Source organism: Pseudomonas sp. GGS8, assembly GCF_024168645.1.
GTDB lineage: Bacteria > Pseudomonadota > Gammaproteobacteria > Pseudomonadales > Pseudomonadaceae > Aquipseudomonas.
On record NZ_JALJWF010000001.1, the window covers coordinates 1,887,347 to 1,944,359 of the forward strand.

Genomic DNA, 57,013 nt, shown 5'->3' on the forward strand with positions numbered 1-57,013 from the left:
TTAGAACATCTCTGGGCGAATGCTTATCAAGCTACTCGATGGATTACAGAACATGATAACTCATGGCTTATGGCGAAACTCCGCGCAGTGAAACACGAGCCTATATCGGCAGAGGAGGCTAGCGACCCACGAGATCCGTCATATGCTGACATCATTCAAGCAAGTGTCGATGATTTGTATCGAGTTACGAAAGATCAGAAGCGTGTAAACATCGGCAATCTCCTGAAATTGCTTCCAATCCGCATGAACCCTATACCAGCAATTCGTAAACAGAAATTTCCTTTAGTCACTCAGATGGTTGAGCGTCATCTTGAGTCTGTCTGGCATTTTCGATTAAGGCGCCTGGTGTGGGCTATTGCTGAAATGAGAAGGCTAAACCTTCCTTTGAACACTGGAAGTCTCAAGTTAGTCTCAACGGTACCTGCTCAAGTTTTCCCATTACTTTTCAGCTTCTTTGAGTGGGATCTGGAGCATTTCGTCAAAAACGGCATTGAGCCAGAGGCCTTGCTCAAGTCGACCGGCGTATCGCGGGCCTGGGAAGGCCCTCCCGGCTACGATGTGATTTTGGGTGGACATGCATATCGTCGGAGGGGGCCCGGCGTCGAGATCTCGGGGCCGATGTGAGACCAGGATAGTGAGGAATGCGCCGTCTGGCAGCGTATCGAGATTGCACTGCGGCGAGGCCATGGCTGACTGAGTCGCCCCTAGTTTCGCAGACACCTCCAAGCCTTCAATCCGATTTTTTTGCAGGAAAAATAGAAGCCAGCAATCCTATGTTGACTGGCTTCCGCATCAAGATCTCAGCGTTCGCACGATATCCCCTCTCTCAAAACTTACAGAAACCGGCGAGCCGCGCGGGGATTGCGAACCACAGCCTAACGAGTCGGTGAAGATCCAAGCTTACTTTATATTAAAATCGATATATTCGGCTCTGGCTTTTAGCTTCCGCTCCTCAGTGAGCTTGAGCGCGTCGTAAACTCGTTTGAGATAGGCTTTGCCTTTCTTAGAGTGCGCGGCCTCATCAATCAAAGAAATCTCAAGAGGATTCTCATCGGTTAGTCGACCAAATATTTCTGGCTCGAGATTATGCTCGATGAACCGTTTCGCTACCGTCTCTCTCAGGCGCGAACAGCTGTCCCAGTCGAGCCATGAACCGCGCCCTAGCCGCCAGTTCGCGAGTTTCTCCGTATCTCGTGAAAATAGTTGGTCTTGGAAGCCCTTGTATACCGTGGTATAGGAATACTGAAGCAACTCGGCTTGTGATCGAGATTTATAGCCCAAGGCTCGACTCAAGAAAAACGCAGCGAGAAAGTTTTCGTCTGATCGATTTATAGGACCTGAAGCGCTTCGCAATGCGATCAGCCAAGGGTCTTCTCCGTAACTGTTAGGTACATCGTCAGGGGACGAGTGTCTGGCGATTGTGACAATCGTCGCCATGCGCCGCACCTCACCAGTGGCTAAGACTGTGGCAAGCATATTATGGTCTCGGCATAAAGCAGCTAGCCATGCCCGGACAGCTTCAGGATCAGCGTTTTCCGACTCGAGCGCGCGAATTAGCTCTTTTGCATCTGCCTTATTGATTATAGTTATTGCTGGCCCGATTCTAGCTGCGCAGAGCATAGCTTTTGCTGCCTCACCTGCGTATTCAGGTGAAACGAGTTCTGCCAATTCATCGTCAATACCAGGGTTCTTCCAAAAGGTTGGGAGCAACATGATATCTGGGCGCCGTTCCGCAATTTCTCTCACAACGCTGGGCTCGAGCCCTGAGATAATTTGCTCGGGTTTCATTTCTGCTAGAGCGTTGGAAGCAACACTAGATAACACGCCTTCTGATACGAGTGCAGAGTGGAAACGATTCGGTGAGCGGCGCCAAAGCTCCATGCCAAGGTAGCTACCGATTTCCAGCTGTTCTTCAGCATCGTTGGACTGTTCCAACATTTCGAGAAGAAACTCGAATACGGCATCATCTACTCTGCCAGTAGTTCGCTTTATAGCTTGGTAGGCCACAAGTTTGCGAATGGACCGGGCCTGCTTTCTCCCGCCATTATCGATGGCCGACAACGCCGAAACAGCAGTCACCAGATCTGGCGGATGACGTTCCAACAGGCTTTCGTATAGCGAACATAACGGCAACATAGCGCGTCGTCCGCCATCAACGTCGCCCCCGATGCGTTTAAGGAACTCACGTAGGGTCGACGCAGATGGAGTCGCTAAATCAGCTAACAAAGGCATCACAGCCTCCGAGGCGGCAAGCTCATCCACCACGATAGCGTTCGGAAATTTCGACCGGAGCTGACGATCTGCCTCCGGCACGAACTGTAGGTCAAGAACGATTCCCTTGCCGGATCGATCCATTCCTGAAAGCGTGCAGAAGCCAAACGAACGGCGCAGTCTTGGCCATTGCTGCATCCAGAGGTTTGTCACTACCTGTTCGTCTGCGACAGGGTCGGTGGCTTCTATGACCACCTGATGTGTCGGATTCGAATACAGAGCATGAAAAATTGATGCAATGCGCTCGGTTGGGTCGATTCCGATTGGTGTTGAACTTGCCGTAACAGCAATCGGTTCCACAAAGCGAGACTTTAATTCTTTATCTATGGGACGTCTGAATGTTTCCAGTAGAGGCTTTACGGAAATCAGCCTAGCAAGGTCAGCATTTTCGATGATTAGCGAGTGAGTCCAGACGCAGCCAGGGCGAGGCATTTCTGGTGCTGACCACGTTCTCGCGAGAACGTATTTTCCGCTTTTTTCGAGAGGATACCCCGTCAGATAACCACCAGTGGGCGGCTTTAGGCCCGGCCCCGATAGGTCACTCATAACTAGCATAATGCGGGCATCCGACATATCTATCGGAAGTGAGCTGGAAATAAGTCTGTGACCGTCGCTATAGCCGTGCAGCGCTTGATGGACAAGAATTGTGGACATTATTTCATCAGCCATTCTAGTGGCTTAGTTATATCCGAAGTGACAGTGCTGTCGTCTACGACTTTAATCCGATCGGATGCTCGTTCCAAGTCTCGAAGCTTATCGGTTTCGGGGAAGTTATCATCCTTTTCCGGATCCTCATAAACACCTCCCTGCGCACTTAGCCCCCACACCTGCCAAATCCAAGGGTCGCGGCTGCTGCGTAAGTACTGGCTTAATAGAGGCAATTTACTATCAAGAATCTCAGCCGGCGTCAGTTCTTCTCCTTCGACCCTGTCCCATGCTGAGATGAGCAGGGCCAAACGTCTCTCGCCAATATCTAGTTCTCCAGACATCAGCATCTGCAGGAGATCCACGATCCGTACCTGAGTCGGCGCAAGATCTGCACTCCACTCCACTGGCTCCGTCTTATGGGCTGCGGCCCCCATCTGCTTCCGCAACGTATTCCACTCAGCGAGCCAAGCCGGCATCTTAATCGTATCGCCGTTGATGATAAGTACGAGCGCCGGTGCTCTAAGCGTTACCAGTGTCCCCTTGTCCAAATCCCGACGCTCCCACATCCGCGAGAAGTCTTCGCCTGGTAGGTCCGGAAATGACACCTCAACTTTCTGACCACCACCATTTTTCAGCTGCATTGATACATCCTTTGCACCGCTCAGTTGAGTCCGTTGCTGGATGTTTCCGGCTCGCCAACGCTTGGCTAGGTTGTTAAGGTGCTCGTAGTTGCCATTGCTGAGACGATCGAAAGATAGTGCCGTTTTGGACCCGGCCTCACGGACCATGTGCCACAGAGCTGCAAGAAACGTCGTCTTGCCTGACCCGGGCAATCCCACGATAGAAATGTGAATTTCTCCGTCCATCACTCATCCCCCGTATCGGTCAGGCGGTCAATCATACGTTCGAAGACTGGGCGTGAACCTTTGACTATCTCAACTATAGGTTTGTTCGGTTGCAACCAGTATGACAACAGGTCGGCGACTCCATCTCCCCGCTCGATTTGCGTGCAATCCCTTGGCGATGCAGCAACCGCGAATGAGTCCACTCCGCCCAGGTACGTGGCGTGATCATCTCTGATCGAGGCTACCAAACTTTCGAAATCTTTTAGCACCCGTGTTGGATCCCCAGACACGACCACTGAATCCCTTTTGGTCAAAACGATCGCTAGCCGACATCCTTCACGAATCGCCCGCGCTTCGACCAAGGCGTCGACGATTTGGTGTGCGATGGCTTTCACTTCATGCCGTTGCTTGGGCTCAGCTAATTGAGCGCCATTCACTAGAAGAGTTATGCAATCCGCTCGCCTTATCTCGAAGAACTCATCGGCCTGAGAAATCTGGTCTGTGACCGACAGGTAGTCCTCACCTGAGCGGTCGCTTATGAACAAGGAAATCAGCCCTAAATCTCCTTGATGCAGATCAAGGTGAAAAAACGTTGCATCTGCGCCGCGGATTGTTCGCTCTGTATGCGGAATGTCCCGTCGGGATACCACCCGAGCAAGGTGGCACACCTTCTCAAAGCCGATAAGGGTAGAGGAGCCTGCAAAAGCTGCTCCTGAGAGGGGGGCCGTCTGTAGGAGATCGAAGACGCCGGCGATTAAGCTAGTCTTCCCCGAGTCGGCGGGTCCTATGAGGCTGACCGACCTCGAAATGTAACGGCGCTGCAAGTCTGAAGCGTCTTCGCGACGGAGCGTTTCACCGGACGACAGCGCGATTGTTGACTCTGATGGTTTAGATGGGGCCTCTGTGTCGTCAGCTTCTGGGATATCATCAATGGATAAGATCCCGGCATGAGGGCACTCTCCGACCTCGTACCCTTCCACGCATTTTCCATCAGACGCAAAATTACAATCGGCATTTTTACATGCAAGCTGCTGAGTCCCCATTTGATCAATCGCCTACGTGGAGGAAGAGATGCTCACGATAGAAAAGCTCAGCGAGCTTAGCAGCTGGCATTGAAGCCTCAGATGGCAATCCGGTCATGGTGGCCCACATCTGAAGCCACGCATCATCGAAGCCCATATCGACCCTTTTCTCTAGAGCGAAATGCAGAGGAGTTGTCACGGGAGAAATCCTCGCACACTTCGTGATCTCAGTGATCCAGTCAGCATCAGCGGCGTTCACTGCTTCAGATACCTTGATGCTGGTGGCGGTGACTCCTGCTCGGGTCAGAAGCGATCTTACCGATGCGGGCCCAGGCGATATACTGGTCAATGCACCCAACTCGTTACCCAAGATCAACGGTTTGAGTGCGGCGTCGATGTCACTAAACGACTTGCCGAGCGTGCCGCTGTGGTCACCGATCAACCACCACAGCATCTGGAGCTCCTCTTCGCCTAGCCAGACTTGGCGTAAAAGACTGTTCGTTACATGGTTTGAGCCCTTGACGATTTCCCCCAAGGCGTCTTGGGCAGCATCTCGAAGCTGGTTAAGCTCGCTTTGCCAGAGTGTTGGCGACATCTCAGCTAGTGCCTCTTGCGAGACCTCGAATTTTACTGTTGCCGGTTTGATTTCGAAGTCCTCGGCAGTTGGGCGCTCGTGCTTTGTCCGGGACAGTTCGGCTAAGGCTCTTCGGGCACGTTCAACGAGGTCCATGGGCAAATCAGGGGTACGCGCTCCCTCGAAGGAAGCGTTGAGTACCGCGATCGCAGCGTCAGGCATTCTGTTAAGCAAAAGTGAAAGCACGGCGGCTGACAGGAGTTGCAACTCTCTTCGGCAGTCCTTCGGATCAATGGTCGAGCCGTTTCCTGACAGAGAGGTAAGTAGGGCCTGATGCTGCTTGTTTAGGGCTTCGACTTTGCCGCCGCTCGCAGCCGCCACAGTCGCAAAAGCGTAACGGACTAGGACCTCTACGGTATCGACATCTGCGACCGTGGCGGTGTTGATCACGCCTTTCCACCTACGCCCGATGATTTCGCTGTCGTTCATAAACGCGTCCGCATACCAGCCCGCGAACTCAGCACTCACCTCAGGGACTTTTGTCATGCTCAATTCTCCAGTTTGGCGACTTCAGCCGCGATCTTGTCCATGATGTCCAACTGTGCTGCGCGGATCAGGGCTCGCCCATATCGCTCCGGCTCAGGGAGCTTCATCTCGCCCGGCTCAAGTAGGTTCAGTGAGACTGCAATTTGTCGCCGCTGACTACTTGAAAGGCTCCAGAATCGGTAGAGCAAGTCCCGGGTATCTTCCTCACCCATGGTCGCCTCCGCGTCTTGAATTGACTGTGATTCGGACAAGTGATCCTGCAATTTAGTGGCTGGAGTCTCTGCCGTCACAGTGTCACAACTGGAACCGCGAAGATCGCCTTCTTCTGGGATCGATATAGAGGAAGCGAAGTAATCTTTACGCTGAGGACTCTGCATAGCGATGAACATTTCAGGAACATCTTGCAGCCGGCGCTGATAAACCCGAACATCAACGCGTCGCTCCTCTCCAGCGCCGGCAACCTTCAGCTGAATCAGATTGTATCCCGGGTTGTAAGGCTGCTCGCGACGGGACGGGTTCACCGCGGCTGCTGCGAGGCGTACATAGCTTGCATCCATATGCAGTCGTTGTTTGTGCTTATGGCCAAAGACTTGAAAGGCGGCGCGAGTATTTAACGCATCCTCGACAACCTCGCCATCCTCAAGCCAGTCAATAGGGTGGTGGCATAGAACCATGTTCAGTGTGTTTGGTGCAGGATTGAGCACGGTTTGTAGCGGGCTAAGGTAAAGCCCCCGTTCCTTGTCATCCTGCCCTTCACGACCGGACAGTAGTGTAGATGTCAGCCCATAGATCCTAAGGCTCACACCGGCGTCGAGAACGATGTCTTGATGCCAAAATGGTTTGGATGGCCATATTTGGCACATAAAACGAGCGGCAAAAGCGTTGTATGCGGCGTGAGCTTCGAGCAAGAGCTGACCGCTAGCGGCGTCGCCAAGTTGCTGTCTTAGTTTCCATTCGCGATCCTGAAGTGAAGCAGAGGAAATCGCATGCTGCACGTTCTGAATTGGGACGCTTGCCTTGATAACCGCTCGATCCACGTCGTGGTTGCCCGGTACTACAAAAATGCGCTCCTTAGGGCAGCCGGAGATGTCCGCTAACTGCTCTATCCAGACCTGAGCTGTCTGGTATTCAGCTGGGGCCGCCCGGTAGGCGATGTCACCCCCAATCAGAATCGCGCCCACTTTACCTAGCGTTTTAACTTGTTCCTGAAGATCACGCATCATACGTGTGCGTATCGAGTAGTCAGGATCCATCTCTGGTTGGAGGCATTCTGGTGACTTGAAATGGATGTCAGATATGTGCAGCATCAACATGAACGCTATCCCTCGCCGCGACTGGCTCGACCCGGCCACGTGCCAATAAATTATGTGTGAAAGAGCCTAGGCGGGACTAACTACCTAGGCCTACCAGGCAGTCGCCTAGGGTGTGATGTTTCCAACTGCACAACTCTTCACAAACAGCCGTTGAATTCGCCTCATTCCTTTGTCTCACAGATGCAGATCCTAACTACTCCAAGCAGGCACCGAAACTGAGCCTGAGGGGGGAAGCAATTCTACACAATCCCTAACTGACGACTACGGTCGCATCTACATCAGCCGCTAAGGATGTTCAGGAATTGCATCAAAGGATGTGCAGCAACGCATTAGTTAAGCTCGCCGGTTAGGGGCTACAGACGGATTGGTACTCGTACTGGAAGTGGCGTGTTGATCCAGTTGCACTGGCTCAAAGCCCTTAGGCCTGCGGCCCGCACTTGTGGATCTCCTTCGAGCGATCGCAAGGTCACGATGATGCTCACCGGCAAAGCTTCAGTAAGGTCTGGCTCGTACGCTCGAAGCCGAGCTTTTGCCTGCAACCCCCACTGTTTTCCGGCTGCTCCGTTTGTGAAGCTTTTGCGATGTACTTTTACTGGTGACCATTTGCTGCCAGAGGATATTTGGGCGATTTCATATCCGCTTTGACCTTCCTCGCTGTCCATCGGAACCATGCCTTTGATGGTATCGCCGGTAATCACACCGAAGCTCAATTCGACGTTTGCGCGCACGTACTCACTACCTGCGTTTGGGTCGAGAGGCGGTGCATAGGCCGCTGTTATGATGATCTCTCCTCGGAATTTTCCGTCCTGAATCAGCACATCAGGGATTGGGTAAGGCGTCTTTCGCCATCGCATGTTCCCTGGCACCAGGTTGGCCTGAAATACCAACGTGAAGCTGTCATCAGAATCGTAGAGCGCCTTTAGGACATCATCAGGTCGGCCGGCACCCAGGTAGCGCCGGTGGAAGGAGTCGTAGTCAGGCGAAGAGAGTTGCGCAGCATGAATCATCAGCGCCTTCACCAAGGATGGCGAAGGGTTGAGCGTCGGCCTACCAACGAGTGCCTGCCAGGCATGAGCTGCCATGCTCGATGCGAGTGGAGCAGCGTAGCTCGTACCAAATCCGTAATGCAGCCTATCGTCAGGCCCAAGAACCTTGAGGCTGGCCAAGCCAGCATTCCAAGGAGCATGAACACCACCGCCCACGTGGGTAATATCCGGTTTGGGGGTGAATACCGGACCTGGGCCACACCGCGAGTAGGGCGCAGGATGGCCAGCACCACTGAGAGCGTCAGCTGCATCGATGTGCGCGATCGATCCAACAGTCAGAGCACGTACAGACTCCCCAGGGCAGGAAATTCGGTCGTCAAGAGTCGACGGAGTCTGCCATTGCCGACGTGGTAGGTCGTTGTAGTTGCCGGCCGCTACTACGAATAGAACTTGGTACTTGTCGCTCAGCTCATCCAGGGTCATGGCGAAATCGCTGAAGAGACTTTCGTCGCAGGACTCACCCCCTATAGAGATGTTCCATATCTTTACATCTGGGCGGCGCTGGACGGCAGCTCGAAGTCGTAGCTCCAGATCACTCATATGTGAGCCGGAGATCTCCAGCGCACAGACATCGTGGATCTGGGCAGGCGTTGTTGGCAGCCAAGCATGCTTGTCGTTGAAGTGAGCCCCGCCAGCGATGAGCGAGGCGACAGCTGTTCCGTGTTCGAAGTTCGTGTCAGGAGGCAGGACATAGGTGTCCCGGGTTTTGACGTAGTGCTCGATAAGCTTTGCGTCTGTACTGACCCCAGTATCGAAGACCGCTACGGTCGGTAAGCCGATTGACTGTTCTGTCGGTTGGGCCTGGCTCGCAGAGGTCCCGCTTTGGGGTTTCAGTACTGTGTTTCGTGGACGGAATACCTGCTCTGCGTAGATCGACCGGATGCCGGGAAAGTCCAGAATCATGTCCAAGGAATCGCCTTGAATCTTGTCGAGATCCTGAATACCGATGATTGGAAGGCCACGACCTTGGGCGATTTCGACGAATGGCAACGACAGTGATTTCAACGTGCGTAGCACTGTCTCGTAGTTGAAGGTGTTAAGACTGTCATGCTGATACTGGAATAGTCTCAGTACTGCTCGCCCATGATCGAGCAATTGCTTGCTCCCCGCGGGATTTCTCCGTTGACGATCCCACGGTTGGATTGCTTCGATTGCACTCAAATTACAACGGATCTTCTTGGTGTTGCGCTGAAGGATGACGCGACTCAATGCGCTCAGGCTGTGTGCTGATGCGCCGACAAGCATTTCATCGATTCGCGCGTGGCCGGCCGGCTCTAGGCTTGCTTCTTCCGCAAGCACAGTGGGTCTATGGCTTTTCGCAATCCCTTTTTCACGCAGTTTGAGTACGAGGTGAGTTAACGCTTGAGGATGCAGCACCTGCTCGTGGGCAAGTACCAAATGGGCGTCTGTGAGATTTTTGGAAAGCGCCTGCCGGTAGGCGGCATCGACTACTACGAGCTCTTTGCCACCTCCGCCAGGATTGCCTTCAATAGAGGAAAGATCCTTAGGCTGAAACGGGATGTGTAAAAAAGGATTCTCAACCCTAGCATTCAATGGCTGCTGTGCGGGTGTGTTCTTGCGGGCCACTACCGATCTCCTCCTTGAGGATCTTTGTTATTTGCCTAGTCGATAGGTCGTACAGCCTCCCTAGGGTTCTCAGGGAGAAGTACCTTGGCGCCCATCCATTAAGCCACCTAATTTCTGACTCAACAGTAGATAGCACTCGGCCACTTGTCAGCGCAAGATTTAATCCCAGCCGGCGAAATAGCTGGTCCTCGTCGATCCCGGACTTATTTGATAAAACTGCCGCTCGTTTTGTATCAAGGCATACCTGCTCAATGTTTGCGCCGGTTATCCCTACCGATAAGTGAGCGAGGTCGTCGAGATTCAAAGTCTCGCAGCTGAATGGTTCCAGATACTGTCTCCAGAGTAATTTGCGCAACGCCAGATCTGGTTCGGCCATCGGGATACGGAAACTGAAGCGACGCCATATCGCGGGATCCAACAGCTGATCATGGTTGGTAGCGGCGACAAGAATCGTGCTTTCTGGCACTGCGTCGATGTTCTGCAGCAGGGCAATGACCACTCGCTGCAGCTCACCAACATCCCTCTCATTGCCGCGGGCGCCGGCCAATGCATCGAACTCATCTAGGAACAGTATGCAGGGCCTCTGCTGAGAGTATTCGAACACCCGTCGTAGGTTGCGGCTGGTCTGCCCCAGAAGGCTACTCACCAGGGTGTCGCAGCGTACAGTCAGCAGCGGCAGCTCGAGATTCGCGGCAATGTAGCGAGCGAGCCTGGTCTTCCCTGTGCCAGGAGGGCCGTAAGTCAGCAAACGGCTAGCCATGGCTGCGCCTACTCGAGCTAGCTCGTCGAACCTGCGGATGTTTGCCAAGAATTCCTGTACTCGACTCTCTACAGCGCTGGGCAGTAGGAGGGACTCTTTATCGATCGCCGGATTACTCACATCGACCGTGTGCAGATGACTTTCACCATCGGTGGGTAGGTTTGAGAAGCTGAAACCATGTGCTGCATCTTGAGCGCTGGCAAGCGCCGCCGGAGCCCTGGCAAGTCGCTCTCTGATCATGCGGGCCTGCTTTTTGTCGCCATCGCTCTCCAGCTTGTCTGCCAAAAGGCCCGCATAGTTCGAGGCCATGCTGGCATTAGCCTTGAGAGCTCCGTCTAGGATCTTCAAGATTTCGGAGAGGTATTCCACGGAATGATTCGCTCAAATGGTTAACTGTTTCGGATTTCGGCGTGAGTGTAGCGTATTAATCTGAAATCGTTTCGCTTTCATCGGCTCCTGATTCACTATGGCGTGTAGCCACCTCGGAAGTCCGTATGATGGAGACCGTATGGTGTGAGCTCGTGCGAACATTTTGGCGCTACGTTGGTGTCGTGGTCTTTGAGTGCTGATCAACGAGGCCAGCCCAATTGCTGACTACGATAATCATCGGGTTACCAGTTTGATGGGGTGGGTATGGAGCAAAAAGAGCAAATTGAGCCGCTTTTGGCGACAGTGCATGCACTTCTGCGGGCTGACGGGGCTGACGATGCAGCTGATGTGGTACGTGACTATCCCGCCATGGCGGAGCTTTCGGGACAGGACAATTGGAATGGTGGAACTCAGTATTGGGACATCGTGTTCAGAGTGCCAACATTGGACTACGTCCGCCTAGGTGCAAAACGGAGCCTGCTAGAAGAGCAGATCACTGCTGGACTCAAGGCTGTCACCGAGCATGAGCCATTTGATTACTATTCTGCCGCGATCGTCCTCGACAAAGAATTTCGAGCGGATTGGCGATCTGGTACGTCGGAACTGCCGAAAAGGGTACGTCAAAACATCCTCGATGGCCTCCGGCTAGACGACGTGAAGTGGTATGGCCGGTTGAACGATGTTGAATTTTTGAGCCGACTTTATGAGCTTGAGAAGTTGCCAACCACAGACCACCGCTATAAGGACGCTGCAGGCGATATCTGGCAGCATCGATTGAACAACGATGATTGGGAGAACGATTGGGTTTACAACGACAGTCGCTTTCAGCTTGTGGATGGCGGTGCAGAGCTGTTTCTGCGTTTCTTGTGTGAAATGGTTCATCCTCTGGTGCGTCCCGACCGTGATGAAGCGCTTAACCTCGTGGTACAGCTCAACGACCAACTCAAGGGTGCCGGATGGGAGTTGTACGAAGAAGAGTTGATAGCTGGTCGTCCTCGCTTTGCTTTCCGAACGATTGAGAACAACTCTGCCCGGTCCGTTGTGCGAGCGAAGGCTGTTGCGGAAGCGCTGAACGCTGGATGGATGGCAAAGCAGATCGAGCGTCTAGAGCACGCCATAGATAGCGACCCAGAATTGGCTATAGGTACAGCTAAGGAGTTGGTGGAGACCTGCTGCAAGTCCATTCTCACTAAATGTGAAATCACCTTCACCAAGTCAGACGACCTGGGCGACTTGACCAAGAAAGTCGCGAAGGCGCTTAAACTGGTGCCGGAGGGAGTTAGCGACGCAGCGAAGGGGGCTGAAAATATTCGGTTGATTCTGCGCAACCTAACCAGCATCACGAGTAACTTGGCACAGTTGAGAGGTCTGTATGGCACTGGGCACGGAAAGGATGGCCAGCACCGCGGACTTCAGCCGAGGCACGCTCGTCTTGCAGTTGCCTCGGCGGTGGCCTTCATCGATTTTGTGTCCGAGACACATCGGTACAGAGAGGAATCGCAGAATTTCGAGCAGGCCGACTAGAACAAGAATCCTTCGGCTCACTTGGCTGAGAAAACACTCCTGGCCTCTGTTAGCCCTCGGTATCACTGCCGCTGGTCTGTCTGGTAGTCGCGCATGATGGTTGTGTCAAACTATGTTGTAAGAAGTTCAGTGCTTTATTCAAAAGCTCAGTGTGGCGGTGTCAATCTATGTTGTGATCCGGCTTTCGATTCGTTCCGGTTTCGCCCAATGTTTCTTGGGGTGCTTGTGTCAGACTATGTTGTAAGCACCCAACAATAAAAATCGCAGCCTACGGTTGCGATTTTTTTTACCTGAACGAAGGACATATCCGATGGACCGATTCCAGGAAATGCAGGTCTTCGCCGCTGTCGCCCAGGACCAAGGTTTCTCGGCGGCGGCGCGGCGTTTGGGGATGTCGGCGGCCAGCGTTACCCGGGCAGTGGCGGCGCTTGAGCAGCGCATTGGCACTCAGTTGCTGACGCGCACTACCCGCAGCGTGCATTTGAGCGAGGCGGGTCAGCGTTACCTGGAGGATTGTCGGAGAATTCTCGCCGAGGTGCAGGAAGCCGAGGATTCGGCCGCCGGGAGCCATGCCCAACCCCGTGGGCAACTGACGATCACGGCGCCGGTGTTGTTCGGCGATTTGTTCGTCACGCCGCTCGTGGTCGGTTACCTGACTCAATTCCCTGAAGTCAGCATCAACGCGGTACTGGTCGACCGGGTGGTGAGCATGGTCGAGGAGGGCATTGATGTGGCTGTGCGCATCGGTGAGTTGCCTGACAGTAATCAGCATGCCATTCGAGTAGGCGAAGTGCGGCGGGTGATCTGCGCTTCCCCTGGTTTTCTGACTGACCATGGTCGGCCTCGGCATCCTGCAGATTTGAGCCGTGCCCCGATCATCGCCACCTCGTCCATCGGGCAGCCCAGAAGCTGGCCGTTCCTTGAAGCGGGAGAACCGATCAGCGTTCGCCCGGAACCGCGTCTGGTGGTCTCCGCCAATCAAGCGGCTATCACAGCCGCCGCCATGGGGCTGGGGTTGACCCGAGTCCTGTCGTATCAAGTGGCGAGCAAGATCGCCACCGGTGAACTGGAAATCGTCCTGGCTGACTTCGAACTGCCGCCATTGCCCATTCATGTGGTCTACCAGGGCGGGCGCAAGGCCCCGGCGCGGGTTCGCAGTTTTGTGGACTTCGCGGTGAAGGTGCTGCGCGAACACCCGGCCCTGCACGGCTGAAGGGTTATTGCGCTGGCTGAAATAATGGATTGCATTTGCTGGTCATTCTGTTGTTTTGGCTGCGGGTGGAAGATGGGCCCCTATCGGCGCCGATCTTTCCTGAACGGCGCCACCACCCAGCGGAATCGACCATGCAAGCCATCAAACTCTACAACTTCCCACGTTCCGGCCATGCTCACCGTGTCGAGCTGATGCTGTCTTTGTTGCAACTGCCGACCGAGCTGATCTTCGTCGATTTGGCCAAGGGCGCGCACAAGCAAGCGGACTTTCTGGCGCTCAACCCGTTTGGCCAGGTTCCGGTGATTGAGGATCAAGGCCTGGTATTGGCCGACTCCAACGCGATCCTGGTCTACCTTGCGCAGAAATACGGCAACGGTCGCTGGCTGCCAACCGATCCGGTTGGTGCGGCCAGGGTGCAGCGCTGGTTGTCGGTCGCCGCCGGGCCGATTGCCTTTGGCCCCGGCAGGGCAAGGCTGATCACTGTGTTTGGGGCGCCTTACAACGCTGAAGAGGTGATCGCTTATTCCCACACCTGGCTCAAAGTGATTGATCAGGAACTGGGCGCAACGGCCTATCTGGCCGGCAGCGAGCCGACCATCGCCGACATCGCCGCGTACAGCTACATCGCCCATGCCCCGGAGGGCAATGTGTCGCTGGATGACTACGCCAACATCCGCGTCTGGCTGGCGCGGATTGAAGCCTTGCCAGGGTTTGTCGGCATGCCGCGCACCGTTGCCGGTTTGCAAAAAACTGCCTGATGCTCACGGCCCGAGCTCAGCCGGGCTGTTCTTATTGCGCAATGAGCGCAGGGGAGAAGCCGTTATGGAACATTCACCTTGGCACGCAGGCGAGAAACAATTGCAGGCTCACGTGGGCGTCGCCGAGCGAATGGACACATTGGGCCGTAGGGTGATTCGCCGCGAGATGCCGGATCAGCACCGCACGTTCTATCAGCAACTGCCGTTCATGCTGTACGGCGCGGTGGATGCTGACGGCAACCCTTGGGCCAGCATTCTTGAAGGGGCGCCGGGTTTTGCGAAGTCCCCCGAGCCCGGGCTGTTACAGTTTGCCAGCCTGCCCGGCCATGACGACCCCGCACAACTGCAAGACGGGGCGGCGATCGGGCTGCTCGGTATCGAGCTGCACACTCGACGTCGCAACCGTCTCAATGGTCGAGTCGGTGCTGTAACGGCGAGCGGCTTCGAGGTGACGGTGGAGCAATCCTTCGGCAATTGCCCGCAATACATTCAATTGCGCCAGTTTCGCTCGGTGCCATTGGCGGATCCGGCGACCCGTATCACGCAGCATCTCAATGAGCTGGATGACACGGCCAAAGCCATGATCGCCGGCGCCGATACCTTCTTTGTCGCCAGCTATGTGGACGTTGATGGCCAACGCTCGGTGGACGTTTCTCATCGGGGTGGCCAGGCCGGTTTCGTCCAGGTAGAGGGCAATCGCCTGACCATCCCGGACTTCGCCGGCAACCTGTTCTTCAATACCTTGGGTAACCTGCTGATCAACCCTAGGGCCGGTTTGCTGTTCATCGATTTCGAGTCGGGCGACCTGCTGCACCTCAGCGGTCGCACGCAAGTCATCCTCGAAGGGCCGCAGATCGAAGCCTTTCAAGGGGCCGAGCGGCTGTGGACATTCGAGGTGGAGCACGTGGTGCGTCGGCCCGCGGCGTTGGCCTTGCGCTGGCGCTTTGACGGCGTGTCGCCCACCAGTTTGCTGACCGGCACCTGGGCACAGGCCAACGCACGCCTGCAAGCCCAAGCGTTGGGGGATCGCTGGCGGCCGCTGCGCGTGATGCGCATCGAGCAGGAAAGCCACAACATCCGTTCGATCTATCTGGAGCCTGCCGATGGCGCCGGATTGCCGGTGTTTCAGGCCGGGCAACATTTGCCCTTGCGGTTCAACATCGCAGGCGATGTGCATATCCGCACGTACAGCCTGTCGAGCGCGCCATCCGATGACTTTTTCCGTATCAGCGTGAAGCGTGAAGGCCTGGTGTCCTCGCACCTGCATGAGCAGATTCGTGTCGGCGATGTGCTTGAAGCCCGCGCGCCTCAAGGGCATTTCACCGTGGCGCCGAGTGAGCGTCGGCCGCTGGTGCTATTGGCCGCCGGCGTGGGGATCACGCCGCTGCTGTCGATGCTGCGAGAGGTGGTTTATCAAGGCCTGCGCACGCGGCGCATCCGCCCTGTGTGGTTGTTCCAGAGCTCGCGGACCTTGGCCGATCAACCGTTTCGCCCTGAGCTGGATCGCCTGCTCGACGGCCTCGGTGATGAGGTGCGGGTGCTGCGTTTGCTCAGTCAGCCGGAGTCCGATGCCCGTGAGGGTGAAGATTACGACCTGACAGGGCGCATCGACGCCGACTGGCTCAAGACCACTCTTGAGGTGGAGGACTACGACCAAGTGGATTTTGTCCTGTGCGGTCCGGGAAGTTTTACCCAGGGGCTGTACGACGGCCTGCGGGATCTGGATGTCACAGATTCAAGGATTCATGCCGAAACCTTTGGCCCGTCGACGCTGCGTCGCCAGCCGGACCCGGACGCGGTGGTCATCGAGCAATTACCGGCCGCCACCGTTTCGGTGCCCGTGGTGTTCCAGCGCTCGGCCAAAGAAGCGCGTTGGCAGCCGGACGGCGGCAGTTTGCTGGAGTTGGCGGAGAGCCGTGGCCTGCGCCCGGAATTCAGTTGCCGCGGCGGTTCCTGCGGGACCTGCAAAACCCGGTTGATCAGTGGAGACGTGAATTATCCACAGCCCCCGGCAGAGGTTCCCGATGCGGGAGAGGTGCTGATTTGTTGTGCGGTGCCGGCGCAGGGTTCGCAGCCGTTGGTGCTCGACCTTTAGAAAAAGATCGCCGCCTTCGGCAGTTCCTACAGGGTGTAAACAAATCCTGCGTAGGCGCTGCCGAAGGCGGCGATCTTTTGATCTTCTGGCAGTCCTACAGACGATGATTTTGGGGGATGTTTCCGACAGGTTTTGACGGTTGTCGGGTGGGAAATGGAGTGGATAGGCTTTGGGGGTCGCTGCAAATTCAGTGATCGGGTTTGGTCGCCCAGGTTTAGAATGGCGCACTTTTGTGCTTGCTTCATGGCGAGCTGTGCGTGGGAGGGCTTAGGCCCTGCCGGGTTCCATTCCCTGGTCGACCAACCCGCGTACGGTTCGCCACCCTTCTGCTTGGTCGCAGTGTTGGCGAACTCCAGTTCTCGAATGGAGTGTCACCATGTTCAAAGCAACACCAAATCCGCCCGAAGCGGACGACGTTTCCCCCTACGAATCCCTCGATTCAAAAAAACTCAACGAAGCCGCCGAGCGTGCGCTCGATCACTACCTCAACCCCTCGGCCCTCAAAGCACCGGTCGCCCGCAAGCCGAGCACGATGTTTATGGTTGCGCCGGATATCAAAGACGAAGACCTGTTGGCCCACACCTGTGAGTCGTTGGCCCAGGCCAGTGTGATGGCGAGTGACTTTGCGGGGTATCTGGAAGGGCCGCACCGGCACACGGCGATGGCGATTCAACAGATCGTCATGCTGGCGGAACTGGCGGTGAACCGGATGCTGGATAACGTCGCCATACCAAAACCTGCGCCACACAGCTGATTTGATGTGGGATCGGTAGTGGCGAAAAGTCAGGTGATCATTGCCCGCAAGCCGATAGCTGAGTAGGGTAGGGAGCAGAGCGAAAAGGGCCTTGGGAGGCCCTTTTTGCATTTCAGGGATTGGTTTTCATGGTCTTTTTCACACGCTTGATCGTTTTGCTGGCAGCCGTGTTGCTCAACGGTTGCGAGCAATCGGACGCGCCACCACTCGATCAACAACTCTACGTCTGGCAACGGCAATGGACGCCGGCCCATGACGCCGCGCTGCGTGACAGCCGCGCCGACTTCTCGACCTTGCGCGTGCTGGCCTTGCAGGCATTTCCACAGTCTGGCTGGAGCCGGGCGCGGATCGATCCGACGCTGCTCAAGCGTGATGGCCGACCGCTGATTGCGGTGGTTCGTCTGGATGGCCAGCTCAACGGGCTAGACCGGGACGAGGTCACGGCGCAGATCCAGCAAGTGCTCAGCGATTGGCAAGGGCAGGGGCTGACCCTGTCCGGCGTGGAAATCGACCACGATGCGGGCAACGCCCGGTTACCGGCCTACCGCGAATTCCTCACCCATTTGCGTGCCGTTCTGCCGGCGTCCTTGCCACTGAGCATCACCGCGCTGCCGGCCTGGCTCGACGGCCCTGAATTGCCGGCGCTCCTAACGACGGTCGACAGCAGCGTGTTGCAGGTGCACGCGGTGAGCGATCCACGGCGTGGGCTGTTCGACCCGGATCAGACACGGCAGTGGGCCAGGGCCTGGAGTCGCAACACATCGAAACCGTTTTATCTGGCGCTGCCGGCTTATGGCGTGGCGCTGTTGCCGGCGGCCGGGGGCGCGCCGGTCGTGGAAAGCGAAGTGCCCATCGAGCGAGGCGGCGAACGTCGGGAGTTGCTGGCAGACCCGCAGCAACTGAGCAAGCTCGGCGCCGAGTTGCGCGCCGATCCACCGGCCCATCTGGCCGGGCTTATCTGGTTTCGCCTGCCCCTGGCCAATGATCGCAGGGCCTGGAGCCTGACGACGCTGGGCGCTGTGGCGCGCGGCGATACGCTCGACAGTCATGTGGGGCTGAAACTCTCGGCGCAGGACGGCCTCTACGACATCAGCCTCAGCAACCAAGGCAACCTCGACAGTGCCTGGCCCGAACGCCTGACGCTGGCGGTGCAGGGCTGTGAAGGCGCCGATGCGCTGGCCGGATATGCGTTGCAACAGCGCCCGGATCTGCTTACCTTCAGCCGCCTGCGCGACGGTCGAATACCGGCCGGCGGGCAACGCGCCATCGGTTGGGCACGCTGTGCACACATTGATCAAGGAGGTTCGAATGTTCACCCGTAACTGGCCCCGCCATGTGCTTTGCCTGAGCCTCAGCCTGCCGTTGGGTTCGGCGCTGGCCTGCGGGCCGGACTTCCCCATGCGCCTGCTAGACAATCGTGGCCAGTCGCTGGCGGAACTGCCGGAAGGTAACTTCAACCTTGAGATCAACCGCCTCGGGCATGCCATCGCGGGACTGAACAATGTCACCGCCGCCACCAACGTTCCGGGGGACGGTTACGGCGACGCGCCCGATTACACCGATCAGCGCGATACCGCTGAACAGGCCGGTCTGACGCCTGAGCAACAAGCGCTGGTGAAACAACTGCGCAGCCTGACCGATGCCCGTCAGGTTGAAGAGCAAGGCGCGAACCTGCCGGCCGAACACAGGCTCTATCTGGCTGGCGCCGTGGCGTTCAACGCCGGTGACCATGGCCTGGCCGCCGACTATTTCCAGAAAGTGCTGGCGCTGCCGGCCGATCAACGCCCGTTGCGCAGCACCTGGGCGGCGTACTCGTTGGGCCGGGCGCTGTTTGCCATGAGTTCAGAAGCAGGCGCCGGCCCGGACCTGTTGGCTCAGTCCCGCAAAGCCTTTGAGCAGACCCGTCAACTGAACATCGACGGCTTCAGCGACCCGTTGGAACTGGGTGTCGCCAGCCTCGGCGAAGAGGCGCGAGTGTCCCGCACCGCGGGCGACTGGGACAACGCCATCCAACTCTACGCCACGCAGAACCTTCACGGCTCGGCGGTGGGCTACACCTCGCTGAAGCTGTTGATGGCCGATCTGGCGGCGATGCCCGATGATCAACTGGCCGAATTGCTCAAGGGCAAAACAGTGCAGCAACTGGTGACGGCATCGTTAATCAGTCGCCTGGGCTGGTCATTCGGTGATCAACCGCCGAACGAACAGAAACTGATCAAACTGCTGCAAAGCAGCACCCGTGGCAGTCTGGATAATGCCGATCGCCTGGCGGCGATGAATTATCAACAGGGCGATTACGCCAGCGCCAAAGCCTTCCTCGAACAGGCCGGTGACGGTGGCCTCGCGTGGTGGCTGCGGGCGAAACTGGCGGTGCGTGATGGCGATAAAAGCGCTGCCGCCGCGGCTTATGCCAAGGCGGCCCAGGCCTTCCCGCAGAACGAGTCCTGGGGCGAGCGGCGGACGCCCGACTGGGATTACGAAACGCTCCAGCCCAAATGCCGGGTCGAGGGTGAAAGCGCGATTCTGGCCCTGCAACGCGGGGATTATCTGCAGGCCTTCGATCAGCTCTATCGCAGTCAGAGCATCTACTGGTTCGATGCAGCCACCGTGGCCGAGCGGGTGCTGACCCTCGATGAACTCAAACAGTACGTCGATACCCAGGTGCCGGCACCGCCACCACTCAGCCAGCAGGATCGTGACAATTATGTGCCGTTGCCGGTCGCCGCGAGCCTGCGCAATCTGCTCGGGCGGCGTTTGTTACGTGAAGAACGTTACGATGAGGCTCCGGCTTACTTTGACAACGTCGATTTGCAGAACAAGGCCAAGGCGTATGGGCAATTGCGTCAGGAGGCGGACGCTGCCTGGTGGCCGACCAAGCGTGCTGCTGCCCTTTTTAACGCGGGTTGGCTGATGCGCGGGTGGGGAATGGAGATTCTCGGCTACGAAATGGCGCCGGATTACGCCTCATTGAGTGGTAATTACAGCCTTGAGAGCCGTGAGCTAAAGGTCGGTCCGTTAGTGGCTGAAGATGAAGTCCTGCGTCAGCAAGCCAGCGCCGCTCAACCCGATGAGCGCTATCACTACCGTTATGTCGCAACGGCTTTGGCCAGTCGTGCTGCCGATAATCTGCCTCATACCAGCCAGGCTTTTGCGGCGGTGTTGTGTGCGGCGGCGGGGTGGAACACCAGCCTTGAAGAAGAAAGCGCCTTCTATCAACGCTATGTGAAGGAAGGGCCGTACGTGGATTGGGCGGTGAATTTCGGTCACCAATGCCCTTATCCGGATTTCCAGAACGCAGACAAACGTTACGTTACCCAGGTGCTGAGCCCGGTCCGCTCGGCATTGCGACCGTATAAAAAGTGGCTGCAGATGGGCAGCGTGGCGGGGTTTACCGCGATTGCGCTGGTGTTGATCAACCGACGCCGGCGCAATGCACGATAGTCATCAGGCTTGTTGAACAAAGGTCAGCCGCACCGCAAAACCAATCAGCAGGCTGCCAAACAACCACTGCTGTACCCGCTGGGCCGACGGACTGCGTTGCAGCCAACGGCCCAGCGCAGCGCCGACCAGCGCGTAGGCGCTGTCGAACAACAACCCGACACCCACCAGCATCACGCCCAGCGTTGCAAATTGCGCGAGCACTGGCCCGGCGTGAGGTTCGATGAACTGCGGCAACAGCACCGAGCAGAACAGCAGCGCCTTGGGGTTGAGCAGGTTGGTCAGCAAGCCGCGTTGGATCGCCTCGCGCCAATGCGGTTTTTCGGTCGTTGCGTCTGTACCGTTCAAGCGCGGCAGCATTGTGGTGCGCAGGCACTGAATGCCGATCCACAACAGATACGCCGCGCCGACCAGGCGCACCACGTCGAAGGTCCAGGGCGCAGTCTTGAACAGCGTCGCCAAACCCAACGCAGCCAATGCCACATGACAACCACGCGCCACGCCCAGCCCCAACGCCGTGGCCAGCGCCGCGCCTTTGCCCTGACGCGCGCCGGTCTGCAACAACAGAATCATGTCCGGGCCGGGCAACAGGTACACCACTGTCAACGCCATGAAAAACAGCCAGAGTTCTGTCATGTTGCCCCCATTCGTTGTCGATTCGGTGCGGTCAGTCTACGGCCGAGGGGCAGGGCAGGTGGTTGCGTAGTCAGCTTCTAAAGCTTGGATATTTGGCATAACCTGCCAGTTTGTGACGATCGAACCATCAGGATCTGCCAAACCATGAAACTGGACGCCTACGACCGCAAAATCCTCGCGGCGCTGCAACGGGACGGACGCTTGAGCAACGTGCAACTGGCCGATGAGATCGGCTTGTCGGCCTCGCCCTGTTTGCGTCGGGTCCGGATGCTGGAAGAGGCGGGTGTGATTCGCGGTTATCAGGCCAATCTCGATCGAGATGAAGTGGGCCTTGGGCTGACGGTGTTTGTCGGGGTCAAGGTCGAACGGCATAACGATGAACAAGCCGAAGCGTTTCGCCTGGCCGTGACGGCATTGCCTGAGGTGATTTCGGCGTTTCTAGTGTCCGGAGAATCGGATTTTCTGTTGCAAGTTGTGGTACCGGACTTGCGCGCCTACGACCGTTTTCTCACCGGGCGATTGCTGAAATTGCCAGGTGTGAGTGATATTCGCAGCAACTTTGCAATTCACACGGTGAAGACGCCGGGGGCGTTGCCGTTGGGGCATTTGCCCAACTGAAAAGATCGCAGCCTGCATGGGAGCCGCCGCAGGCAGCGATCGTTTGAACTTTCTAAATCTGCGTCGCCATTCCCTCCACATTCATCGCCGCCTGACGCAAGGCCTCGGAGCGGGTCGGGTGTGGATGGCAGGTCAAGGCGATGTCTTCGGCCGAGGCGCTGAACTCCATGGCCACGCAATATTCGCCAATCATTTCGCTGACGCTCGGGCCCACAAGGTGCACGCCGAGGACTTCGTCGGTGCGCTCATCGGCCAGTACCTTGGCGAAGCCTTCGGTTTCGTGGTTGATCTTCGCCCGGCTGTTGGCGGTGAAGGGAAATTTGCCGACCTTGTAGGCGCGACCTTCGGCCTTCAGCTGTTCTTCGGTCTTGCCGACGCTGGCCAGCTCCGGTTTGGTATAGATCACGTTGGGGATCAGGTCGTAATTGACCTCGCCAGCCTTGCCGACGATCTGCTCGATGCAGGCCATGGCTTCGTCTTCAGCCTTGTGGGCGAGCATCGGCCCTGAAGTGACGTCACCGATCACCCAGACCCCCGCGGCTTCGGTGCGGTGGCCCTTGTTGGCGAGCATGCCGCGTTTGTCGGTGGCGAGGCCGACGTTCTCCAGCCCCAGGCCTTGGGTGTAAGGACGACGGCCGATAGCCACCAGCACGTAGTCGGCTTCCAGTAGCTCGGCGGTGCCACCTGCGGCCGGTTCGACACTGAGTTGAACACCGCTCGCCGAGGAGGTGGCGCTGGTGACTTTCGAACTCAACTTGAAGCGGATGCCTTGCTTGCTCAATGAGCGCTGAAGGGTTTTACCGGCTTCAGCATCCACACCCGGGCAGATCCGGTCGAGAAATTCGACGACCGTCACCTGAGCACCCAGGCGCCGCCATACCGAACCCAGTTCCAGGCCGATCACTCCAGCGCCGATCACCACCAGGTGCTTCGGTACTTCAGCCAGCGACAGCGCGCCCGTGGAGTCGAGGATACGTTGGTTGTCGATATCCACGCCCGGCAGGGGAGTGGGCTCGGAACCGGTGGCGATGATGATGTCTTTGGCGCTCAGCCGGGTCTTGCCACCCTGATTGTCGGTCACCGTGACGCTGCCCGGCCCGTCGATGTGGCCCCATCCTTTGATCCAGTCGACCTTGTTTTTGCGAAACAGAAATTCGATGCCCTTGGTCAACCCTGTGACGCTTTCATCCTTCTGCTTCATCATCTGAGCCAGGTTGAGTGCAGGTTTGACCTCGATCCCGAGGTTGGCGAATTCCGCCCCCATGGCCGCGTCGTAGAGCTCGGAGGCATGCAGCAATGCCTTGGACGGCATGCAGCCGACGTTCAGGCAGGTCCCGCCGAGGGTGGCGCGGCCTTCCACGCACGCCGCTTTCAAGCCCAACTGCCCGGCGCGAATCGCTGCGTTATAACCGCCTGGGCCGGCGCCCAGAATCACGACGTCATAGGTGCTCATGGTGCAACTCCTGGATAGAGAGGGACGGGATCGATAAAAAGTAGTCTTCAATAAAAAATTACGAACGTAATATGTGCGTTTCTCACCATTTCGGTCAAGGCTTCAGCTTGGCGACAGGTTCAGCGCTTTTAGATAGAACGACTCAGGACGAAAATTTCACCATTTTCGTTATATCGTAACGAATTGTGATGTGAGCAATGGCTGGGGTGGTATGCAAGTCGATCTCGATGGCGATGGAGCACAGATAGCAGGGCTGCCGCGCTTTCAGCAGGCGGTCGTTCAAGGACGTCGATTGCGCCAATGGGCAATCGGATTGGGTGCCTTGGCGGCCGCAGGGCTGGTGCTGGCGTTTTTTGTCGGGCTGTTTGCACCGCAGTCGCTCTGGCCCGCCCTGCTGGTCAATCAGAGCGCCGGTTTGCTGGTGTTGGTCGCCGGCCTGCAATCGGCTTGGTGGGTAGCGCTGTGGCGTGCACGAGCGATGAATCCGCCAGTGTTGGTGCCGGTGGCTATCACTGAAGAAGTCGTTGTCGCCGAAGGCTGGTACGAGCGGTTGCTGGACGGCATCAGTCAGCGTTGGCTGCGCTTGCTGGGGCAGATCGGTGCACCGACGCTCTGGCTTGGCGGCTGGGCGTTGTTGACGTTGTATAGCATCGAGCAGGTCTGGAACCTCGCCTTGCCGCCCGCCGCGTTAGGGTTGTCGGCCAGTGTCGGCGCGGCGTTGTCGTTGCTGCTGGCTTTCGGTTTGCTGGTGCTGGAGCGGCAACTGGCGCAGGAAAACGTCGCCCGATGGCCTGAAGCCGGGTCGTTGGCGCAGCTGACGCGGGTCGCGATTATTGGCCTGGTGCTCAGCGCCTTGTGTCTGTTGTTCGGCAGCGAAACGTCGGTCTGGCCGGTGCGTCTGGCGGTGTTGATCGGCTTGCTGCCGGGGCTGGTCGCCGTCGAGTTGTTGCTGCGCGCCGTGTTGTCGCTGTTCAGTCCCCGTCGTGAACAGCTTGAACCGACGTTGCTGGCGCGAAGCTTTGTCGCCGACATGTTGCGCTGGCCGCCGCAGCCCCTGCTCGCATTGCAGCACGAGTTGCACAACCGCTTCGGTATCGACCTGCGACAAATCTGGGCCTTCACTTACATGCGCCGGGCATTTTTGCCGGTGCTGGCGGTGGTGGCGATCGTGGGTTGGTCGCTCACTGGTATTCATGAAATACCCCTGCAAGGGCGGGGCATCTACGAGCGTTTCGGCAAACCGGTGGAAGTGTTCGGGCCTGGTTTGCACGCCGGTTTGCCGTGGCCGCTGGGTCGTGTGCTGAGCGTCGAGAACGGCGTAGTCCATGAGTTGGCCACCAGCGTGGGCGAAGCATCGGCCCCGGTCGCGGCCGAACCTGCCGAAGGCCCGGCACCAGCCATTGCCAATCGCTTGTGGGACGCCAGCCATGTGAATGACAAATCCCAGGTCATCGCCAGCAGCCGTGCCGACAAACAGAGCTTCCAGATCGTCAACATGGACGTGCGCTTCGTCTATCGCATCGGCCTGAGCGATCAGGCGGCGCTGGCCGCGACGTATAACAGCGCCGACGTGCCGACGCTGATTCGCAGCACCGCCAGCCGGATTCTGGTTCATGACTTCGCCTCAAGAACCCTTGACGGTTTACTCGGTGAAGACAGGGTAGGGCTCGCCGAAGACATCGGCCGCGCCGTGCAGGCGGACCTGCAAAAACTCGACAGCGGCGTGGAAATTCTCGCCACGGTGGTCGAAGCCATTCATCCTCCGGCAGGGGCGGCTAACGCCTATCACGGCGTGCAAGCGGCGCAGATTGGCGCCCAGGCATTGATCTCCCGCGAGCGCGGTGCAGCGGCGGAGGCGACCAACCAGGCGCAATTGCAGGCTAGCATCGCTCGCGATCAAGCCACGGCCAGTGCGCATGAAATCAACTCGAGCGCTCAGGCCGCCGACCTGAAATTTGCCGCCGAGCGAAAGGCGTACTCCAGCGCCGGCCAGGCTTTTGTACTGGAGCAATACCTCAGCCAACTGACCCAGGGTCTGGCTAACGCCAAGCTGCTGGTTCTCGATCATCGCCTGGGTGGCAGCAGCAATGCGCCGACCATCGACCTACGTACATTCACGCTGCCGGCTGACCCTGCGCCGCCGCGTAATACCGCTCAGCCAGGAGCCGCCCATTGAGCCAGTCGACGCCTACTCACGATCATCACGATCACGATCACGATGACCATACCGGCCACGATCACGGCCATGGCGGGCATCACCACGGTCATCACCATCACCACCATGGTGATCCGCACGAAGCTGGCCCTTTTCCGTGGCGGCGAATGGGCTGGGCGGCGCTGCTGGTGGCGTTTGCCATTGCGGCGGCGAGCCTGGTGCAAGTGCGCTCAGGGGAGGCCACGGTGATTACGCGCTTCGGCAATCCATCGCGGGTGTTGTTGGAACCGGGTCTTGGCTGGCGTTGGCCGGCGCCGTTCGAGGCGGCGATCCCGGTAGATCTGCGGCTGCGTACCACCTCTAGCGGTTTGCAAGATGTGGGCACGCGCGACGGTTTACGCATCATCGTGCAAGCCTACGTGGCCTGGCAGGTCCAGGGTGATCCGGACAACGTGCAACGCTTTATGCGCGCCGTACAGAATCAACCCGATGAAGCTGCGCGGCAGATTCGTACCTTTGTCGGCTCGGCGCTGGAAACCACAGCCAGCAGTTTCGATCTGGCCAACCTGGTGAACACCGACGCCAACCAAGTGCACATCGCTGATTTTGAAGCACAGCTGCGTCAGCAGATCGATCAGCAGTTACTCACCACCTATGGCGTGCGAGTGCTGCAAGTCGGTATCGAGCGTTTGACCCTGCCGTCGGTGACGCTCACCGCGACGGTCGATCGTATGCGCGCCGAGCGTGAAACAATCGCCACTGAACGCACAGCCATTGGCAAACGCGAAGCCGCACAAATCCGCTCCGCGGCCGAGCGTGATGCGCGAATCGTGCAAGCCGATGCGACGGTGAAAGCCGCTGACATCGAAGCCCAATCCCGCGTCGAAGCCGCGCAGATTTACGGCCGGGCCTACGCCGGCTCACCGCAGCTCTACAATTTGCTGCGCTCGCTCGACACTTTGGGCACCATCGTCGCACCGGGTACCAAACTGATTTTGCGCACCGATGCGGCGCCGTTCCGGGTGTTGGTTGATGGTCCACCGACGCTCGATAACAAGTCCGGGTCGCAGCCATGACTTTGGTTCCACGTGGAACAAATGAGTTGAGCAGCCCCTGGATTCAGGCCGGGCGCTTGGCTTTTCTAGCGCTTTACGCTGTGACCGTACTGGCTGCTTTGGCATGGGCATTTTCCAATGTGCGGCAGATCGATCCGCAGAATCGTGCGGTGGTGTTGCATTTCGGCGCACTGGATCGCATTCAAAATGCCGGTTTGCTGTTGGCGTGGCCGCGACCGTTTGAGCAGGTGATCTTGTTGCCGGCAGCGGACCGGGTGATCGAGCGTCGAGTGGAAAATCTGCTGCGCACCGATGCCGCGTTGCAGGCCGACCGTGTGGCGAGCTTCGCCACGCCTATCAGCGATGCGCTCGCCGGCTCCGGTTATCTGCTGACCGGTGACGCGGGGGTGGTGCAGCTGGATGTGCGGGTGTTCTATAAAGTCACTGAGCCCTATGCCTTCGTTCTTCAGGGTGAGCATGTATTGCCAGCTCTGGATCGATTGGTGACGCGCAGTGCTGTGGCACTCACCGCGGCGCGAGATCTGGACACCATTCTGGTGGCTCGACCGGAACTGATCGGCGCCGACAATCAGGCTGCCGAACGTCGCGAACGTCTACGCGGCGATTTGGTGCGGGGCATCAATCAACGCTTGGCCGAACTGACGGCGACCGGGCAGGGCTTGGGGGTCGAAGTGGCGCGGGTCGATGTGCAGTCGAGTCTGCCTGGCCCGGCCGTGAGCGCGTTCAATGCCGTGTTAACCGCCAGCCAACAAGCTGACAAGGCTGTGGCCAACGCGCGCACTGACGCGGAGAAACTGACTCAGTCCGCTAATGAACAAGCCGACCGCACGCTGCAAGTGGCTCACGCCCGGGCCAGCGAGCGCTTGGCCAAAGCCTCCGCTGACACCGCCACGGTGCTGAGTTTGGCCAAGGCGCAACAGCAGGGCACCGACCCGCAAATGCTGCTGCGTATTTACCGTGAACGGATGCCGAAAATTCTCGGGCAGGCCGGCTCGGTGACGACGGTCGATCCGAAAGACGATTCCCGCCTGATCATTCAGGGAGCTGCACAATGACTGCCCAAACCGCCGCCGCGCCGAGCATGTTGTCCTCGGCTGAACAACGTAGCGCCGCGCGTCAGTTGACCCTGGCCATGCTGGCGCTCGGGTTGCTTGCGCTCGGCCTGATCTGGCGCTGGTTGTCGCCGGAGCAGATCGGGGTCAGCCAATTGCTGCTGGGTTTTGCCTCCGTGCTGGTGGCCGTTCCGGTCATGCGCTCGGCGTGGTACAGCCTGCGTTATCCGAGCCTGCACGGGATCACCGATCAGTTGATCGCCCTGGCTATGCTCGGCGCCTGGGCCACTGGTGATCTGCTGACTGCGGCACTGCTGCCGATCATCATGATCTTCGGCCATGTGCTGGAAGAGCGCAGTGTGATCGGCTCACAGGAAGCGATTCATGCCCTCGGCAAACTGACGCGCAGCCATGCGCGCAAGATTCAGGCTGACGGCGTCGTCGTCGAAGTTGATAACGGCACACTCAAGGCCGGCGACCTCGTGGAGGTACGCGCCGGTGATCGCGTGCCGGCCGATGGTCGGGTGTTGTCCGGTCAGGCGAGCCTCGACACGGCATCGATCACCGGTGAGTCGGTGCCCATAGAGGCTGTTGTGGGCATGCCGGTGTTCGGCGGAGCGATCAACCTTGATGGCCTGTTGCGCATTGAAGTGACCCGCACCGGTCACGAGTCGACACTGGGTAAAGTCATCGCACTGATGCAAAACGCCGAACGTTCCAAGCCGCCGATCACCCGTTTGCTCGAACGCTACGCCGGCAGCTACATGGTGCTGGTGTTGTTGCTGGCCGCCGTGACCTGGTTCGTCACCAACGATGCCCAGGCGATGCTTGCGGTGTTGGTGGCTGCCTGTCCTTGCGCGCTGGTGTTGTCGGCACCGGCTACGGCGATTGCCGGGGTGGCGGTGGCGGCCCGGCATGGAATTCTGATTCGCAGCTCTGCGTTCCTCGAAGAGTTGGCTGACCTGACGTCGTTGGTGGTCGACAAGACCGGAACCCTGACGTTCGGCACCTTGCGCCTGCAATCGATCGACAGTCCGCTGGAGGACCGCAGTCACGTACTGAAACTCGCTGCCAGCCTTGGCTCTGCCAGCAGCCACCCGGTCAGCCGCGCGTTGGCCGGGTTGGTGACTCAGGAACATTTTCTGCTGCTCTCCGACATTCGCGAGCGTCAGGGGCTGGGTGTCGTGGCGATGACGGAGCAGGGCGAAGCGGCCCTCGGTCGTCCGGAGCTGTTCGCGCAATTGGGCATCGTCACCTCAGCTGTTCCCGAACACGATGGCCCGATTGCCGGGCTGGCCCTCGACGGTGAATTTCTCGCTTGGCTGTTGCTTGCCGACAGCGTCAAACCCGAGGCGCGGTTTGCCCTGAGCGAGTTGCGTGAACTGGGCTTGGGTCGGCAGTTATTGCTGACCGGAGATCGACAAAGCGTGGCTCATACGCTGGCCCGGGATGTGGGCATCAGCGATGTCGAAGCCCAGGCCTTGCCCGAGGACAAACTCAATCGGGTGTTGAAAGAAATCGGCAGCGGTTTCCGGCCGATGGTGGTGGGAGACGGCATCAATGATTCTCTGGCGCTCAAGGCCGGTGTGGTCGGCGTGGCCATGGGCGCGGGCGGCGCGGACATCGCGCTGGCCTCGGCCGATATCGTGCTGATCGGCAGCGACCTGCGTCGTCTCGGAACCTGTGTGCGCCTGAGTCGCCAATGCCGGCAGACTTTACAGGTGAACGTAATCATCGGTCTGGGCTGGACCCTGGCCATAGTCGCCTTCGCCGCATTCGGCTGGCTTGGCGTGGCGGGGGCGATGATTGCCGCACTGTTGCACAACTTGAGTACGTTATTGGTGCTCGGTAATGCCGGACGTTTGCTACGCTTTCAGGAACCCCTACTCAAGCTTAAGGATGAGGTGTGAGCGTCTACAACTTTTCAGAACTGTGTGCCGGATTTGTAGTCATCTAGGGTAAGGCGGTCATTTTCAACGATCGCCCGTTGGATGGTTTCAGTGTTGCAGGCAACACCGGGAATAGAAAAAGGCTATTAATTCGATAGCCTGCTATTTTTCAAGGATGGTCTACCCTCAGATTTGACGTCTGAAACAAGGGGGACTTTTCATGCTCGCGCAACTTCCACCGGCCTTACAGAATCTGCAGTTACCGCTTCGCTTGCGACTCTGGGACGGTCATGAGTTCAATCTGGGGCCGGCGCCCAGCGTCACCATTGTGGTCAAGGACCCGCACATGGTTGCCCAGTTCACCCATCCGAGCCTCGACGCGCTGGGGGCGGCGTTTGTCGAAGGCAAGCTGGAGCTGGAAGGCTCCATCAGCGAGGTGATTCGTGTCTGCGATGAATGGAGTCAGGCGCTGATCAACGAGGACGAAGATGAGCAACCAGTGCGCACGGTTCATGACAAAGAAACCGATGCCAAAGCCATCTCCTACCATTACGACCTTTCCAACGCGTTTTATCAATTGTGGCTCGACAGCGACATGGCGTATTCCTGCGCCTACTTCGAGACCGGCAGTGAAACCCTTGAGCAGGCTCAACAAGCCAAGTTTCGCCACCTGTGCCGCAAGTTGCGCTTGCAGCCAGGGGAGTATCTGCTGGATGTCGGTTGCGGCTGGGGCGGGTTGGCGCGGTATGCCGCGCGAGAGTTCGGCGCGAAGGTGTTCGGGATCACGCTCAGTCAGGAGCAATTGGCGTTGGCCCGTGAACGGGTGAAAGCTGAAGGCCTGGAAGACCAGGTCGAACTGCAATTGCTCGACTATCGCGATTTGCCTCAGGACGGGCGTTTCGACAAGGTGGTCAGCGTCGGCATGTTCGAACACGTTGGCCACGCCAACCTGGCCGAATACTGCAAAACCTTGTTCGGCGCGGTGAAAGAGGGCGGTCTGGTGATGAACCACGGGATCACCGCCAAACACACTGACGGTCGTCCGGTCGGGCGCGGTGCCGGTGATTTCATCGAGAAGTACGTGTTCCCCAACGGCGAGCTGCCGCACCTGTCGATGATCTCTGCCGAGATCAGCGAAGCGGGGCTGGAGATTGTCGACGTCGAGAGCCTGCGCCTGCACTACGCGCGGACCCTGGACCACTGGAGCGAACGTCTGGAGGACAATCTGGAAGCCGCCGCCAAACTGGTGCCGGATCAGGCACTACGGATCTGGCGGTTGTACCTGGCGGGGTGCGCCTATGCCTTCGCCAGAGGCTGGATCAACCTGCATCAAATCCTTGCGGTGAAAACCCATCCCGATGGCAGCCATGAACTGCCATGGACCCGCGACGACATCTACAACTAGAGAATCGGCGAAATAAGCCGGGCGATCCGCATGCCGACCTGTTGCAGGCGGTGGGTCTCCCGGCCTTCTTCTTTGGCGATTTCATGAGCCTGGGCGAAGTCGTTGTTGAGCATCTGTTCCACTTCGGCGGCAAACGCGCTATCGACGGTCAGCAACATCACTTCGAAATTCAACCGGAACGAGCGGTTGTCCATATTGGCGCTGCCAATGGCGCTGATTTCGCTGTCGATCAGCACTACTTTCTGATGCAGGAACCCGGGCTGGTAACGGAACACACGCACCCCGGCGCGTACCGCTTCGAAGGCGTACAGGCTGGAAGCGGCGTAGACGATCCGGTGATCCGGTCGCGACGGCAACAGAATCCGCACATCCACACCGCGCAGCCCCGCCAGTCGCAACGCAGCGAATACCGCTTCGTCGGGGATGAAGTAGGGGCTGGTAATCCACACTCGCTCCGTCGCTGCATGGATGGCTTCGACGAAGAACAGCGAACAGGTTTCGTAGGAATCCGCCGGGCCGCTGGCCAGTAATTGGCAGAGCACGCCGTCATCCGGATAAACGTCCGGCAGGATCAGTGGCGGCAGCGAACGGGCCGCCCAGAACCAGTCTTCGGCGAAGGATTCCTGCATGCTGGCCACCACCGGCCCACGTACTTGCACGTGGGTGTCGCGCCAGGGTGCCAGGGGTGGTTTCTCGCCCATGTACTCGTCGCCGACATTGAGCCCACCGACAAATCCGACAATCCCGTCGACGACTACGATCTTGCGGTGGTTGCGGAAATTGATCTGAAAGCGGTTGAGCCAGCCGCTGCGGGTGGCGAAGGCTTTGACCTCGATGCCGGCATCACGCAACGGCTGCACATACTCGTGGGGCAGGGAGTGGCTGCCGATACGGTCGTAGAGCAAATAAATCGCCACACCCTCGGCCGCTTTCTTCGTTAGCAAGGCGTGCAGGCGTTGGCCGAGGCGGTCATCGTGGATGATGAAGAACTGGATCAGTACCGCTTGCCGGGCGTTGCTGATGGCGTCGAAAATCGCATCGAACGTGGCCCGGCCGTCGATCAACAAGTGCACTTCGTTGTTCGCCAGACACGGCATGCGTCCCAGCTTCGGCATCGCCCGCAAAGATGCGTAAGCGCTGGAGGCGCGTGCAGCCAGTGCCTCTTCTACCCAGGGGCGCCAGTTCAGTTCGGAAATGGCCTTGCGCATTTCCTCGTTGGCTTGCCGCCTGGCCTTGATGTAACCATCGAAGGTGCTGCGACCGAAGACCAGATACGGGATCAGCGTGAGGTAGGGAATGAACAGCAGTGACAGAGCCCAGGCGATCGAGCCCTGAGCGGTCCGAACGGTCAACACGGCATGGATGGCGGCGATCAAGCCCAGCGTGTGCAACAGTGCGATCAGATAACCGAAAACATGCGGTCCGAAATAATCCATGGGGCAGCCTTGCTCCTTGAAGATTCAATGCTTAACAGACCATGTTCCGGGCAGAATGTCGCTATTTAATTGGCCCATGAACCGAAGCCCGAAGCCGACGTCTAACGGCCACTAATGATCAGGAGTTACTCGATGAATGTTCGTCTGCTGGGCTTGGCCGTAGCGTTTGGTTTGGCACTTCCTGTGGCCGCTCAGGCACAGATGCTGCAACCGGGTTTATGGGAATTGACCTCAAGTAACATGAAGGTCGATGACCAGAACATGCCCGATCTGCAATTGATCCTCGGCCAGATACAAAGCCAGATGACCCCTGCACAGCGCGCGCAGCTGGAAAAGCAGGGCATCACCATGGGCGGCAAAGGGATTCGGGCGTGCCTGACGCCTGAACAGGTGAAGAGCGACAATATACCGCTGACGGACCCGCAATCGGGCTGCAAGCAGGAAATCACCGAGCGTACTGGTAATCAGTGGAAATTCCGTTTCAGTTGTCCGAAAGCGCAAGGCAGCGGAGTGGCCACTTTTATGAGCGATCGTGAGTTCACCACCAAGGTCAACGGCACTTTCAATGCCACTGGCATTCAGCAGAAGGGTAGCCTCGATACTCGCGCTGTGTGGTTGGGCCAGGATTGCGGCACAGTGAAGCCAAGAGCCTAAAAGCTTCGCGGGCAAGCCTCGCTCCCACAAGGTCTACACGATCCCTGTGGGAGCGGGCTTGCCCGCGAAGGCGTCCGCTCAGGCACCTCCAGTCTTGGGCGGATTCAACAAATCACACACCGCCTCAATTCCTTTCTCCCCGAAATCCTCCCCGCTGCCACTGCGCACGCTGACAAACCCACCGTCCTTTTCCTTTTCTCCGACCACCAACAGATACGGCACGTTCTGGCGGTGCTGGCGAATCTTGCGGCTGATTTTCTCGTTGCGCAGGTCCGAATTGGCGCGCAGTCCGCGGCGGCGCAGCGCTTCGGTCACCGAGTGCGCATAATCACTCTGACGCTCATCGATATTCACGACCACGACCTGGGGCGGTGCTCGCCAGGTATCCAGTTCCTGTTGGCAGGACCAGCAGGTGCCGTAGATTCGTTGCTGCAACCTGCCGCTGATGTGCTCCAGGGCGAAGGCCTGTAATACCTTGGTGGTGGGAACATGTGGGCTTGCCGCGAAACCCTCGAAGTCCCCTAGGCGATACAGCGACAACCTTTCGCGAGTCGTCGCCTGATAGGTCAGTTCCTGCCGTCGGATCGAATGGTTGGTCGCCGCCAGTGCACGCATGCGTGCTTCAATCACTGGCAGCGCGGCCAGGGTTAAAGATCGCTGGAAAGCAAACTCATAAAAGAAACCGTCACCCAGCGCCGATCCGGCCCGCAACTGCGCATTTGGATGCAGCTGTTTGACGGCCATGGCCAGCATCAGCGCGCAGGAGCGGCGAAGGATCTCCAGACCGTCGGGTTCCTGGGGTGTGACGATACTGACCCGGGCATCGCACTCGATCAGGAATCCACAGTCCACCAGCACACCGTCCACCCGACCCGCGACCGCTGCGTTAGCCAGGCCGAGGCTGATGCTCGCGGCAACTTCATACACAGACAGCGGCTGGTCGTATTCACGCAAGGAGCCATCGGGCAGGGTGATGTGGATCATGTCGGTGTTCTCGAAGTCTTCCAGACGTGCGTTAGCGCATGAACCGCAGGGGTAAACCCTGGCAGCTGTCATGTAGACGATTGGCGTGCCAGGCAATTTGCCCCGATACGACGGTGGTGCTGACGCTGTGGCGAAAGCGATGCCGGGCGAAGGGCGTCCAGCCACATTGCGAAAGGATGGGTTGCCGGGAAACGGCCACGCCATCGGGCTCGGGTTTGATCAACACCAAGTCGGCCCAATACCCTTCGCGCAGGTAGCCGCGGTCGGGGATGGCAAACAGATCGGCGACCCGGTGACTGGTTTTGGCCACAAGTGTGGTGATCGGCACGATCCCATCGGCCACCAGTTCCAGCAGCGCGGGCAGGGCGTGTTGCACCAACGGCAAACCGGACGGCGCCTGACTGTAGGGGCGCTGTTTTTCCGCCCAGGTGTGAGGCGCGTGATCGCTACCGATCACGTCCAGTCGATTGCCCGACAGTGCTTTGCGCAAGGCATCGCGGTCGGCCTGGGTCTTGATCGCCGGGTTGCATTTGATCAGGTTGCCGAGGCTCGGGTAGTCGCGTTCGTCGAACAGCAAGTGGTGCAGACAAACCTCGGCGGTGATGTGTTTCTGGGCCAGTGGCTTGTCTTCGAACAGTGCCAACTCACGGGCTGTGGTCAAGTGTAGAACGTGCAGTCGGGTGCCATGTTGCCTGGCCAGATCAACGGCCATCGAGGAGGAGCGAAAGCATGCTTCGGCGTTGCGGATCAGCGGGTGAGCAGCGGGCGGAAGGCGATCGCCGAACAGTTCCCGCAGGTTCGCTGTGTTGATCTCAATGCTGGGGGTGTGTTCGCAGTGGGCCAGCAAAAGGGTCGGCACCTCGGCGAAGAGCCGTTCAAGAATCCGTGGATCGTCCACCAGCATGTTGCCCGTGGAGGCGCCCATGAACACTTTGACCCCGGCCACCTCGCAAGGATTGAGCGCGGCGACGGTATTGAGATTGTCGTTGCTCACGCCGAAATGAAAGCCGTAGTTGGCGACTGAATGAATGGCCGCTCGGCGCTTCTTGTCGGCCAACGCGGCGAGGGTCAGGGTGGCAGGAGAGGTGTTGGGCATGTCCATGAAGCTGGTGATGCCGCCAGCCACCGCCGCCCGCGATTCGGTATGGAAGCTGCCCTTGTCCGGGGCTCCGGGATCGCGGAAATGCACCTGGTCATCGATCATGCCCGGCAGTAGCCATTGACCGTTGGCATCGATTTCCACGGCGGCTTTTTCGCCTTCGATGCTGCTGGCGATTTTGACGATGCGACCATGGCTTACCAGCAAATCGCCGTCAAATTCACGACCTTCATTCACCAGCAGGGCGTTGCGAATCAACACGCTGCTCATGGTCAGAACTCGTTCTGCTGGGCTTTGTAGCCCCGCACCAAATCGACGTTGGTGCGTGCCACGTCTTCGGAAAACTCCGAGGCGCTGACGCTGACGGGTGGGAACTGCGACAGGTCGGTGTTGGGGCCGATGCGTGTGGTGGAGGGCACGTAGAAGGCTTCAGGCAAGTCTCGACCGTCGACCACCGAGTTGTGCCGCACCACGCAACCGTCGCCCACCGCGCAGTTGAACAGCACGCTGTTGAAACCGATGAACACGCGATTGCCGACGGTGCAGGGGCCATGAACGATGGAGCGGTGGGCGATGGAACTGAACTCGCCGATGGTCACCGCCGCGCCGGACTTGGAATGGATCACCACACCGTCCTGGATATTCGAGTTGGCGCCGATGGTGATCGCTTCCATCTCGCCCGAGTCGTCCACTTCATCGGCGCGAATCACCGCGTAGGGACCGACGAAGACATTCTCGCCGATCACTACTTTGCCGCAGATGATTGCGGTTTTATCCACGTACGCCGACTCTGCAATCGACGGCAGATCGCCTGAGGGATTCTTGCGGATCATGGCTTGCTCAACGCCTCGTACAAGGTGTTGAGGTTGTATTCGAACAGCCCGGTGAAGGTGCTGGCCGGACCGGTTGCCGCAAGCGCGTCGGAGTACAGCGTGCCGCCGATATGCGCGCCGCTTTCTTCAGCGATTTGCTTGAGCAAGCGTGCGTCCTTGATGTTTTCCATGAACACCGCTTTGACTTTGGCCTGACGGATCTGCGTGATCAGCGCAGCGACTTCGGTGGCCGATGGTTCGCGCTCGGTGGACAGACCTTGAGGCGCCAAGAAGTCGATGCCGTAAGCCTGACCGAGATAGCCGAAGGCGTCGTGGGAGGTCACGATTTTGCGATTACCTGGCGGCAGCGAACCGAGCTTGGCTTTGGCCTCGGCGAGCAGGGCGTAGATCTTTTTCAGATAGGCCTGGCTGTTGTGCTCGTAGGCGGTTTTGTTGGCAGGGTCGGCGGCGATCAGCGCTTTGGTGATGTTGCTGATGTACAACTCGGTGTTGGCCAGATTGTGCCAGGCGTGCGGGTCCGGGATGGTTTCGCCGTCTTCATCCAGCGAGCGCGGGATGACTCCGTGGCTGGCGCTGATGACCGGGGCTTTGGTCTCGGTGCTGGTCACCAGACGGTCCAGCCATGGCTCGAAACCCAGCCCGTTCTTGATGATCAGCCTGGCATTGAGCAGTGCCTTTGCATCGTCCGGCGTCGGCTCGTAGGTGTGGGCATCGGCGTCCGGGCCGACCATATTGGTGATCTGAATATGGTCGCCGCCGACCTGGTGGGTCATGTCGGCGAGGATGCTGAAGCTGGTGACCACCCGGAGTTTTTCCGCGGCAGACAGCGACATCGACAGCAACAGGCTGAACAGCACGAGTAAAGCGCGCATCGGATAACACCTCATTGGGATGTGAGCAAAGGCGGGCGGCGCAGCAAACCGTGCACCGGACCGAACACCACGGACAGCAGATACCAACCGCCAGCCACCAGCACGATCGCGGGGCCGCTGGGCAGCGAGTAGTAGAACGACAGCAATAGTCCGAGCCAGACCGAGAGGCAGCCGAGCAGCGCGGCGATGGCGATCAGCACCGGCAAACGGCGACTCCAGAAGCGGGAAGCCGCGGCCGGCAGCATCATCAAACCGACCACCATCAACGCGCCGATAGCTTGGAAACCGATCACCAGGTTCAGCACCACCAGCGTCAGAAATACCCCGTGAGCCAGTGGCCCGAGGCGGCTGACGGTTTGCAGAAAGAGCGGATCGAGGGTGTCCAGCAACAGGGGTTTGTAGATGAGGGTCATGGCGATCAGGCTGAAGCCAGAGACCCAGAGCATGCCGGTCAAGGTCGGGCCATCGACCGCCAGCGCCGAGCCGAACAACAGGTGCAGCAAGTCCAGCCGCTTGCCGGCGATGCCGAGGATCAACACGCCGCCGGCCAGCGATATCGGGTAGATCGCGGCCAGGCTCGCGTCTTCCCGCAAGCCGGTGCGGCGGGTAATCCAGGCAGCCAGTCCGGCCATGCTCAGGCCGGCACCGAGGCCGCCGACGGTCAGCGCAGGCAGGCTCAATCCGGCGAACCAGAAGCCCAGTGCGGCGCCGGGCAAGATGCCGTGAGCCACCGCGTCGCCGATCAGGCTCATGCGCCGCAGGATCAGAAACACCCCAAGCGGTGCCGTGCTGCACGCCAGAACAAGGCCACCAAGCAGTGCCCGGCGCATGAACACGAATTCGTGAAACGGTTGCCAAAGTTGAGCAGCAGCGATCATCAAGCCACCCGCGTCTGAGGTTGTTGGCGAATCAGCTCGGTACTGGAACCGAGGACGCAGCCGCTGCTTTTGATCAGTAGCGCTTGTGGAATGTGTTGGCGCACGGCGGCCAGGTCGTGACACACCACGACCTGAGTTCGGCCTTCGGTATGCCAGGCGTGGATGTGTTTCCAGAGCAGCGCCTGGCCGAGTTCGTCGAGTGCGGCGTGGGGTTCGTCGAGCAGCAGCAAGGGCGCTTCGGCGAGGCTCAGTCGGGCGAGCAGGGCACGCTGCAATTCGCCTCCGGAAAGGGCCATCAACGGGCGATGCTCCAGACCGGTCAGGCACCAGTCTTCCAGCACAGACTTGAGGCGTTGGCTGCGTATCTCTGGCGCTTGTTTGTTGCCCCAGAAACCAGCAGCCACTAACTCTTGCAGACTGATAGGGAATTGTCGGTCCAGGTGTTGTTGCTGAGGCAGGAACGAAAGGCCGCCTTTGCGTGGAACATCAATGATGACTTTGCCGGCCAATGGCTTCTGCAGACCGGCGATGACTTTCAGCAGACTGCTTTTACCCGAACCGTTGGCCCCGATGACAGCGGTCAGGCTGCCTATGGGTAATTCGAAATCAATCGGTGGAGTGAGCGGCTGACCGGGTGCGCCCCAGCGCAAGGCTTGGCATCGGATCATGCGGCCTCCCAGTTCCAGCGGCTTTCGGCGACGGCATCGTGGGCGTGAAGGCTCTCGGCGTGGACAACTCGCACGTGAAAGGCGTTGATGCCGGGGGAGCGTTTCAGTGCCAGGTTCAGGCGTCGCGCGGCGTCTTCGCAGAACATCAGGTTCTGACCGTTGGCGAGGGCGAAAGCTTGTTCGTCGGCGCGTTTCACGGCGGTTTGCACAGCAGTACCGAGGGCTGCTTCCGCGTCGTTGATCGCGGCGATCAGCGGCAAGTCATCCAGATAGTCATCCAGACGCAGCCGCAATTGCGCGTTGCTGCGTTGGCTATGCGGCGTCGCGATGATGCCTTTCGTGGAACCGAGCCAAGCCAGAACGTCGGCGTGTTGCAATGGTTGATTGGCGAAGTCGTCAACGAATTGTTGCTGAATCAACTGTCTCGCAAGGGCTGCTGAGCACGGGCAGGTTGAGGAATAAGGCACGTCGATTTTTAGTTCCACGTGGAACATCGCGTTTTTCAAACTGGCTTCGACGCTTACCGGATAAGTTTTCCAGCCGGCCAAGGGACTGACGAGCGCGGGTCTTTTGAGCAGTAGATCGGTATGAATTTTTAGGTAAGCGTTGTGGGATAGTCCTTCATGAGTCTCGAGAAAACTCCGCAAGACCCCCCGCAACAACGCGGGTGAAAGGTTCTCCTGCTCAAGCATTTCCAGCGCCAGATACAGCCGCGACATATGAATGCCACGAGCCTCTCCATCGTCGAGGCTAACGCCCGCATCGGCCTTTGCGCTCAGTCGCTGGCCATCGAATAAAACAGGAAGAGCAATGCCGCACATGCCCACCCAATCGAGTGGCAGGGCTTGGCGTGAGGCCTGCGCGGCGATATCCGGCAGAGTCAGCGCATTCATGAGCAGGTCCATCGTGGGAGTTGATTTGGCATGTTATATTATAACAATCAAATCGACGATGCCTTTTTCGTGAACGAGCTTTCATCATGCACAGACGTCACTTGCTCAACCTGATTCTGGCCAGCGCGGCCTTCGCGTTACCTTTTGGTGTGTCGGCCACGCAAATTCGCAATGCACGACTGTGGCGCTCGGACGATAAGCTGCGACTGGTGTTCGATCTGAGCGGGCCGGTGCAATACAAAACCTTTTCCCTGAGTGCTCCGGAGCGGCTGATCATCGACCTGAGTGGCGCCAATCTCAGTGGCGATTTCAGTCAGTTGGCGCTCGACAATTCGGTGATTCGCGCGATCCGTTCCGGGCATTTCGGTCAGGGCGACACGCGGATCGTCCTTGACCTCAGCGGCCCGGTGCAGCTCAACAGTTTCCTGTTGCCGCCACAGGACGGACAGGGGCACCGATTGGTGCTCGATCTGAAGACCACTGCACCGCTACAGATCGCGGCGACGCCGTCGGAAAAACGTGAACCCGTCACCGACAAGACTCACCCCAAGCGCGACATCATCGTGGTGGTCGACCCTGGTCACGGTGGTAAAGATCCGGGCGCAGTCGGCGCTAAAGGCGAGCGGGAAAAAGACGTGGTGCTATCGATCGCCCAATTGTTGGCCAAGCGGCTGAAGCGCGAAAAAGGCTTCGACGTGAAACTGGTGCGCAACGACGACTTCTTCGTCCCGCTGCGCAAGCGCGTAGAGATCGCCCGCAAGCACAAGGCCGACATGTTCATCTCGGTCCATGCGGACGCAGCGCCGCGTCTCACCGCTTCAGGTGCTTCGGTGTACTGCCTGTCCGAAGGCGGCGCGACTTCGGCCACGGCGCGCTTCATGGCGCAACGGGAGAACGGTGCGGACCTGTTGGGGGCCACCAGCCTGCTCAATCTCAAGGACAAGGACCCGATGCTCGCCGGGGTGATTCTCGACATGTCGATGAACGCCACCATCGCCGCCAGTTTGCAGCTGGGCAGCACGGTGCTCGGCAGTCTGGCGGGCATCACCACGCTGCATCAGAAGCGTGTCGAGCAGGCGGGATTTGCGGTGTTGAAGTCGCCGGATGTGCCGTCGATTCTGGTGGAAACCGGCTTCATCTCGAATGCCCGCGACAGCCAGCGACTGGTGACTGCCCGCCATCAGCAAGCCGTGGCGGATGGTTTGTTCGAAGGTTTGCAGCGCTATTTTCAGAAGAACCCACCGATGAACAGCTACATCGCCTGGCAGCAGGAACAGAAAAAGGCGCAGGCCTAGCAGCCGGTCATCCGGCTACACGTGAACTTGCCGCTGCTGCCCCCAGAGCTGGAAAACCGATTGATGGTTGTCCAGCCAACCCGGCGGTTGTAGCCGACCCAGGCTTCGCCATCGGACGCGATGCCGGTAAAGAACGTCAGTTGCCCATACCGGCTATTGGTCTGCACCCAATAGCGATTACCGGCCACTTCAAAGCCTCGCAAGTAGATCGTGCTACCGACGGTGTTAACGCTGTAGGCATTGCCGTCGGCATCCACGCAAGCCAGCAGATTGGCGCTACGGGTGCATTTGGCCAGGCTGGGGATCTGTCCCCAGGCATCGACCGCAATCAGCAGCGAAAGGCTCAACAGCGAGAATCTCAGAGCGTTTCCCATGGTATTTCTCAAGGGGCGGACGGGTTAAAGCATCGTGTTCTTTGTCGCGGTGAGCAAGAGGGGAGTGGCTTGATTGTCTTGTTATACTATAACATAAATTAAGCCCGACATTGCGACCGGGCATCCCTGTGAGGAATACCTGATGCCCAATCGTCTCCCCGTGACCGTCCTGTCGGGCTTTCTCGGCGCCGGAAAAAGTACACTACTTAATTACGTACTACGTAATCGCGATAATCTGCGGGTCGCGGTGATCGTCAACGACATGAGCGAGATCAATATCGATGGCAGCGAAGTTCAACGCGATGTCAGCCTGAACCGTGCCGAAGAAAAACTCGTGGAAATGAGCAACGGCTGCATTTGCTGCACCTTGCGGGAAGATTTGCTCGAAGAAGTCAGCAAACTCGCCAAGGATGGTCGTTTTGATTACCTGCTGATCGAGTCCACCGGCATTTCCGAGCCGCTGCCCGTGGCGGAAACCTTCACGTTTCGCGATGAAGAAGGGCAGAGTCTGGCCGATATTGCACGGCTCGACACCATGGTCACTGTCGTCGACGGCATGAACTTCCTGCTCGACTACCAGGCCGCTGAAAGCCTCGCTTCCCGTGGTGAAACCCTGGGCGAGGAGGACGAACGCTCGATCACTGACCTGTTGATCGAGCAGATCGAATTCGCCGACGTGATCCTGATCAGCAAGATCGATTTGATCAGCCGCCGCGAGCGCCAGGAGTTGATCGCGATCCTCGAACGGCTCAATGCCCAGGCCGAAATCATTCCGATGGTCATGGGTGAAGTACCGCTCAAGAAAATCCTCGACACCGGGCGCTTCGACTTCGAAAAAGCCGCTCAGGCGCCAGGATGGTTAAAGGAGCTGCGCGGTGAGCACGTGCCGGAAACCGAGGAGTACGGCATTGCCTCCACGGCCTATCGGGCGCGGCGACCGTTTCATCCGCAGCGCTTTTTCAGTTTCATCGACCGCCCGTGGGTGAACGGCAGACTGCTGCGTTCCAAGGGCTTTTTCTGGCTGGCCAGTAAACACATGGACGCCGGCAGCTGGTCCCAGGCCGGCGGTTTGATGCGTCACGGGTTTGCCGGGCGCTGGTGGAGTTTCGTGCCGAAAAACCAGTGGCCGCAAGACGAAGAAAGCACCGCCGGGATCATGGAAAACTGGACGGCCACCACCGGCGATTGCCGCCAGGAACTGGTGTTTATCGGCCAGAACATCGACTTCGCGCAACTCACCGCCGAACTCGATAACTGCCTGCTGACAGATGACGAAATGGCTTTGGGCGTCGAGGGCTGGCGGTTGTTGCCCGACCCGTTCGGTCCCTGGCACGAAGAGGTGGCGGCTTGATGTTGGCGCCCAGCCTGACCCTTGACTGGCTGAGCTAGTGGCTCAAGGTTTGAGCCAGATTCCCTGGCTCTGGGCTTCGCAAAACGGCTTCAAATACGCCGCATCGGTGGCCACGCCGTAATAGTGAATATCCTGGCGGTAAGGCATATTGGCGACTTGAGCATTGCTGCACACCCCGAACGCGCCGGTGGGGCATTGGTCGACGTATTGCACCTCGACCTTCTGCCCGGGCAGATTCGGCTGGCAGAAACCGTCGGCGAACAGTTTTTCCGGGATGTTGCGGTTCTGCTGGCAGACTTTCACGTCGAGCCGCGCAGCCGTACTGTGCACCACGCAGGCCTGGGCCAGCGCTTCACCCGACGTGAGTGCCAGAAGCAACGACCATCCCATCAACCGCATTCTTTACCTCCTCAGAAAACCTCGACCATGTTGCAGAACATTCCCACCCACGTCATTGCAGGCCCGCTGGGTGCCGGCAAGACCAGCCTGATCAAGCACCTGCTGGCGCAACGGCCGGCCGGTGAGCGCTGGGCGGTGCTGATCAACGAGTTCGGCCAGATCGGTCTGGATGCCGCGCTGTTGACCCAGGACGCCGATGGTATCGCACTGGGGGAAGTGGCCGGGGGCTGTTTGTGTTGCGTCAATGGTGCGCCGTTTCAGATTGGCCTCGGGCGGTTGCTGCGCAAGGCACGACCGCATCGACTGTTCATCGAGCCCTCCGGGCTGGGGCATCCGGCGCAGTTGCTTAGGCAATTGAGCGAGGCGCCGTGGCAAGGCGTCCTGGCGGTGCAGCCCTGTGTGCTGGTGTTGGACGCTCAGGCGCTCGCGGCCGGAAAACCGCTACCTGCGGCGCAACAGCAAGCCTTGGACAGTGCCGGGTTGCTGTTGCTGAACAAGGCGGAAAGCCTCGACGACAGTGATCGCCAGCGAGTTGTCGCACAGTTGCCGTCGCGTCCTTTGTACTGGACGCAGCAGGCTGTCTTGCCGCTGAGCGAGTTACCGGGCCTCAAGGCTCAGGCTGTCGCGGGTGTGGATAACCTCAACGTGCCCAAGGGATTGGCGCAGATACCGGCCATCTGGACTGACCCCGCGCAGCCGATTTGCTTGAGTCAGGCGCAAGAGGGTGGCTGGAGCATCGGCTGGCGCTGGCATCCGAGTCAGACGTTCGATGCCGTGCTTGTTGGAAAGTGGCTTGAGAGCCTTGAGTGGTTGCGGGCGAAGCTGGTTATCCACAGTGTCGAGGGTTGGGTGTCGGCCAACGCGCTGGATAACTCGTTACTGGATTGGCAGCCCAGCGAATGGCGACGGGATTCGCGCATCGAGCTGATTTTCAGTGAGCCGCAGGCTGTCCGAGAGTTGCAGGAAGGTTTGGCGGGGTGCCGCGAGCAGGCCAATTAGAGAGTTTTTGTGCAGTTTTTGAAGGCCTCATCGCGGGCAAACTGAACTGGCCTAATGATTTTGGACACTTCAATCGGGCGCTATGATGGCGCCCAAATCTGAGGTGTTTGGATATGCGTAAATCTTATTCCAGTGAATTCAAGCTCAAGGCCGCCAGCATGGTGCTGGACGAGGGCCAGTCAGTTCCCGAAGTCTGTGCCAGTCTGGATATTGGCCCTACCGCCTTGCGCCGTTGGGTCGACCAGGTTCGCAAAGAGCGCTTGGGTTCGACCCCGGAGGGGGCTAAGGCAATTACCGCCGATCAGCGAGAGATTCAGCAGCTCAAAGCGTTGCTCAGGCAAAAAGACCTGGACATTGAAATCCTAAAAAAGGCCAGTGCTCTCCTGCTTTTGGACTCCAAAGATCATTCTCGTTGATCAATGAGCTGGACGAGCAGTACGGCGTTAACAATTGCTGTCGGGCGTTTGGAGTCAACCGCAGCAGCTTTTACGCCTGGCGTCAGCGCCAAGGCAAGGTGAAGCCTGAGCGGGAGAAACTCAAAGCCGTGCTGGTCGAGCATCACAAGGAGTCCAGAGCGTCCGCAGGCTCTCGCACCCTTTCCAAGGAGCTGCAAGCCAAGGGGCATCGTGTCGGGCGACATATGGCTCGCAGTTTGATGCGTGAAGCCGGGGTTGCCAGTCATCAGCGGCGGCGGCACAAGTACAAATCTTCCGGCGTGGAAGCGCTGGTGGCGCCGCATGTACTCAAGCGCAAGTTTGATGTCACGGCGATCAACCAGGTGTGGTGTGGCGATGTGACGTACATCAAGGTTGGCAAGCGCTGGATGTATTTCGCGGTGGTGCTGGATCTGTTTGCTCGCCGGATCGTGGGGTGGTCGTTTTCAATGATTTCCGATGCCACGTTGACCTGCGAAGCGTTGCGGATGGCGGTCCAATTGCGAGGCCGTCCAAAAGAGGTGCTGTTTCACTCTGATCAAGGCTGCCAATACACCAGCCACAAATTCAGGAATGAGATGCGCAAGCATGGACTCCTGCACAGCATGAGTCGTAAAGGTGAGTGCTGGGACAATGCCCCGATGGAGCGTTTCTTTGGGAGCCTGAAGTCAGAGTGGGTGCCAGAAGATGGCTACAGCTCGGAGCATGAAGCCCGCGTGGATGTGCAGCGTTATGTGATGCGATACAACAACGTCAGGCTCCATAGCTACAACGATTACCGGTCGCCGGTAGCTATGGAGAAACTGGCGGCGTGAAAACCTTAACTGGTGTCCAGAATTACTTGACCAGTTCAAACCCGCTCCCACAGGTACAGTGTGAGCCTTGTGGGGGCGGGCTTGCCCGCGATTGCTTTAACTGATGTACGCCAAACTCAAGGTCGCCACTTGGTGTGCTCTTGCCGCCACTGGCTCAACTCAATCACCTCGGCGCTGGGTTTTGCGACGTCGACCACCGGCGGAGTGTCGTCGAACGGCATCGGGTAGGGCGCGAGCTCGATCTGTGCGCTATGGGCACCGAACTGAGTGATGGTGCCGGTGTGGCGGGTTTCGCCGGTCACGGTGAACTCGAAGTTATACACACGGGCCAGGCGCCGACGGCCGTTAGCGTCTTTAATGAAAGCGATCTTTTTCAAGGCCACGTTGCCGTCCAGCAACTCGATCCGCAGCTTGGCACAATGCTGCTGAACCCGCTCCAGCGCGCGTTCACGCATGCCGTGGTTGTGCCACAGCCACGCACCACCGGTGGCGAGCAGCATAAACACGAAGATATTTCCGAGGGTCAGCATCAGCAGGGTGCTCCAACAAGATAGTGTCAGCTTAACTGCGTCGCCGGTCTGTCGTACAGGCTGCGTTTAGTCGCATACTGCGCGGCTCGAATTTCAATCGGTTTACGGAAAACTCACCGCATGAAACGTACGCCCCATCTGCTCGCCATCCAGTCCCACGTGGTGTTCGGCCATGCTGGCAACAGCGCCGCGGTATTCCCGATGCAGCGGGCCGGGGTAAACGTCTGGCCACTCAATACCGTGCAGTTCTCCAACCACACACAGTATGGTCAGTGGGCCGGGGAAGTGCTGGCCCCGCATCAGATTCCGGAATTGGTGGAAGGCATCGCGGCGATTGGCGAACTGGGCAACTGCGATGCCGTGTTGTCCGGCTACCTCGGCAGCGCGGCCCAGGGTCGGGCGATTCTGGCGGGGGTGGAGCGAATCAAATCGATCAACCCGAAAGCCTTATACCTCTGCGATCCGGTGATGGGCCATCCGGAGAAGGGCTGCAGCGTTCCAGCCGAAGTCAGCGATTTCCTGCTCGAAGAGGCTGCGGCGATGGCCGATTTCATGTGCCCGAATCAGTTGGAGCTGAACAGCTTCTCGGGGCGCAAGGCGCAGTCACTGTTCGATTGCCTGGCCATGGCGAGGGCGCTGCTGGCGCGCGGTCCGAAGGCGGTACTGGTCAAGCATCTCGACTATCCCGGCAAACTGGCGGATGGCTTCGAGATGTTGCTGGTGACCGCTGAAGGCAGCTGGCACTTGCGTCGGCCGTTGCTGGCGTTTCCGCGTCAGCCGGTGGGCGTTGGGGATCTGACTTCCGGGTTGTTCCTGGCGCGCGTGCTGCTGGGTGACAGTCTGGTGAGCGCCTTCGAATTCACCGCGGCGGCAGTGCACGAAGTGCTGCTGGAAACTCAGGCTTGCGCCAGCTATGAGCTGGAACTGGTGCGGGCGCAGGACCGGATCGCCCATCCCCGGGTGCGGTTCGAGGCGACCGCGATCAGTCTTTAAAAGCTTCGCGGGCAAGCCTCGCTCCTGCACAGGGATGGCGTATTACCCGTAGGAGCGAGGCTTGCCCGCGAAAGCGATCTAAAGACCGAACACGTCAGGCGTCGCCCTTGATTTCCTGATAGCGCTTTTCCAGTTCCTGACGAATCTGCCGACGCTGCTGGGCCTGCATGTACCGACGCTTGTCTTCGCTGTGCTGCGGTTGCAGCGGCGGGACGGCGGCCGGTTTGCGCTGGTCATCCACCGCGACCATGGTGAAGAAGCAGCTGTTGGTGTGGCGCACCGAGCGTTCGCGAATGTTCTCGGTCACGACCTTGATGCCCACCTCCATCGAGGTATTGCCGGTGTAGTTGACCGAGGCCAGAAAGGTCACCAGCTCACCGACGTGAATCGGCTCGCGGAAGATCACCTGATCTACCGACAAGGTCACTACGTAACGGCCGGCATACCGGCTGGCGCAAGCGTAGGCCACTTCATCGAGGTATTTGAGCAGGGTGCCACCGTGGACATTGCCAGAGAAGTTGGCCATGTCGGGGGTCATCAATACCGTCATCGACAGCTGGGCGTTTCCGGGTTCCATAACGTACTCACGGGTTCAAGGCAGGGTTTCGGGGTACACCTCTGTGGGTGCTTGTCGGTGTTTTTCAAACCAACAGTTATCGGGACGCCGGGCGGAGAGGCGCCGTCACGCCCGAAGCGATCTGTTTCCATATATTGCACCGTCTTTGCGCCGGAAGTCGCGGTGTTACCCTTCAAAAGCCACCCCCCAAGGAGCCACACGCCATGCATGCCATCAGTTTCATTCAGGATCTGGCAGTGATCATGTTGATCGCGGGTGTGGTGACCGTGCTCTTTCACCGTCTCAAACAACCGGTGGTGCTTGGCTACATCGTCGCCGGTTTCATCATCGGCCCGCACACGCCGCCGTTCGGCCTGATCCACGACGAAGAAACCATCAAGACCCTCGCCGAGCTCGGGGTGATTTTCCTGATGTTCTGCCTGGGGCTGGAGTTCAGCCTGCGCAAGCTGTTCAACGTCGGCGCCACGGCATTTATCGCGGCCTTCCTGGAAATCGTCCTGATGATCTGGATCGGCTACGAAATCGGCCGCTGGTTCGACTGGAATACCATGGACTCGCTATTCCTCGGCGCGATCCTGGCCATTTCCTCGACCACCATCATCGTCAAAGCGCTCAACGACCTGAAAATGAAGAACGAGCGTTTTGCGCAGTTGATCTTCGGCGTTCTGATCGTCGAAGACATCCTCGGTATCGGCATCATCGCCTTGCTGTCGAGCATCGCGGTCAGCGGCACCGTCAGTTCCGGCGAAGTGTTTTCCACGGTCGGCAAGCTTTCCCTGTTCATGATTGTCGCACTGGTCATCGGCATTCTGCTGGTGCCGCGACTACTGGCCTATGTGGCGAAATTCGAAAGCAACGAGATGCTGCTGATCACCGTGCTGGGCCTGTGTTTCGGCTTCTGCCTGCTGGTGGTCAAGCTTGAATACAGCATGGTCCTCGGTGCATTCCTGATCGGCGCGATCATGGCCGAATCGCGCCAGCTGCTGAAAATCGAGCAGTTGATCGAGCCGGTTCGCGACCTGTTCAGTGCCATCTTCTTCGTCGCCATCGGCCTGATGCTCGACCCGATGATCCTGCTGCAATACGCCTGGCCGATTGCGGTGATCACTGTGGCGGTGGTGCTGGGCAAGATGCTGTCCTGCGGCCTCGGCGCGTTTATCGCCGGCAATGACGGACGCACTTCACTGCGCGTGGGAATGGGGCTTTCACAGATTGGCGAATTCTCTTTCATCATCGCCGCGCTGGGCATGACGCTGCAGGTCACCAGCAGCTTTCTCTATCCGGTGGCTGTGGCCGTCTCGGTGATCACCACGCTGCTGACCCCGTATCTGATCCGCGCGGCCGATCCGCTGTCGATCAAGCTTGCTGCCGTGATGCCGCAGCGTCTGGGCCGTGTGCTGGGGATGTATGGCGAATGGCTGCGCAGTATTCAGCCTCAGGGCGAGGGCGCACTGCTGGCGTCGATGATTCGGCGGATTCTGTTGCAGGTGGGGGTCAATCTGGCGCTGGTGATTGCGATCTTTCTATCGGGCGCCTTCTTCGCCGAGCGCATGTCCGTTTACCTGCAAGACTGGATCAGCAACCCGAGCTGGCAGAAAGCGTTGATTTGGGGTGGGGCATTGCTGTTGTCGCTGCCGTTCCTGATCGCCGCCTATCGCAAGCTCAAGGCGCTGTCGATGCTGCTGGCAGAAATTGGGGTGAAGGCGGAGATGGCCGGCCGCCACACACAGCGAGTGCGTCGGGTGATCGCCGAAGTGATCCCGATCCTCTCGCTGTTGGTGATTTTCCTGCTGCTGGCAGCCTTGTCGGCCAGTATTCTGCCGACCAACAAGTTGCTGGTGCTGATTGTCGTGGTCGCGGCGGCAGTGGCGGCGCTGCTCTGGCGCTGGTTCATCCGCGTGCATACGCGGATGCAGGTGGCCTTGCTGGAAACCCTGGATAACCACAAGGACTCCTCAAGCCACTGACGTTGCGCGTCTACAAAAGGTGGATCAGCTTTCCAGCCAGACGTCCCGTGCCCAGTGCCAAACCGATTCCCAGGTTTCTTCGGCGAGTAACTCTTCTTCGGCCAGCCACAACACCACGGTGCCGTCTTCTTCGACGCAGTAGTAGTTGTCGCCGTCCTGGCAGATCGGGATCAGGCTGCGATCAACACCAGCGTCCCAGGCGTTGGCGGCAACGTCCGGCAGGTAGGTGTGGGATTGCGGGTCGGTGACGGTCACCGGCTCCAGGCTGCCGTAGACCACGTCGCTGACGGTCAGCAGGAATTCTCTGAATACGAAGGGAATGTCGATGAACAGTTGTTCTTCGATTTCTACCAGCAGATCTTCGTCGGGCAACTCCAAGGGGACCGGTACCGGTTCGTTGGCTTCACGCAGTTGTTCGATGATTTCTTCCACGTCCGGGATCCTCTTGCTTGATGGCGCGGTTTAGTTGGGGCGGTTTATACAGTAGCTCGCTATAGATGCAACCGTGAAATAGAAAACCCCGGCAGAGCCGGGGTTTTCATTACAGCATGCGAAACGCAGAGTTATCAGCCGTTCTGGCGGATACCCGCTACCAGCCAAGGCTGGTTTTCGCCCTGTGGACGCTCCATGTTCCAGCTTTCGCTGAACACTTCGCCCTGGTCGAAACGCGAGGTCTTCGACACGCCGCTGAAGGTCAGGGTGGCGATGGTCTTGTCCGCACGGTCATCAACGCCGTCCAGTTGTACCTGGAGGTTGTCGATGTAGGTCGACTGGAACCCGTCGCCCAGGTCGGCACGTTCGCGCTTGAGGAACTCCAGCAGTTGCGGGGTCACGAACTCGGCGATCTTGTTCATTTCGTTGGCGTCCCAGTGCTGTTGCAGGGACTGGAAATGGTTGCGTGCGGCTTCAACGAAGCGTTCTTCGTTGAACCAGGCCGGAGCATTGATCACCGGGCGCGCGGCAACAGGTGCAGCCGAACCGCCGAAGATCGAACCCATGGCTGGCTTCTGTTCGAATACTTCACGCTGCATCGGCGCGCCGGCCGGAGCCATGTGCTCCTGTTGCTTGCGACGACGAGCGGCAATGAAGCGGAAGATCAGGAAAGCGATGACCGCCATGATCAGGATGTCGAAGATCTGCATGCCCTGGAAGCCGCCGCCCATGAACATGGAGGCCAGCAGGCCACCGGCCGCGATACCGGCCAGAGGGCCGAGCCAGCGCGAAGCACCGCCGGCCTTGGCGGCAGCGCCAGCGGCACCGGCCGCGCCGGCAGTGGCGGCTGCACCGCCCACGCCAGGAGAAGAAGGAGCCATTTGGCTGGTCTGGTGAGTCGGCGCAGCGCCGACACTCTTGCCGCCACCAAAGCGCTTGGCGTTGGCGTCCAGGCTCATCGTCAGGCCGATGCACAACGCCATGGCGATGCTAAGAAAACGTTTCATAAAGGGAATTCCCATTTGTGGATGGCACGCGCGCCATGTTGCACAGCTGAAGTGTCACTGGCTAGCGGCAGAGTGTTTCGGGCTTTTGCCTGACAGGTTCTGTTCAGCTTCAGTCAACGCAATAAGGTCTGGTAACGTTAGTCTGTAGTACGAGTGGACAGCTTCTGTAGGAAGGATGCTTAGCGCCGCAGCGCCAGCATGACCACACCGGCCGTAATCAGGCCAATTCCACCCCATTGGCGCAGGTCGAGTTTTTCGCCCAGCAGGATTACGCCGAGCACCGCCACCAGCACCACGCTGAGCTTGTCCACTGGAGCGACCAACGAGGCCGGCCCCAGTTTCAGCGCGCGGAAGTAGCAGATCCACGAGGCACCAGTGGCCAGTCCCGACAACAGCAGGAACAGGTAGCTCCTGGCCGAGATCGATCCTAAAGACTGATATTGGCCCGTGGCGTACAAAATCAAGGCCAGGCTGACCAAAACCACCATCGTGCGCAGCAGCGTGGCGAAGTCCGAGTTAACGTTTTCGATGCCGATTTTGGCGAAAATCGCGGTCATGGCGGCAAACGCCGCCGACATCAGGGCCCAGAATGTCCAGGAAGAAAAGAAACCCGAGCCCATGTTTTCGCGCCTTTTATGAGATCAACCTGAAACACAGGACCTTGGGGGAGCGAGCAGGCTCGCTCCCCATTAAGTCACTGGCAGGCTTTAGATTGCTTCCAGCTTCGCATAACCGAGCATCAGCCACTTGCTGCCTTCGCTGAAGTTCACCTGCACCCGCGCCTGAGCGCCGGCCCCTTCGAAATTCAGGATCACGCCGTCGCCGAACACCGAGTGCCGCACAGTCTGGCCGAGGCTGAACCCGGTATCCGGGATCTCGCTGCCGCCGAACAAACTGCTGGAACTCTGCTGCTGGCCACCACCGAACGGACGGCTGACGCTGTTGGACAGTCGTACTTCCTGGATCAGGCCTTTCGGCACTTCACGTACGAAACGCGACACCTTGTTGTAGGTCTCGCTGCCGTACAGGCGCCGGGTTTCCGCGTACGTCAGCACCAGGTTCTGCATCGCCCGGGTGATACCGACGTAGGCCAGACGACGCTCTTCTTCAAGACGTCCGGGTTCTTCCAGGCTCATCTTGTGCGGAAACAGGCCTTCTTCCATGCCCACCAGGAACACGTAAGGGAATTCCAGGCCCTTGGCGCTGTGCAGAGTCATTAGCTGAATGCTGTCTTCGTGCTCGTCGGCCTGGGTGTCCCCGGCCTCCAGCGAGGCGTGGCCGAGGAACGCCGCCAGTGGCGATTGCTCTTCGTCCTCTTCCGGGTTTTCGAAGTTGCGCGCGGCGCTGACCAGTTCCTCAAGGTTTTCTACCCGGGCCTGGCCTTTCTCGCCTTTTTCCGCTTGGTGGTAGGCGATCAGCCCCGACTGCTCGATGACGGTCTGGGTCATCAGGTGCAGCGGCATTTCCAAGCACTTGGCGGCGAGGTTCTCGATCAGCTCCATAAACGCCCCAAGGGCGCCGGCGGCGCGACCGGTCAGGCCCTTGTTGGCCACCAGCTGACGCATGGCTTCCCACATCGACACATCGCTGTGGCGTGCATGATCACGAATCGCTTCGACGGTCTTTTCGCCGATGCCACGGGCCGGAACGTTGATCACCCGCTCCAGGGCCGCATCGTTGCCACGGCCTTCCAGCAAACGCAGGTACGCCATGGCGTTCTTGATTTCTGCCCGTTCGAAGAAGCGCTGACCGCCATAAATGCGGTATGGGATGCGTTCGCGCAGCAAGGCTTCTTCCAAAACGCGCGATTGGGCGTTGGAGCGGTACAGAATCGCGATATCACTGCGAGCCAAGCCGGTTTTCAGCGCGCTTTCAATGGTTTCAACCACGTAGCGTGCTTCGTCGTGTTCGTTGAACGCGGCGTACAGATTGATCGCTTCGCCTTCGCCGCCATCGGTCCACAGCTCTTTGCCCATGCGCCCGGTGTTGTTGGCGATCAGGGCGTTGGCGGCCTTGAGGATCCCGGCGGTGGAGCGGTAGTTCTGCTCCAGGCGAATGATCTCGGCATCCGGGAAGTCGTCGGAATACTGATAGATATTCTCGATTTTCGCGCCGCGCCAGCCGTAGATCGACTGATCGTCGTCACCGACCACCATCAGGCTGTCGCCACCCTTGGCCAGCAGACGCAACCAGGCGTACTGCACGGCGTTGGTGTCCTGGAACTCGTCCACCAGAATGTGCCGGAAGCGTTTCTGATAATGGGCGAGCAGCCCCGGGTGGTCGCGCCACAGATCCAGGGCGCGCAGCAGCAGTTCGGAGAAGTCGATGACGCCGGCCCGCAGGCACGCAGCCTCGTAGGCTTCATAAATGCTGCGCATGGTCGCCAGGAACAGATCGCCGCTGGCTTGAATATGTTGCGGGCGCAGACCTTCGTCTTTCTGCCCATTGATGAACCACTGAGCCTGCCGGGCCGGCCAGCGTTGCTCGTCCAGGCCCAGTTCGCGGATCACCCGCTTGACTAGCCGTTGCTGGTCATCACTGTCGAGAATCTGGAAGGTCTGGCTCAGGCCCGCTTCCTGCCAGTGCGCCCGCAATAAGCGGTGCGCCAGGCCGTGGAAGGTGCCGACCCACATGCCGGCCGGGTTGATACCCATCAGCTGCTCGATGCGATGACGCATCTCGGCAGCGGCCTTGTTGGTGAAGGTCACCGACAGAATGGAGTGGGGCGAGGCGTTTTCGACCTGGATCAACCAGGCGATACGGTGCACCAGCACTCGGGTTTTACCGGAGCCAGCACCGGCCAGGACCAACTGACGACCCACGGAGGCAGCTACGGCCTGGCGTTGGGCATCGTTGAGGGAGTTCAGCAGAAGGGAGAGATCATCGCGCATCGGGGCATTCTAGGGTGCGCCGTCACACCGGGCAAACCGAGCTTTGCATTAGCCGATGAAAGAAGCATCGATGACGACCGGTCGGTCACTGGCTGCAAGCAGGGGTGGGGCTCGCCTGGCTGCTTTTGCGCCGGATACCGTCGGCTTAAACTTTTGTCTATTTTATGACCTGAGGCAGTTTGGTCCGGGCATCTGCTTGTGTATGCTCGGTCCACAATTCGGGCTCACCTGCTCATTATAAGAACAAGAACATCGCCTATGACCCTCAGCTCCGACCTGTCGGGCCCCTCCGTGGAGCCTCGGGCTATCCGCAAACAGTACGCCATGGAGATGGCGGTCGAACGCACGCGTCTGCTGTATCAGGGCTCGCTGTTGCCGACGCTGTTCATGCTGATCAACGGTCTGGTCTGCGCCGGGTTGCTCTGGAGCCCGCAACGCTACTTCGTGGTCAGCGTCTGGCTGATCTGGTTGTTGTCGCTGGTGGCGTTGCGAGTGATTCAGGTTGCGGCGTTCGATTCGGCGATTCCCAACCGTCAGGCCCATCCGATCTGGCGTCGCATGTTCCTGCTCGGTTCGGCGATGACTGGCCTGACCCTGGCCGGTGCCGGTATTGCGCTGGTGCCCGCTGACAATTTCATCCAGCAAGCCTGGGTATTCGGTCTGATCGGCGCCGCAGCCCTTTCGGCCAGCGTCGCTTATGCGGTCAGCCTGCCAGCATTTCTATCCTTTACCTTGCCCTGTCTGTTGCCCGCCATCGGCTATCTGTTCTGGGGCGGCGATGAACAAGCGCAGGGCTGGGGCTGGTTCGGGCTGATTCTGCTGGGCTCGTTGAGCGTGGTCGCCTGGCAGGTCAATCGGCTGATCGATCAGGGTTTGTTGCGGCGTTTTCAAAATCAAGCGCTGATCGAGCACTTGCAGCAGGCACAAAGTCGCAGCGAGCAACTCAATCACGAACTGGCCAAGGAAATTGAACAACGTCGTCGCGCCGAAGACGAATTGCGCGAAACCCAGGTCGATCTCGAACATCGGGTCGCCCTGCGCAGTCTGGAGCTGGACGCGGCCAATCAGGCCTTGAGCAAGAGCGAAGCGCGGCTGGCGCTGGCGTTAAAGGCGAGCGAGCTCGGTTTGTGGGACTGGAACCTGCAGACCGACGAAGTCCATCACACACAGCTTCAGGAGTTGTTCGGGCTGGAGCCGGAATACGTGACGGCGATGCTCCGCCACCTTAAACCGAGGCTGCACCCCGACGACTTGCCAGCGCTGAAGCGGGCGCTGGTCGAGCATTTGAAGGGCCGCACCGAGGACTATCAAATCGAATACCGCGTTCGGCATGGCGATGGCCACTGGGTGTGGATCGAGGACCGTGGTCGAGCGGTCGAGCGCAGCGAAAACGGCCGGGTAATCCGCATGGTTGGTACGCGTCGCGATATCAGTGCCAGCAAGGGCCTGGAAGAACAGCGCCAACTGGCAGCGACGGTGTTCGAGGCGGCGAGCGAGGGTATTGTGATTTTCGACCCGGATTACGCACTTATCGCGGTCAATCAGGCTTTCAGTCGGGTGACAGGCTATGAAATCGACGACATGCTTGGGCGCAACGTGGTCGATTTGCCCTGCAGCCGCGACGCCCGTCGGCATTACGCGGCAATTCGCCAGGCGCTGGAGCAGCACGGTAGTTGGCAGGGCGAGTTGGTCGAGACCCGCAAGAATGGCGAGTTGTATCCGCAATGGCTGCAGCTGAATGCCGTGCGCGATATGCGGGGAAATGTAAGCCATATTGTTGGCTTCTTCGCCGACTTGTCTGCTCGGCGTGAATCCGAAGAACGTATGCGCTACCTCACCCATTACGACGAGCTAACGGGGCTGGCCAACCGTTCGTTGTTCCGTGAACGACTGAGCGAGGCTCATCAGCGGATGCGTCAGGGCGGTCGGCGCAGCCTGGCGTTGCTGCACATCAATCTGGATCGCTTCAAGCTGCTCAACGACAGCCTCGGACACGACATCGCCGATCAGCTGTTACAGAAAATGGCCCAGCGGTTGGTCAATGCGCTGCCGGAAGCGGACACCATTGCCCGGTTGTCCGGCGATGAATTTGCGGTGTTGTTCGATGCTTACGGCAACCTGTCGAGTCTGGCGCGGGTGGCGACCCGATTGTCGGCCAAGTTGCGTTTGCCGATCACCGTCGAGGGTCATGAGCTGGTGATGAGCGCATCGATGGGCATCAGCCTGTTGCCGGACACCGCTCGGGAGATTTCCGCGCTGGTCAGCCAATCGAACATGGCCATGCAGCATGCCAAACACTTGGGCGGCAACAACTTCCAGTTCTACACCGACAGTTTGCAAGCCAGCACGCTCGAGCGTTTGCAGCTTGAGAACCAGTTGCGCAAAGCCATCGAAGAAAAGCAGTTGAAGGTGTTTTATCAACCGAAACTCTGTCTCGCCACCGGCCGGCTGAATGCCGCCGAGGCGTTGGTGCGCTGGGATCACCCGACCCTGGGCCGAGTGCCGCCGGGGGACTTCATTGGTTTGGCCGAGGAAACCGGGCTGATCGGCGCTATCGGTGAGTTCGTATTGCGTCAGGCCTGCTGGCAAGCCTGTGAGTGGCAGCGTCAGGGACTTGAGCCGATTCGGGTGTCGGTCAATCTGTCGGTGCATCAACTGCGCCAGGGAAAACTGGTCAGCCTGGTGCGTCAGGTGCTGGAGGAAACCGGTCTGGCGCCGCACTACCTGGAACTGGAACTTACCGAGAGCCAGTTGCTGGACAGCGTCGAGCACATCATCGCGACCTTCCAACAATTGCGCGATCTGGGGGTGAAGCTGGCGATCGACGATTTTGGTACCGGTTATTCGTCTCTGAGCTACCTCAAGCGTATCCCGGTGGATTACGTGAAGATCGATCAGGCATTTATCCGTGGGCTGGGGGAGAGCAGCGAAGATGCGGCGATCACCCGGGCAATCATTGCCATGGCTCACGGGCTGTCGTTGAAAGTGGTGGCTGAAGGCGTCGAACGGCCGGAGCAGCTGGAGTTTCTGAAGGTCGAGCGTTGCGATGAGGTGCAGGGTTATCTGATCAGTCGTCCGGTCGATGCAGATGGATTGGGCAGTCTGCTGCGAGAGCAATTCTCTGAGTGAAGTCCCCCGCTGAGCCACCACGCATTGTGGCGACCCGGCGAGAAGAGTGCCGCGTGTTAGTGGTAATCAAAGTATCGCCAACGATGTCACTGAACATCTTTGTCTGGAAGATAGGTGAAAAAACCTTCTGTCCAATGATCTTTACCTAGCTGATAACGTTCAATAAAGAAGCCATCTTTGGCCTCAGAAAATCCAGCTTTAAGGTTTGCTCTTTCTACAGCGTCTTCAGCAGATTCCTGAGAGTCATAAACGCCTATAAATTTTATATCGTCGTGCCCGTCTGGCAACTCATGCGTGTGTGTGACTATGTAAACGACATTCATACTACTACCTCTGTCATTTTGATTTCTCGACTAAGCGATTACTCACTTTAAAGCGGTGCCATCATGGTTTATTGCATCTTCATCTCTTCGATTTTGGTAATAGGCCTTCTTTTCATCGAATTCATAGAAAATA

Annotated in this window: 50 protein-coding genes (2 of these 50 cut by a window edge); 23 read left to right on the forward strand and 27 right to left on the reverse strand. The window is 58.7% G+C overall.

Going from position 1 to position 57,013, the window contains the following annotated elements:
* A protein-coding gene (locus J3D54_RS08270) for a TniQ family protein (protein ID WP_253417463.1) crosses the window boundary here: on the forward strand, positions 1 to 624 show its 3' portion. It extends 1,062 nt beyond the left edge of the window; the window shows 624 of its 1,686 coding nt (coding positions 1,063-1,686); its start codon lies beyond the left edge, outside the window; the stop codon is at positions 622 to 624.
* Between the two features lie 276 nt (positions 625 to 900).
* On the opposite strand, the gene J3D54_RS08275 is transcribed toward J3D54_RS08270, so the two are convergent.
* The 7 genes from J3D54_RS08275 to iteA all read right to left on the reverse strand — a co-directional run bounded on the left by J3D54_RS08275 (position 901) and on the right by iteA (position 10,981).
* The gene (locus J3D54_RS08275; protein WP_253417464.1) at positions 901 to 2,925 is read right to left on the reverse strand and encodes a hypothetical protein; all 2,025 of its coding nucleotides are present in this window, start codon (positions 2,923 to 2,925) and stop codon (positions 901 to 903) included.
* Complete coding sequence (locus J3D54_RS08280) at positions 2,925 to 3,785, reverse strand: hypothetical protein (protein ID WP_253417465.1); 861 nt, start codon at positions 3,783 to 3,785, stop codon at positions 2,925 to 2,927. The genes J3D54_RS08275 and J3D54_RS08280 overlap by 1 nt, the downstream gene beginning before the upstream one ends.
* On the reverse strand, positions 3,785 to 4,744 hold the full coding sequence (locus tag J3D54_RS08285; RefSeq protein WP_253417466.1) for a hypothetical protein: 960 nt from the start codon (positions 4,742 to 4,744) through the stop codon (positions 3,785 to 3,787). Before J3D54_RS08285 ends, J3D54_RS08280 begins: the two co-directional genes overlap by 1 nt.
* A gap of 67 nt (positions 4,745 to 4,811) precedes the next feature.
* Positions 4,812 to 5,906, reverse strand: coding sequence for a GTPase-associated system all-helical protein GASH (locus J3D54_RS08290; protein ID WP_253417467.1), 1,095 nt, complete (start codon positions 5,904 to 5,906; stop codon positions 4,812 to 4,814).
* A gap of 2 nt (positions 5,907 to 5,908) precedes the next feature.
* A complete protein-coding gene (locus tag J3D54_RS08295; RefSeq protein ID WP_253417468.1) occupies positions 5,909 to 7,219 on the reverse strand; it encodes a metallophosphoesterase in 1,311 nt (436 codons plus the stop codon).
* Positions 7,220 to 7,572: 353 nt separating this feature from the next.
* Complete coding sequence (iteS, locus tag J3D54_RS08300; RefSeq protein ID WP_253417469.1) at positions 7,573 to 9,852, reverse strand: S8 family anti-phage peptidase IteS; 2,280 nt, start codon at positions 9,850 to 9,852, stop codon at positions 7,573 to 7,575.
* Complete coding sequence (iteA, locus tag J3D54_RS08305) at positions 9,809 to 10,981, reverse strand: anti-phage ATPase IteA (RefSeq protein ID WP_253417470.1); 1,173 nt, start codon at positions 10,979 to 10,981, stop codon at positions 9,809 to 9,811. Before iteA ends, iteS begins: the two co-directional genes overlap by 44 nt.
* 264 nt (positions 10,982 to 11,245) lie before the next feature.
* Here iteA and J3D54_RS08310 point away from each other — a divergent pair, with 264 nt between their 5' ends.
* The 7 genes from J3D54_RS08310 (at position 11,246) to J3D54_RS08340 (ending at position 20,766) form a co-directional block, all read left to right on the forward strand.
* On the forward strand, positions 11,246 to 12,505 hold the full coding sequence (locus J3D54_RS08310) for an abortive infection family protein (RefSeq protein ID WP_253417471.1): 1,260 nt from the start codon (positions 11,246 to 11,248) through the stop codon (positions 12,503 to 12,505).
* Positions 12,506 to 12,815: 310 nt separating this feature from the next.
* The gene (locus J3D54_RS08315; RefSeq protein WP_253417472.1) at positions 12,816 to 13,718 is read left to right on the forward strand and encodes a LysR family transcriptional regulator; all 903 of its coding nucleotides are present in this window, start codon (positions 12,816 to 12,818) and stop codon (positions 13,716 to 13,718) included.
* Between the two features lie 131 nt (positions 13,719 to 13,849).
* Positions 13,850 to 14,476, forward strand: a complete 627-nt coding sequence (locus tag J3D54_RS08320; protein WP_253417473.1) for a glutathione S-transferase family protein — start codon at positions 13,850 to 13,852, stop codon at positions 14,474 to 14,476.
* Between the two features lie 64 nt (positions 14,477 to 14,540).
* Entirely contained in the window at positions 14,541 to 16,571 is a 2,031-nt protein-coding gene (locus J3D54_RS08325; protein WP_253417474.1) for a pyridoxamine 5'-phosphate oxidase family protein, read from the forward strand.
* Positions 16,572 to 16,947: 376 nt separating this feature from the next.
* Positions 16,948 to 17,325 carry a DUF6124 family protein gene (locus tag J3D54_RS08330; protein ID WP_253417475.1) on the forward strand — a complete coding sequence of 126 codons (378 nt, stop codon included), beginning with the start codon at positions 16,948 to 16,950 and terminating at the stop codon, positions 17,323 to 17,325.
* A gap of 128 nt (positions 17,326 to 17,453) precedes the next feature.
* On the forward strand, positions 17,454 to 18,647 hold the full coding sequence (locus J3D54_RS08335) for a DUF3142 domain-containing protein (protein ID WP_253417476.1): 1,194 nt from the start codon (positions 17,454 to 17,456) through the stop codon (positions 18,645 to 18,647).
* Complete coding sequence (locus tag J3D54_RS08340; protein WP_253417477.1) at positions 18,634 to 20,766, forward strand: hypothetical protein; 2,133 nt, start codon at positions 18,634 to 18,636, stop codon at positions 20,764 to 20,766. The genes J3D54_RS08335 and J3D54_RS08340 overlap by 14 nt, the downstream gene beginning before the upstream one ends.
* A gap of 3 nt (positions 20,767 to 20,769) precedes the next feature.
* On the opposite strand, the gene J3D54_RS08345 is transcribed toward J3D54_RS08340, so the two are convergent.
* Positions 20,770 to 21,399: a LysE family translocator gene (locus tag J3D54_RS08345; protein ID WP_253417478.1), complete on the reverse strand. Its 630-nt coding sequence runs from the start codon at positions 21,397 to 21,399 to the stop codon at positions 20,770 to 20,772.
* A gap of 144 nt (positions 21,400 to 21,543) precedes the next feature.
* On the opposite strand from J3D54_RS08345, the gene J3D54_RS08350 reads away from it, so the two are divergent.
* Positions 21,544 to 22,017: an Lrp/AsnC family transcriptional regulator gene (locus J3D54_RS08350; protein ID WP_253417479.1), complete on the forward strand. Its 474-nt coding sequence runs from the start codon at positions 21,544 to 21,546 to the stop codon at positions 22,015 to 22,017.
* A gap of 52 nt (positions 22,018 to 22,069) precedes the next feature.
* On the opposite strand, the gene lpdA is transcribed toward J3D54_RS08350, so the two are convergent.
* Positions 22,070 to 23,470: a dihydrolipoyl dehydrogenase gene (gene lpdA, locus J3D54_RS08355; RefSeq protein WP_253417480.1), complete on the reverse strand. Its 1,401-nt coding sequence runs from the start codon at positions 23,468 to 23,470 to the stop codon at positions 22,070 to 22,072.
* Positions 23,471 to 23,681: 211 nt separating this feature from the next.
* Here lpdA and hflK (J3D54_RS08360) point away from each other — a divergent pair, with 211 nt between their 5' ends.
* The 5 genes from hflK (J3D54_RS08360) to cfaB all read left to right on the forward strand — a co-directional run bounded on the left by hflK (J3D54_RS08360) (position 23,682) and on the right by cfaB (position 31,047).
* Positions 23,682 to 25,646: a protease modulator HflK gene (hflK, locus tag J3D54_RS08360; protein WP_253426538.1), complete on the forward strand. Its 1,965-nt coding sequence runs from the start codon at positions 23,682 to 23,684 to the stop codon at positions 25,644 to 25,646.
* On the forward strand, positions 25,643 to 26,701 hold the full coding sequence (hflC, locus tag J3D54_RS08365; RefSeq protein ID WP_253417481.1) for a protease modulator HflC: 1,059 nt from the start codon (positions 25,643 to 25,645) through the stop codon (positions 26,699 to 26,701). The genes hflK (J3D54_RS08360) and hflC overlap by 4 nt, the downstream gene beginning before the upstream one ends.
* Positions 26,698 to 27,756: a protease modulator HflK gene (hflK, locus tag J3D54_RS08370; RefSeq protein ID WP_253417482.1), complete on the forward strand. Its 1,059-nt coding sequence runs from the start codon at positions 26,698 to 26,700 to the stop codon at positions 27,754 to 27,756. Before hflC ends, hflK (J3D54_RS08370) begins: the two co-directional genes overlap by 4 nt.
* The gene (locus J3D54_RS08375; protein WP_253417483.1) at positions 27,753 to 29,663 is read left to right on the forward strand and encodes a heavy metal translocating P-type ATPase; all 1,911 of its coding nucleotides are present in this window, start codon (positions 27,753 to 27,755) and stop codon (positions 29,661 to 29,663) included. The genes hflK (J3D54_RS08370) and J3D54_RS08375 overlap by 4 nt, the downstream gene beginning before the upstream one ends.
* Positions 29,664 to 29,862: 199 nt before the next feature.
* Positions 29,863 to 31,047, forward strand: a complete 1,185-nt coding sequence (gene cfaB / locus J3D54_RS08380; RefSeq protein ID WP_253417484.1) for a C17 cyclopropane fatty acid synthase CfaB — start codon at positions 29,863 to 29,865, stop codon at positions 31,045 to 31,047.
* Here the strand turns inward: cfaB and cls are convergent.
* On the reverse strand, positions 31,044 to 32,483 hold the full coding sequence (gene cls, locus J3D54_RS08385; RefSeq protein WP_253417485.1) for a cardiolipin synthase: 1,440 nt from the start codon (positions 32,481 to 32,483) through the stop codon (positions 31,044 to 31,046). The genes cfaB and cls overlap by 4 nt on opposite strands.
* A gap of 132 nt (positions 32,484 to 32,615) precedes the next feature.
* Here cls and J3D54_RS08390 point away from each other — a divergent pair, with 132 nt between their 5' ends.
* Positions 32,616 to 33,137: a DUF3617 domain-containing protein gene (locus J3D54_RS08390; RefSeq protein WP_253417486.1), complete on the forward strand. Its 522-nt coding sequence runs from the start codon at positions 32,616 to 32,618 to the stop codon at positions 33,135 to 33,137.
* 78 nt (positions 33,138 to 33,215) lie between these two features.
* Here the strand turns inward: J3D54_RS08390 and J3D54_RS08395 are convergent, their stop codons facing one another.
* The 7 genes from J3D54_RS08395 to folE2 are packed head-to-tail and all read right to left on the reverse strand — an operon-like array spanning position 33,216 to position 39,364.
* Positions 33,216 to 34,121 carry a His/Gly/Thr/Pro-type tRNA ligase C-terminal domain-containing protein gene (locus J3D54_RS08395; RefSeq protein ID WP_253417487.1) on the reverse strand — a complete coding sequence of 302 codons (906 nt, stop codon included), beginning with the start codon at positions 34,119 to 34,121 and terminating at the stop codon, positions 33,216 to 33,218.
* Positions 34,122 to 34,152: 31 nt separating this feature from the next.
* Positions 34,153 to 35,490 carry a dihydroorotase gene (locus J3D54_RS08400; RefSeq protein WP_253417488.1) on the reverse strand — a complete coding sequence of 446 codons (1,338 nt, stop codon included), beginning with the start codon at positions 35,488 to 35,490 and terminating at the stop codon, positions 34,153 to 34,155.
* A gap of 2 nt (positions 35,491 to 35,492) precedes the next feature.
* Positions 35,493 to 36,053 carry a DapH/DapD/GlmU-related protein gene (locus tag J3D54_RS08405; RefSeq protein WP_253417489.1) on the reverse strand — a complete coding sequence of 187 codons (561 nt, stop codon included), beginning with the start codon at positions 36,051 to 36,053 and terminating at the stop codon, positions 35,493 to 35,495.
* Positions 36,050 to 36,925, reverse strand: a complete 876-nt coding sequence (locus J3D54_RS08410; protein WP_253417490.1) for a metal ABC transporter substrate-binding protein — start codon at positions 36,923 to 36,925, stop codon at positions 36,050 to 36,052. The genes J3D54_RS08405 and J3D54_RS08410 overlap by 4 nt, the downstream gene beginning before the upstream one ends.
* A gap of 11 nt (positions 36,926 to 36,936) precedes the next feature.
* Entirely contained in the window at positions 36,937 to 37,803 is an 867-nt protein-coding gene (locus J3D54_RS08415) for a metal ABC transporter permease (protein WP_253417491.1), read from the reverse strand.
* On the reverse strand, positions 37,803 to 38,471 hold the full coding sequence (locus J3D54_RS08420) for a metal ABC transporter ATP-binding protein (RefSeq protein ID WP_253417492.1): 669 nt from the start codon (positions 38,469 to 38,471) through the stop codon (positions 37,803 to 37,805). Before J3D54_RS08420 ends, J3D54_RS08415 begins: the two co-directional genes overlap by 1 nt.
* The gene (gene folE2, locus J3D54_RS08425) at positions 38,468 to 39,364 is read right to left on the reverse strand and encodes a GTP cyclohydrolase FolE2 (protein WP_253417493.1); all 897 of its coding nucleotides are present in this window, start codon (positions 39,362 to 39,364) and stop codon (positions 38,468 to 38,470) included. The genes J3D54_RS08420 and folE2 overlap by 4 nt, the downstream gene beginning before the upstream one ends.
* Positions 39,365 to 39,450: 86 nt before the next feature.
* Here folE2 and J3D54_RS08430 point away from each other — a divergent pair, with 86 nt between their 5' ends.
* Positions 39,451 to 40,659, forward strand: a complete 1,209-nt coding sequence (locus J3D54_RS08430; protein ID WP_253417494.1) for an N-acetylmuramoyl-L-alanine amidase — start codon at positions 39,451 to 39,453, stop codon at positions 40,657 to 40,659.
* Here J3D54_RS08430 and J3D54_RS08435 read toward each other — a convergent pair.
* Entirely contained in the window at positions 40,656 to 41,033 is a 378-nt protein-coding gene (locus tag J3D54_RS08435) for a glutamine synthetase (RefSeq protein WP_253417495.1), read from the reverse strand. The genes J3D54_RS08430 and J3D54_RS08435 overlap by 4 nt on opposite strands.
* A gap of 142 nt (positions 41,034 to 41,175) precedes the next feature.
* On the opposite strand from J3D54_RS08435, the gene zigA reads away from it, so the two are divergent.
* Positions 41,176 to 42,384, forward strand: a complete 1,209-nt coding sequence (gene zigA / locus J3D54_RS08440) for a zinc metallochaperone GTPase ZigA (protein WP_253417496.1) — start codon at positions 41,176 to 41,178, stop codon at positions 42,382 to 42,384.
* 42 nt (positions 42,385 to 42,426) lie between these two features.
* Here zigA and J3D54_RS08445 read toward each other — a convergent pair whose 3' ends face one another.
* On the reverse strand, positions 42,427 to 42,783 hold the full coding sequence (locus tag J3D54_RS08445) for an NADH:ubiquinone oxidoreductase (RefSeq protein ID WP_253417497.1): 357 nt from the start codon (positions 42,781 to 42,783) through the stop codon (positions 42,427 to 42,429).
* A gap of 27 nt (positions 42,784 to 42,810) precedes the next feature.
* Between J3D54_RS08445 and J3D54_RS08450 the strand changes: the two genes are divergently transcribed.
* From J3D54_RS08450 to J3D54_RS08460, 3 genes are all read left to right on the forward strand, one after another.
* The gene (locus J3D54_RS08450) at positions 42,811 to 43,782 is read left to right on the forward strand and encodes a GTP-binding protein (RefSeq protein WP_253417498.1); all 972 of its coding nucleotides are present in this window, start codon (positions 42,811 to 42,813) and stop codon (positions 43,780 to 43,782) included.
* A 113-nt stretch (positions 43,783 to 43,895) separates the two neighbouring features.
* Positions 43,896 to 44,198 carry an IS3 family transposase gene (locus J3D54_RS08455; protein ID WP_047230570.1) on the forward strand — a complete coding sequence of 101 codons (303 nt, stop codon included), beginning with the start codon at positions 43,896 to 43,898 and terminating at the stop codon, positions 44,196 to 44,198.
* Positions 44,195 to 45,031, forward strand: a complete 837-nt coding sequence (locus J3D54_RS08460) for an IS3 family transposase (RefSeq protein WP_253416512.1) — start codon at positions 44,195 to 44,197, stop codon at positions 45,029 to 45,031. The genes J3D54_RS08455 and J3D54_RS08460 overlap by 4 nt, the downstream gene beginning before the upstream one ends.
* Before the next feature lie 116 nt (positions 45,032 to 45,147).
* On the opposite strand, the gene J3D54_RS08465 is transcribed toward J3D54_RS08460, so the two are convergent.
* Entirely contained in the window at positions 45,148 to 45,561 is a 414-nt protein-coding gene (locus J3D54_RS08465; RefSeq protein WP_253417499.1) for a DUF3301 domain-containing protein, read from the reverse strand.
* Between the two features lie 120 nt (positions 45,562 to 45,681).
* Here J3D54_RS08465 and pdxY point away from each other — a divergent pair, with 120 nt between their 5' ends.
* Positions 45,682 to 46,554 (forward strand): pyridoxal kinase PdxY, encoded by an 873-nt coding sequence (gene pdxY, locus J3D54_RS08470; RefSeq protein WP_253417500.1) that lies wholly within the window; start codon positions 45,682 to 45,684, stop codon positions 46,552 to 46,554.
* A 94-nt stretch (positions 46,555 to 46,648) separates the two neighbouring features.
* On the opposite strand, the gene J3D54_RS08475 is transcribed toward pdxY, so the two are convergent.
* Entirely contained in the window at positions 46,649 to 47,131 is a 483-nt protein-coding gene (locus J3D54_RS08475) for an acyl-CoA thioesterase (protein WP_253417501.1), read from the reverse strand.
* A 203-nt stretch (positions 47,132 to 47,334) separates the two neighbouring features.
* On the opposite strand from J3D54_RS08475, the gene J3D54_RS08480 reads away from it, so the two are divergent.
* A complete protein-coding gene (locus J3D54_RS08480; RefSeq protein WP_253417502.1) occupies positions 47,335 to 49,098 on the forward strand; it encodes a cation:proton antiporter in 1,764 nt (587 codons plus the stop codon).
* Between the two features lie 24 nt (positions 49,099 to 49,122).
* On the opposite strand, the gene J3D54_RS08485 is transcribed toward J3D54_RS08480, so the two are convergent.
* The 4 genes from J3D54_RS08485 to uvrD all read right to left on the reverse strand — a co-directional run bounded on the left by J3D54_RS08485 (position 49,123) and on the right by uvrD (position 53,428).
* Positions 49,123 to 49,530 (reverse strand): SMI1/KNR4 family protein, encoded by a 408-nt coding sequence (locus J3D54_RS08485; protein ID WP_007934432.1) that lies wholly within the window; start codon positions 49,528 to 49,530, stop codon positions 49,123 to 49,125.
* 134 nt (positions 49,531 to 49,664) lie between these two features.
* A complete protein-coding gene (locus J3D54_RS08490; protein ID WP_253417503.1) occupies positions 49,665 to 50,537 on the reverse strand; it encodes a Tim44 domain-containing protein in 873 nt (290 codons plus the stop codon).
* Between the two features lie 179 nt (positions 50,538 to 50,716).
* Positions 50,717 to 51,157, reverse strand: coding sequence for an EamA family transporter (locus J3D54_RS08495; protein WP_140675718.1), 441 nt, complete (start codon positions 51,155 to 51,157; stop codon positions 50,717 to 50,719).
* Between the two features lie 87 nt (positions 51,158 to 51,244).
* Positions 51,245 to 53,428 (reverse strand): DNA helicase II, encoded by a 2,184-nt coding sequence (gene uvrD, locus J3D54_RS08500; RefSeq protein WP_253417504.1) that lies wholly within the window; start codon positions 53,426 to 53,428, stop codon positions 51,245 to 51,247.
* 258 nt (positions 53,429 to 53,686) lie between these two features.
* Here uvrD and J3D54_RS08505 point away from each other — a divergent pair, with 258 nt between their 5' ends.
* Positions 53,687 to 56,557 carry an EAL domain-containing protein gene (locus J3D54_RS08505; protein WP_253417505.1) on the forward strand — a complete coding sequence of 957 codons (2,871 nt, stop codon included), beginning with the start codon at positions 53,687 to 53,689 and terminating at the stop codon, positions 56,555 to 56,557.
* An 86-nt stretch (positions 56,558 to 56,643) separates the two neighbouring features.
* Here the strand turns inward: J3D54_RS08505 and J3D54_RS08510 are convergent, their stop codons facing one another.
* Entirely contained in the window at positions 56,644 to 56,880 is a 237-nt protein-coding gene (locus J3D54_RS08510; RefSeq protein ID WP_253417506.1) for a hypothetical protein, read from the reverse strand.
* 42 nt (positions 56,881 to 56,922) lie between these two features.
* Positions 56,923 to 57,013 carry the 3' portion of a hypothetical protein gene (locus tag J3D54_RS30325; protein WP_301293332.1) on the reverse strand. 35 nt of this gene lie beyond the right edge of the window, so 91 of the gene's 126 nt are visible here — the last part of the coding sequence; its start codon lies beyond the right edge, outside the window — the gene reads right to left on this strand; the stop codon is at positions 56,923 to 56,925.

What these genes read in the sequence shown, in the direction of transcription:
- cls (WP_253417485.1), bottom strand. Translation starts at nt 32,483, where the DNA reads ATGGATTATTTCGGACCGCATGTTTTCGGTTATCTGATCGCACTGTTG.
- J3D54_RS08280 (WP_253417465.1), bottom strand. Translation starts at nt 3,785, where the DNA reads ATGGACGGAGAAATTCACATTTCTATCGTGGGATTGCCCGGGTCAGGC.
- zigA (WP_253417496.1), top strand. Translation starts at nt 41,176, where the DNA reads ATGCCCAATCGTCTCCCCGTGACCGTCCTGTCGGGCTTTCTCGGCGCC.
- J3D54_RS08310 (WP_253417471.1), top strand. Translation starts at nt 11,246, where the DNA reads ATGGAGCAAAAAGAGCAAATTGAGCCGCTTTTGGCGACAGTGCATGCA.
- J3D54_RS08325 (WP_253417474.1), top strand. Translation starts at nt 14,541, where the DNA reads ATGGAACATTCACCTTGGCACGCAGGCGAGAAACAATTGCAGGCTCAC.
- J3D54_RS08295 (WP_253417468.1), bottom strand. Translation starts at nt 7,219, where the DNA reads ATGTTGATGCTGCACATATCTGACATCCATTTCAAGTCACCAGAATGC.
- J3D54_RS08445 (WP_253417497.1), bottom strand. Translation starts at nt 42,783, where the DNA reads ATGCGGTTGATGGGATGGTCGTTGCTTCTGGCACTCACGTCGGGTGAA.
- J3D54_RS08490 (WP_253417503.1), bottom strand. Translation starts at nt 50,537, where the DNA reads ATGAAACGTTTTCTTAGCATCGCCATGGCGTTGTGCATCGGCCTGACG.
- folE2 (WP_253417493.1), bottom strand. Translation starts at nt 39,364, where the DNA reads ATGAATGCGCTGACTCTGCCGGATATCGCCGCGCAGGCCTCACGCCAA.
- J3D54_RS08395 (WP_253417487.1), bottom strand. Translation starts at nt 34,121, where the DNA reads ATGATCCACATCACCCTGCCCGATGGCTCCTTGCGTGAATACGACCAG.
- J3D54_RS08420 (WP_253417492.1), bottom strand. Translation starts at nt 38,471, where the DNA reads ATGATCCGATGCCAAGCCTTGCGCTGGGGCGCACCCGGTCAGCCGCTC.
- J3D54_RS08330 (WP_253417475.1), top strand. Translation starts at nt 16,948, where the DNA reads ATGTTCAAAGCAACACCAAATCCGCCCGAAGCGGACGACGTTTCCCCC.
- J3D54_RS08415 (WP_253417491.1), bottom strand. Translation starts at nt 37,803, where the DNA reads ATGATCGCTGCTGCTCAACTTTGGCAACCGTTTCACGAATTCGTGTTC.
- J3D54_RS08495 (WP_140675718.1), bottom strand. Translation starts at nt 51,157, where the DNA reads ATGGGCTCGGGTTTCTTTTCTTCCTGGACATTCTGGGCCCTGATGTCG.
- lpdA (WP_253417480.1), bottom strand. Translation starts at nt 23,470, where the DNA reads ATGAGCACCTATGACGTCGTGATTCTGGGCGCCGGCCCAGGCGGTTAT.
- J3D54_RS08435 (WP_253417495.1), bottom strand. Translation starts at nt 41,033, where the DNA reads ATGGGAAACGCTCTGAGATTCTCGCTGTTGAGCCTTTCGCTGCTGATT.
- J3D54_RS08320 (WP_253417473.1), top strand. Translation starts at nt 13,850, where the DNA reads ATGCAAGCCATCAAACTCTACAACTTCCCACGTTCCGGCCATGCTCAC.
- J3D54_RS08455 (WP_047230570.1), top strand. Translation starts at nt 43,896, where the DNA reads ATGCGTAAATCTTATTCCAGTGAATTCAAGCTCAAGGCCGCCAGCATG.
- J3D54_RS08480 (WP_253417502.1), top strand. Translation starts at nt 47,335, where the DNA reads ATGCATGCCATCAGTTTCATTCAGGATCTGGCAGTGATCATGTTGATC.
- J3D54_RS08315 (WP_253417472.1), top strand. Translation starts at nt 12,816, where the DNA reads ATGGACCGATTCCAGGAAATGCAGGTCTTCGCCGCTGTCGCCCAGGAC.
- J3D54_RS08335 (WP_253417476.1), top strand. Translation starts at nt 17,454, where the DNA reads ATGGTCTTTTTCACACGCTTGATCGTTTTGCTGGCAGCCGTGTTGCTC.
- J3D54_RS08400 (WP_253417488.1), bottom strand. Translation starts at nt 35,490, where the DNA reads ATGAGCAGCGTGTTGATTCGCAACGCCCTGCTGGTGAATGAAGGTCGT.
- J3D54_RS08475 (WP_253417501.1), bottom strand. Translation starts at nt 47,131, where the DNA reads ATGGAACCCGGAAACGCCCAGCTGTCGATGACGGTATTGATGACCCCC.
- J3D54_RS08345 (WP_253417478.1), bottom strand. Translation starts at nt 21,399, where the DNA reads ATGACAGAACTCTGGCTGTTTTTCATGGCGTTGACAGTGGTGTACCTG.
- hflK (WP_253426538.1), top strand. Translation starts at nt 23,682, where the DNA reads ATGCAAGTCGATCTCGATGGCGATGGAGCACAGATAGCAGGGCTGCCG.
- hflK (WP_253417482.1), top strand. Translation starts at nt 26,698, where the DNA reads ATGACTTTGGTTCCACGTGGAACAAATGAGTTGAGCAGCCCCTGGATT.
- J3D54_RS08290 (WP_253417467.1), bottom strand. Translation starts at nt 5,906, where the DNA reads ATGACAAAAGTCCCTGAGGTGAGTGCTGAGTTCGCGGGCTGGTATGCG.
- J3D54_RS08410 (WP_253417490.1), bottom strand. Translation starts at nt 36,925, where the DNA reads ATGCGCGCTTTACTCGTGCTGTTCAGCCTGTTGCTGTCGATGTCGCTG.
- J3D54_RS08465 (WP_253417499.1), bottom strand. Translation starts at nt 45,561, where the DNA reads ATGCTGACCCTCGGAAATATCTTCGTGTTTATGCTGCTCGCCACCGGT.
- uvrD (WP_253417504.1), bottom strand. Translation starts at nt 53,428, where the DNA reads ATGCGCGATGATCTCTCCCTTCTGCTGAACTCCCTCAACGATGCCCAA.
- pdxY (WP_253417500.1), top strand. Translation starts at nt 45,682, where the DNA reads ATGAAACGTACGCCCCATCTGCTCGCCATCCAGTCCCACGTGGTGTTC.
- J3D54_RS08405 (WP_253417489.1), bottom strand. Translation starts at nt 36,053, where the DNA reads ATGATCCGCAAGAATCCCTCAGGCGATCTGCCGTCGATTGCAGAGTCG.
- J3D54_RS08390 (WP_253417486.1), top strand. Translation starts at nt 32,616, where the DNA reads ATGAATGTTCGTCTGCTGGGCTTGGCCGTAGCGTTTGGTTTGGCACTT.
- J3D54_RS08510 (WP_253417506.1), bottom strand. Translation starts at nt 56,880, where the DNA reads ATGAATGTCGTTTACATAGTCACACACACGCATGAGTTGCCAGACGGG.
- J3D54_RS08505 (WP_253417505.1), top strand. Translation starts at nt 53,687, where the DNA reads ATGACCCTCAGCTCCGACCTGTCGGGCCCCTCCGTGGAGCCTCGGGCT.
- J3D54_RS08430 (WP_253417494.1), top strand. Translation starts at nt 39,451, where the DNA reads ATGCACAGACGTCACTTGCTCAACCTGATTCTGGCCAGCGCGGCCTTC.
- J3D54_RS08375 (WP_253417483.1), top strand. Translation starts at nt 27,753, where the DNA reads ATGACTGCCCAAACCGCCGCCGCGCCGAGCATGTTGTCCTCGGCTGAA.
- cfaB (WP_253417484.1), top strand. Translation starts at nt 29,863, where the DNA reads ATGCTCGCGCAACTTCCACCGGCCTTACAGAATCTGCAGTTACCGCTT.
- J3D54_RS08275 (WP_253417464.1), bottom strand. Translation starts at nt 2,925, where the DNA reads ATGTCCACAATTCTTGTCCATCAAGCGCTGCACGGCTATAGCGACGGT.
- J3D54_RS08450 (WP_253417498.1), top strand. Translation starts at nt 42,811, where the DNA reads ATGTTGCAGAACATTCCCACCCACGTCATTGCAGGCCCGCTGGGTGCC.
- J3D54_RS08350 (WP_253417479.1), top strand. Translation starts at nt 21,544, where the DNA reads ATGAAACTGGACGCCTACGACCGCAAAATCCTCGCGGCGCTGCAACGG.
- J3D54_RS08340 (WP_253417477.1), top strand. Translation starts at nt 18,634, where the DNA reads ATGTTCACCCGTAACTGGCCCCGCCATGTGCTTTGCCTGAGCCTCAGC.